Source organism: Zobellia sp. 1_MG-2023 (assembly GCF_030549125.1).
Classification (GTDB): Bacteria; Bacteroidota; Bacteroidia; order Flavobacteriales; family Flavobacteriaceae; genus Zobellia; species Zobellia russellii.
In genome coordinates this window covers 57,672-115,342 of record NZ_JAUOSY010000005.1, presented here as the reverse complement: position 1 = coordinate 115,342, position 57,671 = coordinate 57,672, and the positions used below count along the sequence as shown (strand labels likewise).

The following is a 57,671-nucleotide window of genomic DNA, read 5'->3' as shown; positions in this document are numbered from 1 at the left end:
GATGCTGACCCGAGATTTCCGTAGTTTTTAAATCCAGCTTTGGCTCCAATGCGTTTACCAAGGTTGACTTGCCTGCACCGGAATGACCTGCGAACATGCTGGTCTTACCCACCATCATTTCTTTTACCTTATCCACATTTTTACCGGACTTTGCTGAAATTCCAATACACGTATACCCTACATTCCTATAAAGTTCAGCCAGGTATTTAATCTCTGCCAATTCTTCAATAGAATAACTATCTACCTTATTAAAAAGTAAAATAGCAGGAATATCATAGGCTTCTGCTGTTGCCAGAAAACGATCAATAAAAATGGTATAGGTAGTAGGATTGTTTAAGGTGACCAATAAGAAAACCTGATCTAAATTGGCCGCTATAATATGGGTTTGTTTTGAAAGGTTTACGGATTTCCGAATAATGTAGTTCTTACGATCTTCAATACCGTGAATGGTACCTACGGTATCATCCCCTAGCTTTTCTATTTTGAACGCTACTTGGTCCCCAACGGCAATAGGGTTCGTACTTTTTATCCCCTGAATTCTAAATTTACCTTTAATACGGCATTCGTAAAACTCACCCTCTGGTGTCTTTACGGTATACCAACTTCCGGTAGATTTATATACAGTTCCCTTCATTATTCTCAATTTCACTACAAAGAAACAACTTTACTTCATACTATCCGTGTAAAACAGGCTGTCTTAAAGGATATTGCCGCAAAAAATTACTTGACCCATTCCTAATTTACTTCTCTTTAATGCAACCTTTTATGAGTTCCTGTTGTCCTTATTAGCATAACTTAAAATTTATATGATGAAAAAAATAGCAGTAATAGCCCTTATTTTGATTGCCACAACTTTTAACGTTAACGCGCAGGAGATAAAAATAATTACCAGTGTTGAATCCATTGTTCCTAGTGGATTGGGCAGGTCCAGAATTATTGATGCGCAAGAGGATAAGGATTTCGAAGAATTCACTTCTGAGCAGACCGAAGAAGACAATACCCGTAATAAATCTAAAAGAGGTAATATTAGAGTAAAGAATTTTGAAGAAACCAAGCTCCTTAACTTTTATAATATTGCCGGTATCCGTTTTCAGAATATAGCTGCCAACGATGCCGTTATCTCATCAAAACTTACGGATATGTTAAAAGAAGGCTGGGAACTTATTTTCGTGACCAGTGGTGTAGAGGCCGATGCCGGCGATAGCGATTCTCAAGGAATTTTCATTACACGATATGTTTTCAAAAGAGATTAAAAACAAAAAACGGCTTGTTTTTCAACAAGCCGTTTTTTTATACATGCAATATAATCTGCATTATCCGTTTACAATCTTCTCTTGATGATTGATAGACTCTTGGTGAATGGCCTTGAACATTTTAAGAACGAATTCTTCGCTTAAACCACGAGCTTCACCCTCTAAGATCATAGCTCCTAAGATTTGGTTCCAACGGTTAGACTGTAATACCGCTACGTTCTTCTCTTTCTTAAGTTCTCCAATACCATCAGAAACTTTCATACGCTTGCCCATAGTATCTATCAACTGATTGTCAAGAATATCTATCTGCGCTCTTAAGTTGCTTAATTTAGCATTGTACTCCGCTTCACTATCCGATTCTTTTCTGATTTTCAAATCTTTCATGATCTGCACCAATTTAGCTGGCGTTACTTGCTGTGCAGCATCACTCCAAGCATTGTCCGGATCAAAATGTGTTTCGATCATTAAACCATCAAAATTTAGATCAAGTGCCGTTTGAGATACATCAAAAATCATATCTCGCTTACCTGTAATGTGAGATGGATCGCTGATCAATGGCAAATCTGGAAACTTGTTCTGGAACTCAATAGCCAATTGCCATTCAGGAATGTTTCTATATTTTGTTTTTTCATAGGTAGAGAAACCTCTATGGATAGCTCCCAATTTTCTGATTCCAGCGGTATGCAAACGCTCAATACCACCTAACCACAAGGCCAAATCCGGGTTTACCGGGTTTTTAACCAGTACAATCTTATCCGTACCTTCCAAGGCATCTGCCAATTCTTGCATGATAAAAGGGCTAACCGTTGAACGTGCTCCGATCCACAATAGATCTACATCATGTTCAAGTGCCAATTCTACGTGTGCACGATTGGCTACCTCTGTGGCTGTTTTCAATCCTGTTTCCGCCTTAACTTTTTGTAACCACTTTAAACCAAGTGCGCCAACACCTTCAAAGTTTCCTGGTCGTGTTCTTGGTTTCCAGATACCCGCGCGGTAGTAATTTACATCGGTATCTTTTAACTCGTGAGCAATACGCAACACTTGTTCTTCGGTTTCAGCACTACATGGCCCTGCTATTACTAGTGGATGGTCTAAACCCATATCATCCAACCATGTTCTCATTTCTTTTGAATTCTCCATTACTTCTTGTTTAGTGGTATTCCGTTTAAAATTTCCTTTATTTTATTAGTGTCGTTCATTTCGTTAAAAATTCCCGTGTAATCTCCTTTTTCCAGAAGTTGTTTAAACTCCTGAAGGTTCTGTATATATTCGGTCAAAGTTTCGACCACATTCTCTTTGTTCTGTTCAAAAATGGGCGTCCACATGGCCGGAGAACTCTTTGCCAGCCTTACGGTACTCTCAAAACCACTCCCCGCCATGTCAAAAATATCACGTTCATTTTTCTCTTTATCGATTACCGTCTTTCCCAACATAAAAGCGCTGATATGTGACAAATGCGACACGTAAGCAATGTGTTTGTCATGCGCCTCTGGATTCATATACCGAATCCGCATTCCTATTTCTTGAAAAAGCTCTAAAGCCCTTTCCTGAAGCTTAAATGCCGTTTTTTCAACTTCACATATAATGTTGGTCTTTCCTGCATACAAATTTTCTATTGCCGCAGACGGGCCCGAAAACTCAGTACCTGCAATGGGATGTGCCGCCAAATAGTTTCTTCGCTTTGGGTGCGCATCCAATGTTTTACAAATTAAACTTTTGGTTGATCCGCCATCAAAAACCACACAATCATCATTAACTGCATCCAATATCTTTGGAAGCTCCGTAACCATTACTCCTACTGGAATAGTAACAATCACCATATCCGCAATTGCCAAGTCTGCATAACTAGAGGCTACATCTATGAAGCCCAAACTTAAGGCCTCGCTCAAATGCGATTCGTTGGTATCTATTCCGTAAATTTTACATTCTGGACGTAGACGTTTAATATCCTTTGCAAAGGAACCTCCTATTAACCCAACACCTACTATAAAAACATTCATTTTATAAACTCTAATTTGTCCGTTTAAAACCGACTAATTGCTTCTTTAATTTTATCTTCCGTAACACATAAAGAGAAACGTATATACCCTTCACCATTGCTTCCGAAAATAGTTCCAGGTGTTATAAAGAGATTCTTATCATACAACACCTCGTCTATAAATTCTTCTGCAGACTTGCTTCCTTCCGGCAATTTTGCCCAAAGGAACATGCCCACGGCCTTTGTATCATACGTACAGTTCAACTTATCCGCTAATTGATACATTAATGCCCTTCTTGAAGTGTATACTTCATTCAACTTATCAAACCACTCTTGCCCACTTTTTAGGGCTTCAATGGCGCCTTTTTGAATTCCGTAGAACATACCGGAATCCATATTACTTTTCACTTTTAGTACCGCATTAATATGCTCTGCACTTCCCAAGACCATGCCTACGCGCCAACCGGCCATATTAAAAGTCTTGCTCAACGAATTCAGTTCCAAAGCAACATCCTTGGCTCCGTCTATAGCCAAAATACTAGAAGGCGAATGGTTAAGGACAAAGCTATATGGGTTATCGTTTACCAAAAGAATATCATTCTTTTTGGCAAAAGCTACCAGCTTCTCAAACTGTGCCTTTGTGGCCGTTGCCCCTGTTGGCATATGAGGATAACTCGTCCACATAATTTTTACCTTGCTCAAATCATGCTCCTGTAATTCCTCCAAATCAGGAAACCATCCGCCTTCGGCCGTTAGATTGTAATATTTTGCTTCTGCCCCTACCAATTTTGTAACTGATGTATAGGTTGGATACCCAGGGTTGGGGATCAATGCAATATCACCTTCATTTAAAAAGGCCATGCTTATGTGCATAATACCCTCTTTTGACCCCATTAGAGGCAAAATTTCAGTAGCTGCATCTGCTGTAACACCAAATTTTAAGCTATAAAAATCGGCTACTGCCTCACGCAATTCCGGCAAACCTTGGTAGCTCTGGTACTGATGCGCACCACCGTCCAAAACGGCCTCTTGAATGCTTTTTATTATAGCTTCCGAAGGTGCCAAATCCGGACTACCAATACCCATATTGATAATTGGTCTTCCTTCGGCCATCAAACCACGAACCTCCCTTAGCTTCTTTGAGAAGTAATATTCCTCAACTGTATGTAAACGATTGGCCGTACGTATCATATTCTCGCATTTTTATATTCACCCAACACCTTAAAGTCTTCCGACATGATGTTCAACAGTGATTTTGCCTTATCAAAATTGTTATAATCGTTAAAAGTTACATCCACAAAAAAGGCATATTTCCATGGTGTCTCTATTATGGGCAATGATTGTATTTTTGTTAGATTCAACCTACAATCACTCATAACATTAAGCACAGCCGCAAGACTTCCGCGTTTGTGGTCCGTTACAAAACGTACCGAGGCCTTATTGATTTCGCCTTTTGGAAGCTCTTTATTTTTTGTCTTTACAATAATAAAACGGGTTGCATTGTTTTGTATGGTCTGTATGTTGTCTGCTACGATGTCCAAATCGTATAAACCGGCCGCTACCTCAGGAGCAATTGCCGCAATATGCTTTAACTGTTGGTCTTGAATACGCTTTGCCGTTTCCGCCGTATCTACATCTTCCACCATTTTTATATGCGGATGATCGCCAAAAAACTCCTTGCATTGCAGTAAAGCCATGGGATGTGACCTTACCTCTTCTATATCCGAAATTTTTTGCCCTTTTAGCACCATCAAATTATGGCTGATGTTTAAATAATGTTCCCCAACAATATGCAGGTTTTTGTGGTACACAAGTGCATAATTGGGTATGATCGAACCCGCAATAGAGTTCTCAATTGCCATTACCCCAACATCGGCTTTTTTTTGCAGTAACTGATCTACCAAGAAATCAAATGACATACATTCTACCAAATCCACATTATCATCAAAATACTCCCGAGACACCTGATGGTGGTTAGATCCCTTGATTCCTTGAATAGCTACTTTTAGCTTCATAATTGACTTTTCTTCCTTGTGCTGACAAACTTTATCCTGAAATTTTCAATAGGTATTGAACAAAAAAAGTCCCGTTTATAACGGGACTCTAATTTGTTTATATCATGCAATATCTTACAACAGTCCCATACCTCTCTTAAAAAAGAAGTAAAAATAAAAACCGTTAAAAAAGAATTGCTTTGTCATAACACACTTAAACTTGGGCTAAAGTAATAATTTTATTTAAAAATAAAACCGATAGCGCTCATTTTTTTCGATTTTATAGTTATCTCGCAGTCAGACATTGATGTTTTTTTGAATTCTACAGTTTAGATATTGTTATAAAGAAAATACAATATTACTTTATTGCTTATTTTTGAAGTAACAATATCGTTTTACATAACAGCCTACGGTATTAAGCAACATTCTAATATTACATACTACACTCCACCATGTCTATAAGCGTTAGTAATATCACCAAAAACTTTGGAAGTCAAAAAGCATTGAATAATGTTAGTTTTGAGTTGAAAAAAGGAGAGATAGTCGGTTTTTTAGGTCCTAACGGTGCCGGAAAATCAACCATGATGAAGATATTGACTACCTATTACACTTCCGATGAAGGTGAGGCAAAAGTTAATTCATACGATGTTAAAGACGATAAAAAAAGTGTTCAGCAAAGTATTGGTTACCTGCCGGAACACAACCCTTTATATTTGGACATGTACGTTAAAGAATACCTTGCCTTTAATGCCGATGTGTACAAAACGGGCAAGTCTAGAATAGCCCAAGTCATAGAACAAACCGGACTTACACCAGAAGCCCACAAAAAAATAAGCCAACTTTCCAAAGGATACCGCCAACGTGTGGGACTGGCCGCTGCCCTGTTGCACGACCCCGAAGTACTTATTTTGGACGAGCCCACTACGGGACTTGACCCAAACCAATTACTGGAGATACGGAAACTCATTAAAGAAATTGGAAAAGAAAAAACCATATTGCTCTCTACCCATATCATGAAGGAGGTTGAGGCCGTCTGTGACCGAGTGCTCGTAATTAACAAAGGGGTTCTTGTAGCCGATAAAAAACTGAGCGAACTACGTGATGCAGAGGAACAAATTATTGAAGTAGAGTTTGATTATAGGGTTGAAGAGGCTTTCCTGAACAAATTACCCAATGTAACACACGTAAAGAATACGGGCGGTTTTGTTTATGAAATTACTTTTAATACCTCAAAAGACATGCGCCCGGCCGTTTTTGACTTTGCTCATGACAATGAGCTTAAAACATTGCAATTAAGCCGTAAAAACAAAAACCTGGAGAGTTTGTTTACTGAGCTTACTTCTTCCTGAAAACAAAAATCCGGAAATCAATAATTGACTTCCGGATTTTTTTTTGTGAGACTTTTTTAAAATTTCAGAGCTAGCCCAACTCCGTTTTCATTAACAGCAGGCACCATCCTGAACGAAGTTCCATTACCTACACTTTCATTATAGTTCAAAATTGCTTCCTTTTTGTTTTTCATGGCATGATGAAAGAAAATTGACCCTATTATTCCCGTTCCCGCAAAGGCTATTGCAGGCCCCGTAACAGGTTTATGGTCATTCTCATTGACCAAAAACCAAATAGCAGTTCCAAAGTTAGCTGCTCCGGCAATCATACCCCCTACCATTTGTTTTTTCGATTTTCCCCAGTTTAACTGAGCAACTTGACTTTCCGACATAATCTTATCAATCTCTTTCCAAGTCAGCTTGTTTTTATCTTGATAAAATTCTGGGCCCCACATGCCCGAAAAAGAAGTAATTTCCTGAGCGGTCATCGTCAGAGTTAAAAGACCTAACCCAAAGGTTAAAACCATTAATTTTAAATTTTTCATAGCTTTTTTTTATAAAGCTAGGTCATTAAAGTCTAGATAACAACAATCTAACGCTCAGAAAACGGGATGTATTAATTTTTTATGCGTTTGAATTAAAATCGAAAAAAATACTATGAAACTACATTATTGGAAGTAATCAACTTATCTATAATTGCATCCAACTCAGGTTGGATTTTAGGGTCCGTGCAATTGGTTAAGATGGAAAACACCATTTGCTCTTCCGGATACACAAAGAAGTTGGAATAACCGCCTACGCCATTGCCAACATGCCCATAGAAAGGTCTTCCTTTAGCATCTTCGCTTACTTGCCAACCCAGACCGTAATAGGTTGAACCATTGTTGACCGTTTGCGCTGTAAGAAATTCGGCTTCAAGATTAGGAGTCAATACTTCTTCATCCAGATAGGCTTGACCAAATCTGGCAATATCCTCAGCAGTAGACAGAAAACCACCGCCGGCCAGTTTATAAAAGTTGTCTACCGGAATGGCCTCCCTAAATCCCAATCTGTTTTTGGAATAGAATTTTACCACATTGTTTGATCTTGACTGAGTTCGTGAGGATATTTCTTTGTCCTCTTCCAAATCTGACTGAGCCACAGGAATTGATTCCTCGGGTTCTTCAAACCCAAACTGTATTTGACCTGACTCCTCTATAAGCTCCGGAGCAGATTCATTTTTACCTGGTTGGGCTGTACCCAATTCAGCGTTGGATTGGTCTTTATTTAGCTGAGTCAAATCTAAATCAGGCCAAAACGTATGGTTCATCTCTAAGGGCTGCAACACTTTCTGTGCTACATATTCCTCAAAAGGTATCCCACTGGCTTCCTGCATTGCCAAAGAAATCAACACCCAATCAAAACTGTTATAGAGGTAATCCGTTCCCGGTTCAAAAAGGAGTTCATCATCTTTAAAGATCTCAATACTTTCCTTAATGGAATAAGGTTGATTCAATCCATATTCAATACCGCGATATCCTCTAATACCGGCCGTATGACCAGCCAATTGCCTAATGGTAAAGTCATATTTTTTCTTTGGATAATAGGGCACATAAGTGTAAAAAGAAGCGTCTAAATCAATAGTTCCTTCTGCAACCAAATGAGCCAAAGCAGTTGCAGCAATAGGCTTGGAGACACTTGCTATCCGAAATACCGAAGACTGCGGGTTTACCGGAATTTCCTTTTCCATATCGGCAAAACCATATCCTTTTTGAAAAAAACGCTCCCCATCTTTTAAGACGGTAATTGCCAGCCCAGGAACTTTATTGTTCTTGACCAAATTTTGGAGTAGCATATCGGCCGTAACCAGATTATTCAAAGATGGTGCATCTCCTAGAATACGCTTTTTGGCGAATACATTTTTAATATATTTTAGAATGGGATTCATATCAGATGTTGGTCAGTGCAAAGTTACAGATTGCATCTGTGCCCGTACCAATTTCACCAACAGAACTTTTAACTCAAATGCAGAATTACTGAAAAACCAATCGGCCTTTATACAACTCTTCCACATCAACCTCTGCGGGTTGATTAGCACTAAAGACATTGCCCACCCCACGGATTACTCCTTTGATGGACAATTGTGGGTTTACGAACATATCATTGGAGCCCCTGTGATTTATAGTTACGTTTTGCGCAACTAAGCCCGAAGCTTCAATACGGGAATCTCCGGCGGCAATGGTTAAATTCAAATTATTAGTAGCACCTTTCAATTTAAAGTAAGCAATACCGTTCACCACCACACTTAAGGTCTGCACATCCAATTCCAGGTCAAAATCTCCATCTGTGGTTTGAGCTTCCGGATCCGCAAAGCTTTCGGACAAAAGCGTTAATCGTGGGAAGGCCAGTACACCATCACTAGAGACGGTCCAGCCCGTACTGCTTCGTATTTCGGTAATATTGGGTGCGGTTACATAAATTTTGGTAACCCCGTAATCCCTAAAATAATTACAATCATTGGTATCTCGCAAAAGTAAACGCCCTTCTACGACTTCTGCGGTAACCTCATTTCTTAGCACACTACCGGTTTCAATTTCTACTTTATGGGTATTACCCTGCTTTAAAACCAAGGTTACATTTTCATATACCGTGATTTTAGTAAAATCGGACACCGTTACTTCTTCGCGAACGATATCACCTGTACTCTGAAAACAATCCGATGCATTTTCTCCATTGCACGACACCAATACTACCAGACAAAAAAGAATTCCAAAAAAATAAGACATCGGCAAAACCCCACTATTGTCTAAACATGTGATTTTGGTTCCCTTATTTTTTAATTCTTTTACCATACTCCGTGTTTCTTTATAAACGAACGCCAATACCAAACTCTACTGCCTCCGCCGCCGCACCGTGAGATTTAAGGCTTACAACCCCAAAAACCTTCTCGCCAAAATAGCGCTTTAAACTAAACCTATTATAGACCTTTCCTTCAAAATCAAAAGGATAATACACGTAGTACCCTAACTGGGTTCCTATAGATAGTTTATTGATAAAGAGTTCATGCCCCACAAAAACACCTACCCGTTTAAAATCAGTATCTGCAGCAATATTATTTTCAGGAAATGCTATGGATTGGTACCGTATCAGTTCTTTTAAAAAGTTGCTAAAAAACACATCTGTCCCTAATTGTAGAGCACTTTTACGACCTAAACGCTTATCTGCATAACCGGAAAAAATATAAAACGGAAATTGGCCGTGACCAATATTATCACTCTCGTTCACTCCCGTTCTAAATATTAAATTACACCGGATAGGCTCCGTAACTTTTTTCTTTTCACGCCGAATATATTGGGTTTCCTCACCTTCTAGCGTATACGTCAACCCCACATTAAAGGCAAAGGTATTAGTAGAGGTATTAGGAGCCTTAACGTTGGCATTGGAATAATGCATGATAGAAAACCCCGCCTTAAAACCTAAACCTTTGTACAAGTTTTCCTTGTGATAATTAAGCATAAGATAGTTAGAACTCAGTATTCTGGTTCCATAGGCATTGTTCCTAAAATTGGTTTCCCGGTCATAAGGGTTGGTCATATAGGCCAAACCTTGAGCCACACGAAATTGAAGGTTACGTTTTAAGAAGTAAAAATTAAAATGGGCATATAGGCCATAGGCCTCTCCTAGTGTAGAACTGTTCGTATTTTGGTAGATAAAGGAACCTCCCAAATCCGGATAATTGTAGCCCTGCTGCCAATCTTCCAGGCCGTAAGTTTTTCGGTTATAGGCCAAAATAACTCCTGCAGGATGGTTCGTAATCAAATGCGAAATATCCGGATTGTGCAAAATAATGGAACCATAAAATTGGTTCGCATCAAATGTGTAGCTGTGTACGCTGCGGGTCTCCTGCGAAAAACAAGTCCCTACACACATTAGAAAAAATAAAAACACCCTTGGGTTCATGGAGCGCAAAACTAATACTATTCGTTATTTTAAACCCAAGGTTGGACTTATTTTCTTACAAAAATCAGTTCTCTAAAAAAGCTGCTCGGCAATGGCCTTAATATTATCGGACTTACCCATTGAGTAATAATGCAATACGGGAACCCCCGCCGCCTTTAACTCCTTAGATTGCTGAATGGCCCATTCCACACCTACCTTACGCACCTCTTTGTTGGACTTACAATCATCTACCGCATCAATCAAATCCTGTGGTAAATCTATCCTAAATACCTGCGGTAACAATTGCAAATGTCTCTTTACGGCAATAGGCTTAATACCCGGAATAATAGGAATGTTTATACCCATTTTCTTAGCCTCATCAACAAACTCAAAATATTTCTGATTGTCAAAAAACATCTGGGTCACTACATAATCCGCTCCGGCATCAACTTTTTCCTTCAGTCTTTTTAAATCGGATTTTAAAGAAGGAGCTTCCAAGTGTTTTTCAGGATACCCCGCAACACCAATGCAGAAATCGGCACAGTTATCCGTATCCACCGTATCATGCAAATAGTTCCCACAATTTAATTCGTGCACTTGCTTTACCAAATCTACGGCATACGTATGCCCTCCCTTGGTTGGCTGAAAATACTTCTCATCCTTCATGGCATCGCCACGCAGCGCCATTATATTATCAATGCCCAAATAATGGCAATCTACCAATAGGTACTCCGTCTCTTCACGGGTAAAACCTCCACAAAGCACATGCGGCACCGTATCTACATCATACTTATGTTTAATGGATGCACAAATACCCACCGTACCTGGGCGCATACGCGTCAACTTTTTATCCAACAGCCCGTCACGATCAATATAAACGTACTCCTCACGAGAAGTGGTCACATCAATAAACGGAGGTTTAAACTCCATTAAAGGGTCTATATTATCATAAAGTTCTTGAATCTGATGCCCTTTTACCGGTGGTATAATTTCAAAGGAAAATAGAGTTTTACCCTTCGCATTTGTAATGTGGTCCGTTATTTTCATGTATGCTGCCCCTAAAAAGGGAATTTTAATGTTTATTCTATATTTTGGCGTTCGGGCGGGCTATTCGCTAAATTTTTTAAGACCTATCGGCCTTAAAAAGATACCGCTGCTATCCCTAACGCATTGGTTTTACTTTTAAAAAACAACTCCGTAAGCATTTGCTTCACCTCCGTATAGCTTTCCAGATATTCCCAATAAATCCATCTGCCATCCAAGTAATCCGTAAGGATATACTTTTCACTAACGGATTTGATGCGGTCTACGGCAACAAGCTTTTTAGAAAAGCCATCTACCACAACCCTTTCCTCAATCTCCTTGTTATTTTGGTCGTACCCATGGCTGATCATAAAACTGCCCAAACTTACCTCAACATATTTTTTCATATCAGTCATCCGAAATATTAGGTGCCAGCCACTTTGTTGCTTTCTCCAACGGAATTCCCTTTCGCTCCGCAAAGTCTTCCACTTGGTCCTCTTTTATTTTACCCAATCCAAAATACCGGGCTTCCTCGTTAGCAAAATAATACCCGGAAACCGATGATGCCGGCCACATGGCCAAACTATCCGTAAGCTTAACACCAATACGTTCTTCCACCTTTAACATATCCCAAAGGGTAAGTTTTTCCAAATGATCGGGACAGGCAGGGTAACCCGGTGCCGGCCTTATTCCTTTGTATTTCTCGTCTATCAACTCGTCATTCCCCAAGTGTTCGTTAGCCGCATAGCCCCAATGATTTGTTCGTATCTCCAAATGCAGGTACTCTGCAAAAGCTTCCGCAAGACGGTCGCTCAGGGCCTTTACCAAAATGGAATTATAATCATCTAAGTTCTCGCGGTACTTATCCGCCAGTTCATCGGTTCCAAAACCTGTGGTAACACAAAAGCACCCTACATAATCCTGCTTACCCGTTTCCTTTGGCGCAATAAAATCTGCCAAAGCATAATCCGGGACACCTTCACGACGTCTTAGCTGTTGTCTCAGGGTCCTAAAAATATATTTTTCGGTGTTTGCACCATCCTCTACATCAACCTCAATATCATCATGGTTCCCTAGCGTATTGGCCGGAAAAAGTCCAAAAACACCTTTCCCTGTCAACTTTTTATTCTTCAGGATATCCTTCAACATTTTCTGGGCATCCGCAAAAAGTTCCGTAGCCTGTACACCTACCACCTCATCCGTTAAAATATCCGGATATTTGCCGTGTAGCTCCCAGCTTCTAAAGAATGGAGTCCAATCTATAAAAGGCACCAATTTCTCCAAGTCTACATCTTCAATCACCTGAATACCCAATTGATTTGGTTTAACAATAGTAGTAGCATCCCAATCAATCTTAAATCGGTTTTCCCGGGCGGCCCCTATTGTTTTATACTCTTTCTTCTTGGTACGGCTCAAGAATTTTTCCCTAAAGACGTCATAATCCTCTTTAATGGACTTCTTATAACTAGCCGATGTTTCCTTTTGCAACAGGTCGCCTACTACGGTAACCGCTCGCGAAGCATCGTTTACATGCACTACGGCCTCACTATATTGTGGGTCTATTTTTACGGCAGTATGGGCTTTACTGGTTGTTGCTCCTCCTATGAGCAAGGGCACTTTAAAATTCTTGCGCTCCATCTCCTTTGCCAAATGAACCATCTCGTCCAGAGACGGTGTAATAAGTCCGCTTAGACCAATAACATCTACGTTGTGCGCAATGGCCTCCGCTATAATTTTTTCTGGCGGAACCATAACCCCTAAATCTACAATTTCATAATTGTTACAGGCCAGTACAACGCTTACGATATTTTTACCAATATCATGAACATCTCCTTTTACGGTAGCCATCAAAATTTTACCGTTACCCTTATCGTCACCAACTTGAGGGTTCTTTAATTTTTCCTCTTCAATATAGGGTAACAAATAGGCTACGGCCTTCTTCATTACACGGGCAGATTTCACCACCTGTGGCAAGAACATTTTACCGCTTCCAAAAAGGTCGCCCACCACGTTCATTCCGATCATAAGATTCCCCTCAATTACCTCTATAGGCTTATCGGCGGCAAGACGTGCCTCTTCTACATCCTCAACTATATACTGATCAACACCTTTTACCAAGGCTCTTGTAATTCTATTCTGCAAAGGTTCTTCACGCCAAGACAGGTCTACCGTGCTCTCTTTGGCCTTACCTACTACAGATTCGGCAAAATCCAGAAGACGCTCTGTGGCATCGTCCCTACGGTTAAGTATAACATCCTCTACGTGCTCCAGTAAGTCCTTGGGAATATCATCGTAAATTTCCAACATTGTAGGGTTTACGATTCCCATATTCATACCCGCTTTTATGGCGTGGTACAAGAATACCGAGTGCATGGCCTCACGCACGGGATTATTGCCCCGAAACGAAAAAGAAACATTACTTACCCCACCACTAACATTGGCGTACGGCAAGTTTTCACGAACCCATTTAGTAGCCCTAATAAAATCTATGGCATTAAGTTTATGCTCATCCATACCTGTGGCTACAGGAAATATATTTAAGTCAAAAATGATATCCTCTGGAGGAAAACCTACTTGGTCTACCAGAATATCATAGGACCGTTTGGAAATCTCAATACGCCTCTCATAATTATCCGCCTGGCCTACTTCATCAAAAGCCATAACAATTACGGCAGCCCCGTACCGTTTTACCAATTTGGCATGATTAATAAATTCTTCTTCGCCTTCTTTTAAGCTGATAGAATTCACCACACATTTACCCTGCACTACCTGAAGACCTGCCTCAATAATTTCCCATTTAGAACTATCGATCATAATGGGTACTCTAGCAATATCCGGTTCAGCAATAACAAGGTTCAAGTACTTTACCATAGCTTCCTTACCATCGATCAGACCATCATCCATATTAATATCGATGATTTGGGCCCCACCTTCTACTTGATTCCGGGCCACATCCAAAGCCTCTTCAAACTTTCGCTCTTTAATTAAGCGCAAAAATCGTTTGGACCCCGCCACATTGGTACGCTCGCCCACATTTACGAAATTACTCTCGGGGGTGATGACCAGTGGCTCCAAACCTGATAGTTTAAGGAATCTGGCGGGCTTTTGGTTATTGGTTGTTGGCATATTTGAGTCGTTACTCATAGTACTTGATGAACTTCTTTAATTTTTTCTTTGTCGTAGCCCATTTACACTGCCGCTACCGCACGTGGGTCATACTTCCTTACCAACTCTGCAATAGCCGCAATATGTTCCGGGGTAGTACCACAGCATCCACCAACGATGTTTACCAGCCCTTTCTCTACATATTCCTTGATTTGTGCTGCCATCTGTTCCGGTGTTTCATCATATTCTCCAAAGGCATTGGGCAAACCTGCATTGGGATGCGCCGAAACGGCATGCTCCGTTTTATTGGACAATACTTCTAAGTGCGGCACCAATTGATCGGCTCCTAAAGCACAATTAAAACCAACCGACAAGATAGGAATGTGTGAAACGGAAATTAAAAAAGCCTCTGCGGTCTGGCCCGAAAGCGTTCTGCCCGAAGCATCCGTAATTGTACCACTTACCATTATGGGCACTTCTATATTTCGCTCTTCCTTTACTTCTTCTATAGCGAACAAGGCCGCTTTTGCGTTCAACGTATCAAAAATGGTCTCTACCATTAGCATATCTACACCCCCATCCAACAACGCCTCTACTTGCTGTTTGTAGGCTATACGTAGTTCATCAAACGAAACCGCTCTGTAACCCGGGTCGTTAACATCGGGGGACATACTGGCAGTTTTGTTCGTTGGCCCCAAACTGCCAACTACAAACCTAGGCTTATTGGGTTCTTTGGCGGTAAACTCATCCGCCACTTGTTTGGCAATACGTGCAGATTCAAAATTAAGATCGTACACCAATTCTTCCATGTCATAATCAGCCATGGCAATTGTTGTACTGGAAAACGTGTTGGTTTCTACAATGTCCGCACCGGCAGCAAAGTATTTTCTATGCACCTCCGCTATAGCTTCGGGCTGTGTTAGTGACAATAAATCATTATTGCCTTGAACAGGGGTTTTCCAATCCTTAAAACGCTCACCTCTAAAATCCTCTTCGGTAAATTTATAGCGTTGAAGCATAGTACCCATGGCACCGTCCAACACTAAAATGCGTTCTTTTAATATCTCTTGAATGTTTTTCATTTCTTTTCCTCCTCTAATTGAGTGTTCAAACGCAACCAAATTCAATTTATATTATATTGAAAATGTTACTCTAAAATCTTCCTACCAACAATTATCAAGCAAAAGAATAAGGACAATTGTAATTGCCTCTCTTTGTTATCTGTCCCAAAACATACCAGGATAGAATGTAGCACCTTCTTTATAAGAAAAGGGTTGCCAAGGTTTCACAGGGTCTATTCCCTCCACCTTTCTTGATAACAGTCCTATATTTTTAATGAACGATTTGCAAAGTAACACCACATCTCCTTCAAAACCAAAGAAACATGCCTGTTTTTGGCACTTTACATTAGATAAAAACCTTCCGTAAATTGAGATAACAGAAGGTTTTTATGAATTATATGCACACTACTAGCTAATTAAGAAATACTTTGAACGACCTCTTTTTTGGCCTCTTTCTTACTACCGTCAAAACCTTCTACCCCACCTACAGTGGTATACTTCATAACATATCTCTTACCAGGGTTGATCAATTGGTAAGCATATTGACACATTACGGCGGCCTCATGGAAACCGGATAGAATCAGTTTTAGTTTTCCTTCGTAGGTATTTACATCTCCAATGGCAAAAACACCAGGTATATTGGTTTGGTAATCTTTGGCGTTGTTCACCTTAATGGCATTACGCTCAATTTCCAAGCCCCAATCACCTATTGGACCTAATTTTGGAGAAAGACCGAACAATGGAATAAAGTTATCTACCTCAACATAGGTTTCTCCCTTTTCGGCATCGTTATGCTTAATAACAACCGCTTCCAAATGGTCATCTCCGTACAATTTTTTCACTTCGGCTTCCGTGAATAATTTTATTTTTCCTGCTTTTGCCAATTCTGCCGCTTTCTCAACAGAATCCAAAGCTCCTCTAAATTCATTTCTACGGTGTACCAAAGAAACTTCAGAAGCTACATCGGCCAAGAAAATAGCCCAATCCAAAGCAGAATCACCACCTCCGGCAATAACAACTTTTTTACCCCTATATACTTCAGGGTCTTTAATGATATAGGCTACGCCTTTGTCCTCAAAATCGGCTATGTTCTCAATAGGCGGCTTTCTAGGCTCAAAAGAACCTAAACCACCTGCAATAACAACTACCGGGGCATGGTGCTTTGTACCTTTATTAGTGGTTACGATAAAAGAACCGTCTTCTTGCTTATCCAATGTTTCCGCTCTCTCACCTAAGGTATAACCCGCTTCAAAAGGTTTGATTTGCTCCATAAGATTGGTTACCAAATCTCCTGCAAGAATTTCTGGGAAGGCCGGAATATCATAAATTGGTTTCTTTGGATAAATTTCCGAACATTGGCCACCTGTCTGAGGTAAAGCGTCTATTAAGTGACATTTTAGCTTTAACAAGCCTGCTTCAAATACTGTAAAAAGACCTGTTGGGCCTGCGCCAATGATGAGAATATCTGTTTTTATCATAACTATTAACTTAACTGTAATTCTTGATTCTGGGCAATTGATAAAATGGTTGCCCTATGTTTTACTACTTCACCTATTATAATTATTGCCGGATTGGTCAACTGTTGCCGCTCCACTTTAGCTTCAATGGATGCGATGGTACCAATTGCAATTTTTTCATCTTTTCGGGTTCCGTTCTGCACAATAGCAATTGGGGTTTCCGCTTTGCCCTCGGCTTTGAACAATTCCGCTATTTGAGGCAGTTTGCTCATCCCCATAAGAATAACCACCGTAGCGTTACTTTTAGCGGCCAAAGCAACATCACCCGAAAGTTTGTGTTCTTTGGTCGTTCCTGTAATTACCCAAAAACTTTCTGCGGCACCTCTTTTAGTAACCGGAATGTTCTGTGATGCAGGAACCGATAAACATGAGGATATACCCGGCACCATAGCAACGTCTAACCCATGGCTTGCGGCATATTCCATTTCTTCGGCGCCACGGCCAAATACAAATGGATCTCCACCTTTTAGACGCACTACATGAGCATTGGTTTTAGCCCTACTAACAATAAGCTCGTTTATTTGCTCTTGTTGGTATGCATAACACCCTTTTCTTTTGCCTACGAAAATGTGTTCGGCTTTGGGTGCATACTCCAATAACTCAACGGACACCAACGCATCGTACAACACCACATTGGCACTTGCCAATGCCTTGATGGCTTTGAGCGTAATAAGCTCAACATCACCAGGGCCTGCGCCAATTACCGTAAAGCGACCGCCTACATTGGATGAAGTGTTATTATTTTCGTTGGAATATTTCATGTTTAGGCTTCTGCCAATTCTTGTTGTCTAAATTTCTCAACTGCTTTTAAAAATGCCTTAGCATCTTCCAAATAGCTTTTTGCGAAAGCTTCAGTTGGTTCATTTTTATTCAATTGCAAAGCAAGTTCTTCAAAACCTTGTCCTAAATCTATTCTACCAGAGGCCACAAATTTGGTATCAAAATCCTTAATGATGCTTGCATGTGTATTTACTTTAGCCTTTTCTGAAGTTAACAGTGCTTTTGCAGAGTTAACCATTGAAGAATACGAGTGATAGATACTAGCCGCCCATTTCTTCTCATCAAAAGCTTCTTGAGCATTCTGAATTTTTTCTTCACTTTCAAAAAGTAAAGTCGCAATAAGATCGATTACCACACCGGCACATTCCCCGATACCAATCGCTTTTTCATAACGCTCCGTATTACCCCAATCAATAAAGTCTTCCGCAGTAAGATTTTCAACGTCCGATAATGGCGTTAGAAAATCATAGAAATACATCTGACCTTTTTCTTCATAGTAATCCGCATACGACTTTCCGTTTCCGTTTTGGTCGTAGTCATCCAAAATCAATCGTAAAGCTTCAGGACCTCTTTTAGAAGGAATTTTCACCACCTTATCAGCAAATCTTCCGTTACCGTTTCCATCGTTACCACCACCTAACAAGACTTGAAGTGCAGGTGCTACCAACTTATCCTTGGTTCTTACACTCATACCCTGAAAACCAATATTGGCCATGTTGTGCTGTCCACAGGCGTTCATACACCCACTGATTTTAATAACAACATCTGGGTTGCTTGTATACTGTGGATATTCCACTCTCATGATTCTTTCCAGTTCCTCTGCAATACCAGTACTACTGGCAATTCCCAAGTTACAAGTATCCGTTCCTGGACAGGCCGTAATATCTATTGCCTTATTATAACCCGCTTCTACGAAACCTAATTTCTTTAATTCATTGTAGAAAAACGGTACCAAATCATTGGCAACGTAAGGAATCAATATATTCTGACGCAAGCTTAATCTTAATTCACCGGCAGCATATTGTTCCACTAAATCTGCCAATAATCTTGCTTTATCTGTATAAAAATCACCTAAAAGTACTTTAATACCTATAGCCGAAAACCCTTCCTGTTTCTGAGGGATAAGGTTTGTAGATTTCCAGATTTCAAAAGCTTCCGTATCTTCAATTTCTACTTGTGGCGCATCAACTTTAGCAACCTCAACTTTTGGATAGGCTTCCGCATCAATAGGATAGCTTTGTACCGGAATTGCTTTTTGCTCTTCGGCCAATAGCTTCTTAAAACCATCAAGTCCTATGTCCTTCAACAAGAACTTCATTCTTGCCTTGGCCCTACTCTTTCTCTCACCGTAACGGTCAAAAACACGAACCACACCTTCCATTAAAGGAATGATCTGATCTGCCGCAAGGAATTCAAAAAGTAGCTCGGCATGACGTGGTTGTGACCCCAGACCACCGGCTAACATTACTTTAAAACCTCTTACCCCATCCTGAATTTTAGCAATAAAACCAAGATCGTGCATGTACGAAAGACCAGTATCCGCATCACTAGCAGAAAAGGAAACCTTAAACTTACGGCCCATTTCCTGACTAATCGGATTACGCAAGAAATACTCAAAAAGTGCATGAGCATATGGCGAAACATCAAACGGCTCATCTACATCTATACCGGCAGTTTCACTAGCCGTTACGTTACGGACCGTATTACCACAAGCTTCACGAATGGTAACATCATCCTTCTCCAACTCTGCCCAAAGTTCCGGCGTACGGTCCAGATCTACATAATGTATTTGAATATCCTGACGCGTAGTAATATGTAATCTACCTCTAGAATATTCATCAGAAACATCGCTTATACGCTTTAACTGCTTAGAAGTAACCTTACCGTATGGCAACTTGATACGAATCATCTGCACACCTGGTTGACGTTGACCGTAAACACCTCTGGCCAAACGCAAACTGCGGAACTTTTCCTCATCTAAATTACCTTCTTTGAACTGGCGTATTTTAGCCTCCAATGCCAAAATATCCTTCTCAACAACCGGGTTTTCTATCTCTGTTCTGAAACTTTGCATACTATATTTCTTCTAGCTTCTTACCGTTTATAGGTAGATTAATAATTGTATATTTTTCCTATAGGGTTTATAGGGATAATTAAACCAGTATCCTTGCCCTTTGGGTTAGAAACGGACTTCTTAGCTTATGAAGCCTGCCCCTACCGTACTATTGGTCTGCGTATCTATTAAGATAAACGAACCATTGGTACGGTGATCTTTAAATTTGTCGTAAAAAATTGGTTTATTTAACTTGAAAGTTACCTGAGCGATATCATTCATACCCAAACCATCTACATTGGTATCAATACCTGAATAATCAGGGTTGATTTTATGATGGATATTATCCACCTTGGCCAACACTTTATTTACACCGTGTTGTACCACATATTTCTTACCTGTAGTCAATTTATTGGAATCCATCCAAGAAATAGTAGCGGTAAACTGCTTATCTATTGTAGGTAGGTCTTCTGCCCGTACCAACATATCTCCTCTACTGATATTGATTTCATCTTCTAAAGTTATCGTTACCGATGACCTTCTTGAAGCCGTCTGGAATTTCTTATCGTAGAAGTAAATATCCTTAATCTTAGATCTGGTCTGTGATGGAAGTGCTACAACCTCATCACCCACACTTAATTCACCACCGTAAACTTTACCGGCAAAACCTCTAAAATCATGGTGCTCATCTGTCTTAGGACGAATTACATACTGAACCGGGAAACGAGGCGTACCCACGTTAAAAATATCCTTACGATCTAAAGCCTCAAAATGCTCCAATAAAGTAGGACCCGTATACCAAGGCGTCTTATCTGTTTTGTTCACGACGTTATCACCTTTAAGGGCACTAACGGGAATGAAAGTAATCTTTTGATCTTGGTAATCTCTCTTCGCCATCAATTCCTCAAAATCGGCTTTAATAGCATTATAAGTTTCCTCAGAATAATCTACCAAGTCCATTTTATTAATAGCTACCACCACATCTTTGATGCGCAATAGGTTATTGATAAAAAAGTGACGGTTGGTCTGCTCAATAACCCCTTTTCTAGCATCGATCAAAATAATCGCTGCTTGAGATGTAGAAGCTCCGGTAACCATGTTACGTGTATATTCTACGTGACCGGGAGTATCGGCAATAATGTAACTTTTCTTTGCAGTTGAAAAATAGATATGCGCCACATCTATAGTAATACCTTGCTCACGCTCGGCCACTAGACCATCCGTAGCCAATGAGAAATCTAGGTAATCGTACCCTTTGCTCTTACTGGTCTTTTCTATGGCTTCCAACTTATCGCTGGTCAATGATTTTGTATCGTACAGAATTCTACCGATCAAGGTACTTTTTCCGTCATCTACACTACCTGCTGTTGCTATCTTTAATACGTCCATCTTCTTTGGCTGTAATTTTTAATCAAATTTTTTAAACTAATTCCCTAAACGAGAATCCTAAAAGTATCCCTGTTGTTTTCTCTTCTCCATTGCCGCTTCAGACCTTTTATCATCTATACGGGCTCCTCTTTCAGAAATACTGGAATCGCGAATCTCTTCCACAACAGATTCAATATCGGTAGCATCGGAAAAAACGGCTGCGGTACAGCTCATATCCCCTACGGTACGGAAACGAACCATACGCTCTAAAACTTCTTCATCTTCTTCTTGGTACACATAATCCGAGTGTGACCAGATCAAACCGTCACGCAAGAACACCTTACGTTTGTGCGCGAAATAGATAGAAGGAATTTCAATTTCCTCATCTTTTATATACGACCAAACATCTAGCTCCGTCCAGTTTGAAATAGGGAACACACGTACGTTCTGTCCTAATTCTATCTGACCGTTCAACATATCAAAAAGCTCTGGGCGTTGGTTACGCTCATCCCACTGGCCAAAATCATCACGTACCGAAAAAATACGCTCCTTTGCCCTTGCCTTTTCCTCATCTCTACGAGCTCCACCTATACAGGCATCAAACTTGAATTCCTCAATGGCATCCAACAATGTAGTGGTCTGCAAAGAGTTTCTACTTGAGTATCTACCGGACTCTTCTTTAACCTTACCTTGATCAATAGAATCCTGAACATTACGTACTATAAGCTCCAAACCTAACTCCTCTACCAATCTATCTCTAAACTCAATAGTCTCAGGAAAGTTATGACCTGTATCAATATGCATTAAAGGGAAAGGAATTTTTGCCGGCCAAAATGCTTTTTGTGCCAAACGCACCAAAGTGATGGAATCTTTTCCACCGGAAAATAAAAGTACCGGTCTCTCAAATTGAGCAGCTACCTCTCTAAAGATGTAGATGGCCTCGTTTTCTAAGGCGTTGATGTGTGATGTATCTTGGCTCATAATTTTTGAATATATATTTTTCGCTACTGCTATGCTTCTATTATATTTTTTCCGCTAAATGCGGAATGTATTTTAAGTATGTAACCCACACTCACGGTTCTCAAGAACCTTTGTTGGATCAAAATATTTATGCTCGTTAGGCAATTCTCTTTTTTCCAAATAAGCATCCAACTGCGCGTCGCTCCAATGGTAAAACGGACTCACTTTAAGAACACCGTCTTTGCTTACACTTAGAATATCCAATGAATCTCTTAACGCAGTCTGTCCTTTTCTAAGGTTTGTAAACCAAACATCCGGCTTATGTGCCTCCATTGCCCTTTTGAAAGGCTCTAATTTAACCTGCTCCGTAAAAACAGCATGCTTTGGATCATCTATTTGAGGTATACCCATTACACTATCACGGTGCGCACTAGTTTGCTTGGGTACGTATAAATCTATCTGCAGCCCCAATCTTTCTATTAACTCCTCGGCATGTTTATAGGTATTTGGCGTGTTGTAACCTGTATCGCACCAAATAACAGGAATATCATTTTTCACATCGGTAACCGCATGCAAAATAGCAACCTCATAAGGTCTAAAATTGGTAGTCACCACGGCATTCTTTGCATTTTCTATAGCCCAATCAATAATAACTGATGGGTCTGCCTCTTTAAAACGCTCGTTAAGCTTTTGGATTTCTTTTTCTGAAAAACTCATATCCTATTTATTTACCCCAATTAATTTTATTCCATAAACGCTCGTGAAAGAAGTATAAGAACATCTTGGTCACAAAATCTATGGATGCTATAGAAGCAGCAATGGCCACTTCACTAGTTAACAAATAAGAAACCAGCAAGGTATCTAAAGTACCGATCACCCTCCAGCTTACCGCTTTTGCAATACTACGGATCGGCTTCTCGGATTTTTTATCTTCTGAATACTTCTTCTTGGAAGCTGCTTTATCTAAAATCAATTGATCTACAATCATTTTCGTGTTAATCTAATTACCCTATCAATCTAATAGAGTAAACAAATGTAGTATATTTTTATTGTGTTAGACGGCTAAAATCAGAAGAATTTACTTTTACCCTATAGATTTAGTAGATTTTTAATAAATCCCTGTAAATATTGAAGATTTTACACCGTATTTAGCTGAAGATCGGAAAATCAGGCTATTAAATCGGCTAAGGTATGGTTGCGGTACACCTCAAGATTGGCATCGCGTACCATAAGCATGAGTTTGTTTACCGAGCAAGTGTCCTCATCTGGGCAGTCCGCACATTTTTCATAAAAGTTAAGGCTTACACAGGGCACCATAGCTATTGGGCCTTCTAGAATGCGCATGACATCTGTCATTAAAACCTCTTTTGGGTCTTTAATTAAGTAATAGCCTCCACCCTTACCTTTCTTGGAACCTAAAAATCCGCTCTTGCGGAGAGACAACAGAATACTCTCCAAAAACTTTTGTGAGATATTTTCTGCCTTCGCAATTTCAGAAATCTGTACGGGCTGTTGGTCTTTCTGTGAAGCCAAGTAAGCTAAAGCCTTTAAACCGTATTTTGTCTTTTTTGAGAGCATGGGGTAAATATAGCAAAATTTGGAACGGGAATGTAGTCCCAAAAGGTGTAGTATTAATGCTTCCATACCCTTATATCCTATTGAACCAACCCCACTCCTTCCCGTTCCAAAAAAAGCTATGTACTCTTAGCCTCCTAAACCTAAAATTGTACTATCTAGTTCCAAAAGTCATTGTGCTGATGTATCTGGTAAAACAGGTTCAGAAATCAAATTCCTGCTTGCATTTTAAAATTGTAAGATTTCACCTAGCTTAGTTAATTATTAGCATCAATTATAACTAATGTTGAGTCAAGTAAAATTTACATAGAGCTTCTTATTAAAAATCACGATTTAATATTATTAACATATATCATTATTATAATTTAAAAGAAAGAAAACAAGACATTGAATTAAAAAAATCTATAACAAATGGGAAATCAACATTTTGACCGATCTAAAAAAAATCATTTTTCAGATTACAACCGTGAAGAAATACGAGGTAGCATTATTGACCACATGAACACTATTGAAACCAATTTAAATATTATTATTTGTGATTTTATAAAACCTGTTAACAAAGATGGTTTTAATAAGATCATACTTAATTCTTCAATCATAAGCCTCGGTGCGAAGTTGAAAATTTTAAGAAATATAGAAAGTTTTGACAATAAAATAATAACTCAAATCCAACAGTTATCATCCATAAGAAATGCATTTGCTCATGTCGAAATTCTGGAAAGACTAAAGCTAAAAAAGAATGGCACAAAATATGATTTTGAACGATTACCCGATGTGATGGACGTAATGAATTCTAGTGGAGAAATTAAGAGAAAAAAAACCCGAGAAGAGGCTAGTAAATTTTTTACCTTATCAGAAAGTACTAATACTTATTTAACTGAACATGTGAATGGATAAGACAAAATGAGCTTAACTATCAAGGCCTAATCATCCATTTTCAATTTAGCCAAAGAACCGAAAACATTCTGGGAAACAAATACCAAGCACTTTAAAACCCTTAAGGGTTTGCCAGACGAGACTATAGAGAAGTTTAACGCCCTACTGGAGCAATAAAAGTCAATAAATTATATTCCAAACATTTTTCAATTCATCCCTTAATTACTACAGTTCAGAAACATCCTCTTTTAAAAACCATGGTTTTGTCCGAGGTTTACTCTAGCAACCAACACAAACACCATGGAACAAACTATCGCTTTCTTTATTTACCTGCACGCTTTCTTAGGCGGAGTGGGATTGATTACCGGTATAGGCAGCATCATTGTTAAAAAAGGGAGCTCCTTACATAAAAAATTTGGTAAGTTGTTTTCTATAGGTATGATTGGTAGCTCAGTAATTTCCATGCCAATAGCCATGATGCCAAATCATGAAAATCTATTCTTACTGCTAATAGGTTTGTTCACCGTATATCTTGTTTTAATCGGTAATCGTGCGTTGGCTTTCAAAATAAAAACTGAAGCGGATGTAGTAGACAAAGTAATTTCAGGGAGTATGCTTTTCTTTTCGGCACTAATGCTGGGCATTGGTTTGTATACCCTTTTGAATACGAATACTATGGGTATATTATATGTATTCTTTGGAGGGTTTGGGCTTCTCCTAACTTTTAAAGATTTTCAGTTTTACAAAAACCCTCAGAAGACCAAAAATGGATGGTTAATCTCGCACATCGGTAAGATGATTGGTGCTTTGATCGCTTCCATTACCGCATTTATAATTGCTGGTCTCAGCATAGGAAATCTCATTGCATGGACACTTCCTACCGTTCTTGGAACTATCTACATTATTTATTGGAAGAGAAAGGTCAATCCCAAAACCGTGGCTACAAAAAGACTATAACCCCCAATATTAAGAAGACGCTACTCTCTCTTTGTAAGTTTCATTTCTAAAAATGCAGTTTTATCGTTATGTTTATCTTTGATAGGACTTTCCTCAAAAAGTATAGGAATCCACATTCAGTTAGCGCTAAAAATGTCTATAAAACTCCTAAAAGATAATATTCTAAAAAATGTCAAATTGGACAACGAAGAGCTTCGAACCTTTTGTGATGCTTTTCACCCTAAAATTATTGCCAAAAAACAATACCTATTAAACCAAGGTGACGTCTGCAAATTTGAAGGTTTTGTAACTAAAGGCTGTTTTAGGGTATTTACTTTAGATGAGGATGGTAAAGAACATGTGCTTTATTTTGCTACCAAGGACTGGTGGATAACTGATATAGATAGTTTTACAAACCAAAACCCTTCGTTCTTGACCATACAGGCTTTAGAAGATAGTGAGGTATTACTCATAAATCACGCTGATAAGGAACATCTATATGAACAAATACCACAGGTAGAGAAACTATTCCGGGTTATGACCCAGAAAACATTAGTATCGCTACAAAGAAGAATGATTGCCAATCTTAGCCAGACTGCGGACAACCGTTATCTAGGTTTTATTGAAAAATACCCGGAAATTGCCCAAAAGCTCACCAATCTGCAATTAGCTTCCTACTTAGGTATATCCCATGAATTTTTAAGCAAGATTAGAAGCAAGACCGCTTCAAAATAATCCTAGTGTTTCATTTATTGAACTAGTTCAATGTTTTGGATGGCATTGGCACGCACCTTTGTACCATCAAATTAAAACAAGTAAAAATGAAATCAATTTTTTCAACACTAGTATTAACAACTATAATCTTATTTAATATGGAAGTACAAGCCCAGAACACAAGAACAATTAAAACCAACGATTTTGACCTACAGGTTTATAATGCATCAGAAAATAGCTTTGGTGTAGCATCGGTTTTGGTGTCAGGAAAACAGGATGCCATTTTAATTGATGCCCAGTTTACTTTGGCAGATGCCGAAACTGTAGCGCAAGAGATAAAAGAATCAGGCAAAAACTTGAAAACTATTTATGTATCTCATGGTGATCCTGACTTCTATTTTGGATTACAAGTATTTAAAAAATATTTCCCAGAGGTTACCGTATTTGCAACTCCCGCAACCGTAGAGCACATTAAAGCTACCGCCCAAAAGAAACTAGATGTTTGGGGTGCTAAATTAGGAAACGCTATTACCACTAATGCTGTCCTTCCTCAGGTTCTTAAAGAAGATGCATTAGAACTAGAAGGTGAAAAATTAGAAATTATTGGTTTAGACGAATTCCCAAAACGAACTTTTGTTTACATCCCTTCTAGCGAAGCGGTTATTGGTGGCATCAATATTTTCTCCAATACTTTTCATGTATGGATGGCAGACGCCCAAACTGAAGAAGCGAGAAAAGATTGGATTTCCATACTAAACAAAATTGAAAGTCTAAACCCTAAAGTAGTTATACCTGCCCACGGAAATAAGGATACGCAACTTAACTTAACCTCTGTGGCTCACACTAAAAACTACATTACGTTCTATGAAGAAGCTTTAAAAACCAATACCACTTCAGAGGACTTAATCAGCACGATGAAAAAGGAATACCCAAATGCTACTTTTGAAACCGCACTTCAAATTGGAGCAAAAGTGAATACAGGCGAAATGAAATGGTAAAATCAATAGGAATAGGCTACTTGGCAATACTTATGGTATTGTCAAGTAGCTCTTTTAATAAAAATAAAATGACAAATTTAGAAATCATAAAAAGCACCTACGAAGGCAAATCTTCCGAAGAAAACGGAAAGAATTTAGCCAAGCATGTTGCGGAAGATATTCAATGGACAGAAGCCAAGGGCTTTCCATATGCAGGTACCTATACAGGACTAGAAGAGATTACTAAGAATGTATTTTCCAGATTAGGGTCTGAATGGATTCACTACCAGTTTACCCCAAAACAATATGTAGCTGATGGGGATACCGTCATTGCTATTGGTAATTACACCGGAGTTTATAAAAAAACAGGCAAAGGATTTGAAGCAAAAGTAGCACACTTATGGACTTTAAAGGATAGCAAAATAATCCGGTTTGAACAGATTGTGGACAGTAAAACGGTTACCGATGCCATGACTAAATAAAAATCGCGGTTGAGTTAAAGCAAAAAAGCCTCCCAATTGGGAGGCTTTTTTGCTTTAAATAATTAAGACTTAATCCAGACTTCAACGCCTCTATAAACAATGATTTTCAGATTTTTAGATAAAAGCACAAGTAACGGCAACTGATCAAAAACTTGACAAATAGTTTACAATCTCCAAAAAAACTCATTTGTTATACCCATTTAATCATTTGCTATTTGAAGCAGATCACTATTCTATTAGATTTGGTAAGACACCCATTGTTTAACCTGCTCAAATCCAAACAAATGTCAACTAAACAAAGTTCCCTTTTTTTAATTGTATTCCTTGTAAGTATAACCACTTTTTCAAGAGACATCTATGTTTCCAAAAATGGAGACGACTCAAATCCTGGCACTCAGGAAAACCCGTACTTGACCATTTCTAAAGCGGCAAGTGAGGCCATGGCGGGAGATATTGTATACATTAGGGAGGGCACCTACCAAGAGACCTTGACTCCGGCTAATTCCGGGAGTCCCGGCCAACCTATTGTTTTTCAATCCTTCCCCGGAGAAAAAGTAATCATTACGGCCATGGATGCATTATCTGGCTGGAGTCAAGATAGTGGCTCCATTTACAAGACTACCATCTCATTCACTTCTTTAGGACAAGAGAACTTTGTAATGAACGATGCCACCGCACTGGACTTGGCCCGATGGCCCAACAAAACAGACTCCGACCCTTTTGCCCTGGGGAGCATCCGGAATACGGGCGGAAGCAGCGGCGATGTAATTAACGGAGCTTATTTAGCGGAAGCTTCCATTCCGGGAATTGACTGGACCGGAGGTGCACTTTGGTTCTATGGCGATAAGCCCGGTAGCGGATGGTTGGCATGGAAAAGAATGATTACAGGTAGTTCTTCCGGCCGGGTAAATTTTGACCACACCACCACTACCAATGAAACTTGGGTCAGAACTTTTCATGCCCCAGCAGATTTAGGCGATTTTTATCTAGAGGGCGTAAAAGGTGCCTTAGACTATGAAAACGAGTGGTATTTTGATAAAAGCACAAGCACCCTGTACGTTCAGCTTCCCAAAGGTCAAGCTCCTATTGATGGCAAGGTAAAGATGAGACGCCGTTTAGAAACCATTAACCTTAAGGACAAAAAATACATAGAAATAAAGAACTTGGCCGTTTTTGGGGGGAGTATAAATATGGAAGACAGCTCTACTTGGTGGGCATCCAATGCCAATAGTAAAACTACCAATAACCTACTCTACGGGGTAACCTCTTTTTTTGGCAATCATACTCAAGGAATCACCAACAGCTCACGCACCAACAATGCCAATATTCATGTACAGGGCTCAAACAATAGGGTTGAAAAATGCGAGATTGCATTTAATGCCGGAGCCGGATTGGTCGTTAGGGGCAACAACCAACAAATTTTAGACAATTATATTCACGACTGCAATTTTCTTGGTTCGTACGATGGTCCTTTGGTCATTAGGGGCATCCAAAACAGTTTGGTAAAAAACAATACCGTTTTTAGAGGAGGAAGAGACGCGGTACAGTACAATGGTTCCAACAATGAATTTGCTTTTAACGATATTTCCCGTAGCAACCTAATCGCAGATGATTGTGCCCTTTTTTATACTGTTGGACCACAATACACCACAGAAATACACCACAACTGGTTTCACGACACAGCTTCCAGTAGAAAGAAATACAAAGCTGCCGGGATTTATTTGGATAATGATGCCGCAGGGTTTGTGGTGCATCACAATGTGGTCTGGAATACTGAATGGACCAACGTACAGATCAATTGGAATGGAACGGACATTGATATTTTCAACAATACGCTTTGGAACGGTTCAGAAGTAATGGGTGCTTGGCACAAAGATGGAACTGCCTTTTCTAACGTTCGGGTGTGGAACAACCTCGGAAGCGATTCTAATTGGGAGCCGCAATCGGACAAACAAAATAATCTGGTTGTTCCGGCCAGTACATTCATGAGCGTCGCCAATGGTAATTTCATTTTAAACGACGGTGCTTCTGCCATTGACCAAGGAAAGGATATCCCAGGAATAACCGATGGATTTTCGGGCGATCAGCCTGATGTTGGCGCGTATGAAAAAGGAGGTGAACAATGGGTAGCAGGCATTACTTGGCAACCTTTGTATGGAGCCGCAGGCTTAGGTTGTTACGGATTACCTGGTGAAGACTGCATTGCAGTTGACCCTAATGACAAAGACAATGACGGTGTAAACAATGCCGATGACGAATGCCCTGAAACTCTCTTGGGCACCACGGTAGATATCAAAGGATGCGCTATTTTTAGTTTAGCTGCCGATAATTTTAAGATAAAGGGAACTGGTGAATCGTGCAGCAATAGTGACGATGGAACTATTTCTATAAGTTCCACAGCTACCTCATATCAATTTAAAGGAAAAATAAAGGAGACCGGAACAGAAAAGAATTTTACTTCTGATGCCTTGTTCAACAACTTAAGCGCGGGAACTTACACGCTATGTATTACCACTACCGCCGATGCCAATTATGAACAATGTTTTGCTATAGCCATAGACGAACCGGAAGATTTGTCCGTATCCTCAAAGATAGACAACAGTACAAACCAGCTCACCCTAAGCTTGAAAGGCAGTGACAATTATAACATTGAACTAAACGGGGTCGTCACTCATACTACTCAAGATAAAATTACGCTAGACCTTTCCAAGGGTCAAAACAAACTTTCCGTTCAGGCGGATAAGTTTTGTCAAGGTGAATACACTGAGGTTATTAGTGTTTTTGATGGTGTCACCGTATTTCCCAATCAAGTAAAAGATGAGCTAACGGTTGCTTTTTCCCATGCGCTGGATTCTTTAGTTACCCTTGAATTGATTTCGGCTACAGGGAAGGTGGTACTGACCAAGACCGAATCTGCAGGTAACCAAACTACCACTGTGGATACGTCCAATCTAAGTTCGGGGATTTATTTCCTTAACATCACCGCAAAAAATATCAATTCCCAAGCTAAAATCGTTAAACAATGATATCCAATACACACCTCCGATTCACCCTTTTTCTTGTTCTTAGCGTCTTTTGTAGTTGTAGCAGTAGTGATGACGAGAACAAAAACAACATGACCCCCACAGAGAGCCTACCGCCCGAAGCCACAGTTCTGGTTTTTCCCGAGAAAGACGAAGAGTGCAACCAAGGTGATATCATCTCTACCGCCCAAAGCAAAGTAACCTTTAAATGGAACGCTTCCTCACATACGGACAGTTACACTTTGACATTAAAAAATCTGGAGACCAATGAAACGACCGAAAATGATGCAACCACCAATTCACTTGCATTGACTATTTCAAGAAACACCCCCTACTCTTGGAACATTATCTCAAAATCAAACGAAACAACTGATACGGCAACTAGCGAAACTTGGAAGTTTTACAATGCTGGAGAAGGTAATGAAAACTATGCCCCTTTTCCGGCTGAAGTTCTTACGCCTACCATGGGCGCCAATGTAGACCAACCTCTTACCCTAAGCTGGAAGGGAAGTGACGTTGACAATGATATTGCTTCTTATGATGTGTATCTAGACACTACCAATCCACCGGTTACCTTGCACGCCAATACAACAGATTCAAAAATAGACGATGTTGCTCTTAGCCCTGCTACTGCTTACTATTGGAGAGTGGTCACTACCGATGAAAATGGTTCCAGTTCACAATCGCCCGTCTTTAAGTTCAAGACCAAATAGAACTAATACTAATACACAAAAAAACCAAAGTGGAACACTTTGGTTTTTTTTGTAATCTCATTTTAGAATTGAACTTATTTTTTTATCAATTAAGATTATTATCCTACTTTTAATATGTAAGTTTTCTCTTAATAATTTTAGCTGCTTGACACAACAAAATATGCTGAACCATTTATTTTTAAGCTTTTATATTCTAGAAGCAAGACAAAAAAAAGACTATTTTGACCATAAAGAACTGGTTGATACTATAATTCCTAAAATAATTGGAGTACTGTTGATACTATTTTTTTATATTTTAAATGGATTCTTATTTCTTTTATCTAAAATAAACATACAAGTACCATTGCGCGAATATAAAGGGAGCTTAATCATCCTCTTTCTTGTAATTTCATTTTTGGGTATTTATTTTTTTAAAAAGAAAGTTCTTAAGAAGTACCCAAAATGTGTTAATCTGAAATCATTTGACCAAGAGCAAATTAAATTTTTTAAATGGACACTATACTGTGTCATTACTATAATATTTGTGCCAGTAATAATATTATCTTATTTCCTAATTAAAAGTATGAATTAAAAACAACCTCCTTTAAAACAAAAAAGCTCCCCAATCAGGAAGCTCTTTTTTGTTTAAGTAAAATATAAAATTAGGTTTTAAAATATTTCTTCTCTACCCTAACGCCTGAGAAATATCGGCAATAATATCATCTATGTGCTCCAGCCCTACGGAAACGCGCACCATACCGTCCGTAACGCCCGTTTCTGCACGCTCTTCTACCGATAGCTTACTATGAGTGGTTGACGCCGGATGTGTAACAATACTACGTGCATCACCCAAATTAGCGGAAAGGGATAACATCTGAATAGAATCGAAAAACTTCTGCCCAGCTTCTACGCCACCTTTTACCTCAAAGGCAACCACACAGCCACCGGCTTTCATTTGTTTTTTAGCAATTTCATGCTTCGGATGCGATTTTAAAAACGGATACCTTACCCAGTTCACTTTTTCATGTCCTTCTAAGAACTCCGCCAATTTTAACGCATTCTCGCAATGACGATCTACACGAACGGCCAAAGTTTCCAAACTTTTGGAAAGTACCCACGCATTAAAAGGTGATAATGCAGGACCGGTTATTCTAGAGAAACGATATACCTTATCTATCAATTCATTTGAACCTACCGTAATCCCGGCAAGGACACGCCCTTGCCCGTCCATTAATTTGGTTCCCGAGTGGATGACCAAATCGGCGCCAAACTTAATGGGTTGTTGCAGATAAGGCGATGCAAAGCAATTATCGATTACAAGAATCAAATTATGCTTTTTGGCAATCTTTCCCAATGCCTCCAAGTCCAAAACATCTACACCCGGATTCGTAGGTGTTTCCGCATAAATAATTTTAGTTTTTGGAGTGATTAAAGCCTCAACAGAATCTAAATCATCTATCTTAAAATACGTATGATCAATATTCCATTTTGGAAAGAAATTGGTAAACAGCGAATGAGTCGAACCAAAAATGCTACGAGCAGAAAGCACATGGTCTCCACTATCCAAAAGTGCGACCAAGGTAGAAAATACGGCGGCCATACCCGATGCAAAAGCAAAACCGTTTTCGGCACCTTCCATTTGGCACACCTTATCTATGAATTCAGATGAATTGGGATTGGAATAGCGCGAGTAAATGTTTCGCTCTTTCTCCTCCGCAAACGACGCACGCATATCTTCTGCATCTTCAAACACAAAACTAGAGGTCATGTACATAGGTACGGAGTGCTCTAAGTTTTTAGTACGTTCCAACTGCGTTCGGATGGCGTTTGTCTCAAATTTCTTTTCCATGTTCATATAAATTGATGAAAGCTAACTTTCCCTTTTTACTTTATTTATCCTTTTTCGGCTATACGGAGAATATCCCCAAAAACCCCTCTTGCCGTAACCGCTGCTCCGGCACCGGCTCCTTGAATCACCAATGGGTTCTCCCCATAGGATTCCGTATATATTTCTATTATTGAATCAGAACCTTTAACCTGCCCCAAGGCACTTTCCTTAGGTACGGATACTAGTTTTACATCTAGAATTCCCTTTTCTTCCTGAAGGTTTCCATGTAAATCGCCCACATACCGTAAAACATGACCCGGCTTTTGGTTCTTTTTGATTTCGTTGAATTTGGCATCTACCACATCTAGGTTATCCAGAAAATGGTTTACGTCTCCGTCCCTTAATTCTTCCGGAATTAAATTTTCAATATTGACATCCGAAAACTCATTGCTCAGATCCAATTCCCTGGCTAGAATCAATAATTTTCTACCAACGTCATTCCCTGAAAGGTCTTCACGCGGGTCCGGCTCCGTAAAACCACTTTTCATTGCCGCCTTTAATATGTTAGAAAACGGCTCTTCGCTCTCAGAAAAAGTATTGAAAATATAGCTTAACGAACCTGAGAACACCCCTTTTATACCCGTAATGTTTTCACCGGACAAGTGCAACAAACGAATGGTATCTATTAGAGGAAGACCAGCGCCCACATTGGTTTCATACAAATATTGCTTCTGATGTTTATCCAATTCTTCACGCAGCAACTGGTAATAATCAAAACCAAGTGTATTCGCTATTTTATTGGAGGAAACAATATCAAATCCGTTTTCTACAAACTCAAAGTAATGGGCCACAAACTCACTATTTGCCGTGTTATCCACCACAATGAGGTTTTCCAAATGATTTTCCTTGGCGTAGGTGATAACATCCTCCACCTTGTAGGCAACACCCTTGTCTTCTATGGCAGCCTTCCAATTTTTTGGAATTCCTTTTTTATTTAAAAGTATCTTTCTTGAGTTGGCTACGGCAAAAACCTTTAGATCAATTCCTTTTCGTTTTTGAATGGTCTTTGTAGATTTTAGAATCTGGTCAATTAGCGTTCCACCAACATTTCCATGGCCGAAAACTGCAAGATTTACTTTTCTGCTAATGCCAAAAATCTGTCCGTGCATTACGTTCAATGCCTTGTTCAAATCAGATTTTCTGAGTACCAGACTCACATTCTTACCAGATACGGTATTATTGAATAGCAAAGGCGCAATCTGATTTTTTATCAAAGCATTATAAGGTCTATGAAAGGTACTTAAATCCTGACCCACGATAGAGATCACGGAAACCTCGTCCAAGACCGTAATCATATTAATATCCTTGGACTCATAATCACTCTCAAACTCTCTGTCCAGCGCTCTTTTAGCATCTAAAGCACGGTCAGCATTTACTACCAAGCCAATACCCCGTTCAGATGACCCTTGAGAAATGATACTTACACTAATATTGCTTTTCTGAAGTGCACTAAAAATACGGGCATCTACCCCTACCTTTCCTAAAAGTCCTCTTCCCTCCACATTGATCATGGATACATTTTCAATAACGGACAGCGACTTTATACCTCCCTCTTTAGTTTTGGCACTGATCAGCGTACCTTCATTATCATTATTGAACGTATTTAAAATACGAAGCGGAATGTTCTTTTCTATTAAAGGAATGATGGTCTTAGCATGTAAAATAGTAGCCCCAAAGTTGGCCAATTCGTTTGCCTCACCATAAGAAAGATGGGAAATACGCTTAGCATCCGAAACCAAATCAGGATTTGCGGTATAAATACCATCTACGTGCGTAAAATTCTGAAGCTCCTCCGCATTCAAGAAATTGGCAAACAAGGCCGCGGAATAGTTACTACCGTTCCTTCCCAAAGTAGTGGTTTCCCCATTTTCATTGGACGCGATAAAACCTGTAATAATGGGCACGGCATCTGCATCTAGTTTTGCAAAACTGCGAATAACATTTTCCTTAGACAACGCCTCGTTTACTGAAGCATCACCAAAATTAGAATCGGTTTTAATCAATTCCCTAGAGTCCAACATTACAGCATTCAACCCTTTTCCTATGAGCAATTTAGTTACCAATTTGGCAGAGATCAATTCTCCAAAAGCAAGTAATTGGTCTTTAATTTTCAAGCTATAATCACCCAAAAGTGAAACGCCCTCCAGCAATTTTGCCAAATCCTTGAACTCCGCCGAAAGGTTCACATTCTTGAAGGTATGCTTTTGATATTTTTCAAAAGCCTCAAAATCTTTATAGTAATTTTCTCCCTTTGCCGCCTTTTCTAAAATGGCTTCCAATTGATCGGTTGCCTTTGCACGGGCAGAAAGAACTATGGCAATATTTTCGCCTTCATTTACTTTGTTGCAAACAATATCCAAAACACGCTCCAACCCTTCTCCGTTGGAAAGAGATTTTCCTCCAAACTTTAAAACCTTTGCGTTCTTGGACTTTCCGTTTCTACTGAAAACGGGTTCCAATAACCGCTCCATCTGATCAAACTCTATTAAAAAGGCATCGTGCCCGTGAAGCGAATGCACTTCGCCATAGGTTACATTTCCATTGGCCTGTGCCAAACGTTTAAAAGTTTCCTTGTTCTCTTTTGCGGTAAAGAACAGATCAGAATCTACCCCAATAATATGAATATTGGCATCACTATTTTGCAGGTCTATAAAATTCTGTTCGCCATTTCTCATGACGTCAATTGTCTTGAGTAATTGGTTCATTAATTTATAGGCCGAAAGCTGAAAACGTTCCTGTAATTTTTCACCATGGTGCATTAACCAACTCTCTACGTTAAAAACCTGAAGTTCCTCATTGGTACTTCTTTTAAAACGGTCCTTGAAAGATTCCGGCGTACGGTAACACAACATGGCATGCATGCGTGCATCGTGAACCGGTTGCTTACTATTCACCAAAAATTGCTCCTGAATCTGGCAATTACCTATCAACCAATCGGTAGACTTCCAGTCTGATGCCACAGGAATAAGATGATCCATAATCTTTGGGTTTATGGCTGCCATTTCCCAAGCAATACCACCTCCTAAAGACCCGCCCAAAAGAGCGAACAATTTCTTGATTTCAAGCTTTTGAAGGCCTAACAGGAAAATCCTTGCGATGTCTCCTGCCACGAAATCCTTATAATTATCAATCACAAATTTATCATATCCGTTACCGGGAATATTGAACGATAGGATTGTATATTTTTTGGTATCGATACACTTGCCCTCTCCAATAAGTGCGGACCACCAGCCCTCATCTCCCGTAACATTACTGTTACCGGTTAAGGCATGGTTTACCTGAACTATGGGTGCCGTGTGCAATTCTTGACCGAACAATTGATAAGACAGCTCAATATCTTGAGTTACCCCACTGATCGTGGTATAGTTTGCTAATTTCAAATGATGAAGCATACGATATATGTTAGACCTGACCTCTAATTAAACAGGTCAGGCCTTATTAATTTCTAACAGAAAATTTATATTGATTAAAGTGCTGCGAATGCGTTTTCCAAATCGGCCTTTAAGTCTTCAATATCTTCCAAACCAACGGACAAACGAATTAAATCCTGACCTACACCTGCGCCTGCCAATTGCTCCTCATTTAACTGTTGGTGCGTGGTACTGGCCGGGTGAATGATCAATGATTTAGTATCGCCAATATTGGCCAACAAAGAGAAAACTTTTGTAGCATCCGTAACTTTTTTAGCAGCCTCAAAACCACCTTTAATTCCAAATGTTACCAATCCGCTTTGACCTTTTGGCAAATATTCTTGAGCAAGATCGTAGTATTTACTACTCTTAAGACCTGGATAGTTTACCCATGCCACTTCTTCTCTTCCTTCTAACCAAGTAGCCAATTCAAGTGCATTTACACTGTGTTGTTTTATACGTACATTCAAAGTTTCCAAACCTTGTATAATCTGGAAAGCATTAAACGGACTCAAAGCTCCACCAAAATCACGCAATCCTTCTAAAATCAATTTAAAAGTAAAGGCCGCGGCACCTAAAGCTTCGCTATACACTAAACCGTGGTATCCAGCAGAAGGTTCTGTAAATTCCGGGAATTTCCCGTTGGTCCAATCAAAAGTTCCTGCATCAATAATAGCACCTCCCAAAGAAGTACCCTGACCGCCAATATATTTAGTAAGTGAGTGAATTACCAAGTTAGCACCGTGCTCAATAGGATTTAAAAGTGCAGGTGAAGCCACCGTATTATCAACAATAAAAGGAACCTGAGCAGCTTTGGCCTGTTTTGAAATAGCTTTCAAATCAAGCACATCTAATTTAGGGTTACCCAAAGATTCTACAAAAATAGCCCTGGTGTTATCCTGAACCGCTTTACCAAAATTTTCCGGATCGGAAGCATCAACAAAAGTAGTGGTGATTCCCAACCTTGGCAAGGTAACATTTAACAAGTTAAAGGTACCGCCATACAAACTACTGGAAGCTACAATATGGTCTCCCGCTTTCAATAGCGTTAATAAACCCGTTGAAATAGCTGAAGTTCCCGAAGCGAAAACTACCGCTCCTACTCCGCCTTCAACAGCTGCTAAACGCTCTTGAAGAATTTGATTGGTAGGGTTGTTCAATCGTGTATAGATAAAACCAAGTTCTGCCAATGAAAATAAATTGGCGGCATGGTCCGTATCATTAAAAACATACGAGGATGTTTGATAAATAGGCACGGCACGTGTACCACCTGTTTGTGCGGGGTCGTGTCCGGCATGTAATGCGTTGGTTGAGAATTTTTGATCACTCATAATCTTTGATTTTTAATTGTTATTTAAAATAATTAAAAGCCCGATACCTTGAACCGAAAATCCGATGCTAGGTAGAATATCAAAAAAGTTATAAGAAAGTAAAAGATTAGTATGAGTAATCTGATTTGTTATCTGTCTCATTTTTATAGAGATAGAATGTAGCACCTTCTCTGCACAGGTGGCAAAGGGTTGCTAAGGTTTCAAAGGGTCTATTCCCTCCACCTTTCTTGATAACTATTCAATACGTGTTTGAACTTTTGGAACTACAAATATATAGTTGGTGAATTTAAATTCACCAACATTTTTGAAAAATTTACAAATTAAACGCTTTTTTCACCTCACCTACCATATCCAACTTCTCCCAAGTGAACAATTCCACTTCTTTTTCGATACGACCGTTATATGGCGATTCAAAAACTTTCTTGATCATTCTTGGTTCTTTACCCATATGGCCATATGCCGCAGATTCCAAATAAATAGGATTTCGCAACTTTAGTCGCTCTTCAATAGCAAACGGACGCATGTCAAAAAGGGCTTTGGTCTTTTGGGCAATTTCCCCATCCGTAAGGTCTACATTAGACGTTCCGTAGGTATCTACATATATAGAGGTAGGCTCAACCACACCAATGGCGTAACTTACCTGTACCAACATCTCATCCGCAACACCGGCCGCTACTAAATTCTTGGCAATGTGGCGCGCTGCATAGGCCGCACTTCTATCTACTTTACTTGGGTCTTTTCCACTAAAAGCCCCACCACCGTGAGCTCCTTTACCTCCGTAAGTATCTACTATAATTTTTCTCCCGGTAAGTCCGGTATCCCCATGAGGACCACCGATTACAAATTTCCCAGTTGGATTGATGTGGTATTTTATTTTATCATCAAATAAATCCTGAATAGCTTTTGGCAATTGCTCTACCACTCTTGGGATTAAAATCTCTACAAGGTCTTCTTTGATTTTTGCCAACATTACCTCATCATCATTATGAAAAGCATCGTGTTGTGTAGATATAACAATAGTATCTATACGTTGCGGCACATTATCATCTGAATACTCAATAGTAACTTGCGATTTGGCATCGGGACGTAAATAATCTATGATTCTACCTTCCCTACGCAACTCCGCCAAATTCTGAAGAATTTTATGCGAAATATCCAAAGCCAACGGCATGTAGTTTTCCGTTTCCTTGGTAGCATAACCGAACATCATACCTTGATCACCAGCTCCTTGTTGCTCTTTCTCGCCACGATCTACACCTTGACTAATATCTTGCGATTGCTCATGAATTAACGAAATAACTCCACAAGAATCTCCACTAAACTGATATTCGCCCTTAGTATAACCAATAGCATTAATTACATCTCTAGCAATGGTCTGAACATCTAGATAAGTATCACTCTTAACCTCACCGGCCAAAACAACCTGGCCCGTAGTTACCAAGGTTTCACAAGCAACTTTACTTTCTGGATCAAAAGCCAAAAAGTGGTCCAATAAGGCATCGCTTATTTGATCGGCAACTTTATCAGGGTGTCCTTCACTAACAGATTCGGAGGTAAACAAATATGGCATAACAAACTTTTATTTTTTCTGAAAAGGATTTGAAAGAATGCCGGAAGAAGTATGATGTGAAAATTTTCAACATCAACTGCTTTAGCATTTTTTTGTTCTACAATCCCGCTTGGCAAAAACCAATCTTACATTGGCAATTCAAACAGGTTTAAAACAGAGGTTGCAATCAGTCAAATCCCTCCTCTTTAATTTAATTAGGACGCAAAAGTATAAAAAATGTTCAGATCAAAATATTAATATCGTGTTATTTATTATTTCCTTTTGTAAATACCATGCTCTTTGCACGGGTTTATCAACCATTACAAATCATATTTTAACGATAATAGCAGGTAGCGCGGCTGCACATAGTATACCTGCGTAGTAAAGAATAAATCATTGGTACTGTCACGGTTAAGCGTAGTGGTATTCAATAAATTGGTGCCTTTAATTCCATATTCCCATCGGCTGCCTTGCTTCTGATACGTTAGGGTAGATTCCAAGAAACTATATGTATTGTCAATTGTATTGTCCTTATCCGTGTAATTATAAAAATCATAATCCACATTAAAAATAAAGCTTTTAAGAAAAGAGGCATCAAAACGGGCATACGGTCTACTGGTATAAAATGTAGTTTCTAAATTTCCGTTTTCGTAATTGTTTATCGTATACCTGTATCCCAACTCTAAATTGGGTGCATTCTTAAAATTAGTACTAAGCGCACCCGTATAGTTCTGTGTGAACGAATTGGACATGCGTTGCTGACCGTCTATTAAATTATTGGTAGTAGACCAACCCACATTACCCCTTACGGAAGCTTTTACCTTTCCAAAAGTACGCTCATAATTTCCGCTAGCGGATAAAGATTCATCTTCAAAATTAGAGTTGATGGTACTACTTACCCTATTTATTCCAATGATATCCGCACTACTTTTTAATGCATCTATTCTTTTGGTATAGGCAACATTCGCAAAAATATTGGTAAGATTGAACATATTGAAACTAAAGAAATTCAGCGAAAGATTGTGGTTGAGGGCACTTTCTAAATCCCTATTACCATTATAGAGCGAATTGTAGTTGTTGAGCACGTACCCTTGAGCAAAGTTACTCACATCCGTAAAGGAACGGGTTACCCTATAGTTGAACCGCAAATTCTCCGATTTCTTCAACTGAGCGTTGATATACACATCTGGCAATAAAGCCGTGAGGTTATCCTCTACTACCGTGCCCGATTGTTCATTGGTAACATTAAACTGATGTAGAGTAAGCCCCGGGTTAAAAGTGAAAATTCCAGAAATAACTTTATAATGTAGCCCTAAGTACAAGTCCGAAACATTAAAGCTAACCTCATTGCCAAAGTCGCTCCCATCCATATTTAACGTTTCCTCATTATCCAGAATCTGAAAAATTCCCGAATTAAAATTCTGATGGCTTTGGGTGGTTCCCAAAGTTAAATTAAGGTTGCTTTTTGTTCCCAGCACACGGTAATAGTCTACCTTGGCATCCACTTTATTGGTTACCACATTTTTGGTCTGGTTTATATTGTATACATCCTGAGTTTCATCAACGGGAAAAATATCAACGAAAGCAAATTCATTACGGATCGCCTCATAGAACGGGTCTTCATCTTGATACATATGCTGCGCCTCTACAGCAAAGATGTTCTTCTCGTTAAGTGTATAGTAGAGGTTGAGATTTTGATTGACCGCCAAAGGCTTTTGTTTTTTCACCTCGGATATTTCATCCGTTATATTGGATATAGAAAGTACGTCTACCTCTTCATTATCATCGGACTGTTTCAATAGCGCATCATAATCTAACTGAAAGTTGGCATTGGGCTTATACCTAGCACTAAATTTTGCCAATCCAAGGTGCACGGTCTGATCTGTATTAGTGGTTGCATTTTCCACATCATTACTAGCAATATACGCGGTATTTCGCTCAGACTTCATTAAGGTTCCCGTATAGGAGTAAATTCCAAAACCACTTAAATCTAAACTTTCGGTTGGCGAATAACTGAAATTTGCCGCAGCAAATTTTGTATCTATGTCATTGGCCCTATTGTTTTGAGCGGTAGAAAGACCAAGGCCATCTACCCCTGTTGCAATTGAACTTCCGCCCCTAGAATTTATATTTCTAAAGCCACCGGTAAAATTTCTATAATCATTCCGGGTAAAGGGAACCTCTCCCAAATTATTGAGGTCCGTAATTATATTAATGCTGTATTTTGGACTATAATAAAACAATTTAGGATGTGCCAAATACCTGTCATCAGGACCGTAACCCGCTGTCAATTCCCCAAACCAAAAGTTCTTTTTCCCTTCTTTTAATTTTATGTTTAAAGCCACATTATCATCATCATTGGTAAGGCCTTTCATTTGGGAAACCTCATTAAAGTTCCGTAGTACTTCAACTTTACTTAATGCGTTGGCCGGAATATTTTCAACGGCAAGCTTTGAATCGCCATCAAAAAAATCCTTACCCTCTACCATAACCTTGCTTACGGTCTTTCCTTCTACTTCTATCTGCCCGTCATCATTGATTTCAATGCCCGGAAGGTTTTCAAGAACATCCTTTAGTTTTTTTTCAGTACCCGAAACAAAAGCATCCGTATCATAAACAATGGTGTCCCCTTTTACAGATACCGGCATTTCATACGTAACCTCCACCTCATCTAACTGGGCCGCCTGCTCCTGCATAACAATATCCTTAACGGCATCATTGGTGGTAGCGGTAAAGGTGAACGATTCCGTTTTAAATCCCAGATAACTGACTTTTACAGTATATTCATGGCCCGTTTTCAGCTTTAATTTATATAGCCCTGCATGATTGGTAATACCATAAGATTCCAAGCCCTTGGTTTCGGAATTTATGGCGATAACATTGGCCATATCAACACCAGTTCCCAAGCTGTCCTTAACCGTACCCGTCAATGAAATTTCTTGGGAAAAGCCAATAGCTACTACCATAAGAAACATAATAAGCAACCATGCATTTCTCATTATTCTAGTATTAGAAGTGAAAACGTATTTAATTTAAAATAGATAGGAATGTTATTGCGGACGACCATTTCCGCGCCCGCGTCCACCACGGTTTCTAAAGTTTTCTCGCATCTCTTTCATTTTCTCCTGCGAGATTTTATCATACTCTGCCTGCGTTACTTTTTTTCCTTTACTTGGTGCCTTTATTTCTACCTTTTCTTTTGGATTCAAGGTAATCTCGGAACAGACAATAGTTGTTATATCATCGCTTACGGCAAGGATAAGCCCCGGCAGCCCCCAGTATTCAGAAGGACCTTGGTTAACAGGTATTTCTGGAGTATACCACGCTACTATCTCCACTTCTTTTATTTCAAATTCTTCTTCTCTTTTTGCCTCTTCTTTTTTATCATCATCATTTCGTCTACGAAAAATAGCCCGCGTATTAGGGCGTTTTATAGTCTTTTTAGCCGTTGCCTTAAAAGCAGTGTAATTCCCTATTTGCCTAGTTTCACTACCAAGCACCCAATCCAGTTTTTCCAATTCATCATCTATCAAGAATATCTTACCCAAAAGCTCATTCTTGATCAAGTATTTCCCTTCTTTAATATTCTTGTACAAATCACCTCCTGATGTAGAAAAAGCCCCAAACCGAGGTCCTCTGCCCCCATCCCTACCTCCCGGTTGCTCTAACTGCTCTTCCTCTTTATAGATAGATTCCGTTTGGTTAAAATTAAGAACGAATGTTTTTTCATTGGCCCTTTTTATACGCTCCATCATCTCCTTCTTACGGTCCTCAGGTATTTGCCTGTTACCAAAATCCATATTCACCTGCGTTTTACTGAAATAAGTTGCCTTTCCTTGAAAATCTTGGGCATACAAGCTGCCACACAACAAAACAAAAACCAATCCTATAAACCGTCTACTTTTCATACTACCAAATAATTAATATGGCTTTAAGACTGTTATAACGCCAATTGGTTTAATCGAACATCCAAAAGAAAATCAAGAAACTTGGCATTTTTTTCATATTGTGAATAAATTATGTTTTTACTTCCTATAGTTATCTCGTATCTTGTACCTTCTAATTACCTTGCATAAAAACACACAACCATTAATCTATAAAGCTCTATGCACATAGCAGTTGCCGGAAACATCGGTGCAGGAAAAACAACCTTAACCAGGTTATTAGCAAAACATTACAACTGGGAAGCCAACTTTGAAGATGTAGTAGACAACCCTTATTTAGATGATTTCTACAATCAGATGGAGCGTTGGAGCTTCAACCTTCAGATTTACTTTTTAAACCATAGGTTCCGTCAAATCCTACAAATTAGGGAGAGCGGCAAGGAAATTATACAGGATAGGACCATTTATGAGGATGCATATATTTTTGCCCCCAACCTTCATGCCATGGGCCTGTTGACCAATAGGGATTTTGAAAACTACAAAAGTCTTTTTGAACTGATGGAGAGTTTGGTTCAACCGCCTGATTTACTTATCTATTTAAGAAGTTCCATTCCCAACTTGGTAAAACAAATCCATAAGCGCGGGCGCGAATACGAGAACAGTATTTCCATAGATTACTTAAGCCGACTTAACGAACGCTACGAAGCTTGGATACATGGGTACACCAAGGGCAATCTCCTTATTATTGATGTAGACGATTTGGATTTTGTAGATCAACCTGAAGATTTGGGAACTATCATCAATAAAATAGACGCAGAAATCAACGGATTATTTTAGGGAGTATTAGCAATAAAACCATTTGCTTTTGCATGTTCTATAGCTTGTTCACTAGTTTCCACTAATAGTACAGGAGTTGTTTTATATGCGCTAAAGAGACTTCTAACCCGTTCCATTCTTCGTTTATGGGCTACACTTCTTATGTAAATGGCACTTATCTGTTTTGGATATAGCTCCGCTATCTCCTTATAAATATCTGCATCATGCTCCCCACTATCCCCGATTAAAATAAATTTTAAATTGGGATATGTTTTTAAAATATTGAGTATCTCCTTTTGCTTTTGAGGTTTTTCGTCCGGTTTTTTTCGCAATCCCAAGCTTAGGAAATTTCGCAACAATATGGGGCCTTTAGGAAAGTCGTTTTCTTGTAGAAAAAGTTCTAAATACCTGTACATGTTCCATGGGCTATGGCTTACATAAAAAATAGGGTTTGCCTCCTTTCCGGATTCCCCCCTGTGCAGTAAATTATAGAATTCTGCCGTACCTTTTAAAGGTTTCCGGTTACTGACCCTTTTAAAAATGGTGTTTACGATTACCTTCCATTTTAACGAAGAAACCACGCCCGTGTGCAAGATTGTATCATCTATATCGCTTATGACCCCAAACTGTGCGGTAGCCGAAGGTATTAACAATTCTCCGGGAAACTTATTCTGATGAAGAACTTCCCTACGGAGCGCAGAGTCCGAGTATGAAATCTCATAATTTAACCAACCTTCTCCATTGGTAAGCTCCTCTAGATTATTTTGCGGCTCATCAAAAGTATAATACCCCCTACCATCTGTTTTTCCGGTAAGGGTTCTCCCATCAGGAAGTTTTACCCTAACGCAGGTATTGCGTATTTCATCGGTTTCAAAACGCTTGTAACTGTTCCAGATTAAATTGAAGAAACCCTTTTTTGACAAATCTATTTCCTCGTCTTCCAAAGCCCTGCCACGCGCGTAAAAGTGCGAATTGGTACCATAGCCCTGAAAAGCCATAATCTGCAACTTGTCTTTCTTTCCGAATAAACCCATGACATCAAATATACTTAAATATAGTGCTCAGACCGACTACAATAAAAATCTATGACTAATCAAAAGTAGCGTTCACGCACCCAAAGGTACGTTTCCCTCAGTACCGGTTTCAAACTAAAAGAGTTGGCTTTAAGTTTAATCATGTTTAATCCTGTCGATTTTTAAAAATCCACTCTAAACCCAGAAAAGATGAAACCAAAGAAAAACCCACAAAAAGACCTAAACAGAAACCGTCCTATCTATTTTCTATTTGGGCTATTGTTCGTTCTTATGCTAACCCTTGCGGCCTTTGAATGGAAGACCTATGACAAAACTTATGATTACGACGTCTCCATGAACATAGAGGACCAACTAACCGAAGAACTCCCCATTTTAGTGGAGTTCAAAACCCCTCCTCCCCCAAAACAAATTACGGCACCTCCTATAATTGAAATAATTGACGATGAGGAAGAAGCCGTTGAAGATGTATTTGAATCTACTGAAACCAATCAAGACGAAGAGATTTTAGAAGTGTCCGATATTGAAGTTTTAGAGACCGATGAACCAGAAGAAATGTCTTTTATGGTCATTGAAGATGTTCCTGTTTTTCCCGGTTGTGAAACCCAAAAAGACAAACGTGATTGTTTCCAGAAAATGATAAACAGACATATTGCCAAAAATTTCAGATACCCTGAATCTGCCCAAGAAATGGGAATTCAAGGCCGAGTGAACATTATGTTCGTGATTCAAAAAGATGGAAGCATAGGCAACGTACAATTACGGGGTCCGGACAAAAGCTTAGAAAAAGAAGCAAAAAGAATTATTGATAAGCTACCCCAAATGAAACCTGGCAAACAAAGAGGAACCCCGGTACGGGTGCCTTTTAGCATTCCCATTACATTCAAACTTCACTAATAAACAAATAAAAAAAGGGGGCTTAATTGCCCCCTTTTTATTTCAATCTATATTTAAATTATTTTCGAATATCTACCTTTTCAATGGTGATTTCAGCATCCGTTCCTTTATTGGATTCAACGTCTTTTTCAAAAGCCATTAATTGGCTTTTTACAGTTGATTCCGTACCCTTGAAAACTTTTTCCTGGATAAGCTTTTCTCCATTTACAACTGTAGTATATGCAATTGTTGCCTCAGCCATATTCGTATCAATAGCATTCATCTCAATTTTGATTTCCTTCGTGTTTTCAACATCCGCCATACCCGTTGCGTTCATGGCAATACTTGGTGCAATCACCAACGCCACAACGGACATTAATTTCAAAAGAATATTTAAAGAAGGTCCAGATGTATCTTTAAACGGATCACCAACAGTATCTCCTACAACTGCAGCCTTATGTGCATCCGTACCTTTGCGGCCATCGGATTCAATCATCTTCTTAGCATTATCCCATGCGCCACCGGCATTGGATTGGAAAATTGCCATTAGCACCCCGCAGGTTGTTACACCCGCCAAAAGACCGCCCAACATTTCCGCTCCACCAATGAAGCCAACTGCCACCGGAACAGCAATGGCCAACAATCCGGGCAGTACCATTTCTTTAATAGATGCCTTTGTAGAAATATCAACACATTTATCATACTCTGCATATCCATCTGCTGCATCAAAAATAGCCCTTTGTTCCGAAGTAGCTTTTGACATATCAGAATCTACTTCACGCATGACCTGCAAGGCCGCTTTTAACTGGGGAATATCCCTGAATTGACGTCTAACCTCCTCTATCATTGCCATGGCCGCACGACCAACAGCATTCATAGACAAGGCCGAAAATACAAACGGAAGCATTCCACCCACCAAAAGACCTGCCATAATTTTAGGTTGGGACACATCAATTGAAGTTACATTCGCGACTTTCATAAAAGCCGAAAACAAAGCCAAAGCCGTTAAAGCGGCAGAAGCGATAGCAAAACCTTTTCCTATGGCCGCAGTAGTGTTACCTACAGCATCTAATTTATCGGTACGTTCCCTAACTTCAGAAGGCAGTTCTGCCATCTCTGCAATACCACCTGCGTTATCGGAAATAGGTCCGTATGCATCAACAGCCAACTGAATTCCAGTGTTTGCCAACATCCCAACAGCGGCAATAGCTATACCATATAGACCTGCAAAATGATGCGAAACCAAAATAGCGGCCGCAATCAATAAAATAGGAATCATTGTAGACATCATTCCCACTCCCAAACCAGCAATAATGTTCGTTGCAGCACCTGTTTCGGATTGCTCAACAATAGAAGAAACCGGCTTAGTACCGGTTCCCGTATAATATTCCGTAATCTTTCCTACACCTAGACCGGCAACCAAACCGGCAATGGTAGCAATGAAAATTCCCATTGCCCCCATTGGCAGACCTTCAATAGTCTCAGGAATTAAAGCGTTTATAATAAAATAAGAAGCAACCACCATTAGACCGGCAGAACCGAACTCTCCAATATTTAAAGCAGTCTGTGGATTTCCACCATCCTTTACCTTAACAAAAAAGGTTCCTATTATAGACATGACAATACCAACAGCCGCAAGCACTAACGGTAAGTAGACCGCTCCCATACCCCCAAATTCCGGAGTTATGATAAAAGCACCCAAAACCATGGTTCCAATAATAGACCCTACATAAGACTCGAACAAATCCGCTCCCATACCTGCAACATCCCCAACGTTATCCCCAACATTATCTGCAATCGTAGCCGGATTTAAAGGATGATCCTCTGGAATACCCGCCTCTACCTTACCTACCAAATCTGCCCCTACATCTGCGGCTTTTGTATATATACCACCGCCCACACGAGCAAAAAGTGCAATAGAAGATGCTCCTAAAGAAAATCCTGAAAGTACATTTAGGACCAAACCTAAATTATCCGCACCCGGCCAAACACCTTGGTATACCATAAAAAGACCACTAAGCCCCAAAACACCAAGTCCAACAACACCAAGCCCCATAACGGCACCACCCGCAAAAGCAACTTCCAAGGCCTTACCTAAAGAGGTACGCGCAGCCTGTGTAGTTCGTACATTAGCTTTAGTAGCTACTTTCATGCCAATAAAACCGGCCAGTGCAGAACATATAGCACCTACAATAAAAGATAAGGCAACCATTCCGTGCGAGCCTACCTCGTTACTACCTTTAAAATAAAGCAGCACCGCCACAGCTAACACAAAGATTGCAAGGATCTTATACTCTGCTTTTAAAAAGGACATTGCACCATCTGCAATATTCTTAGCAATACGAGCCATTTTGGCATCACCCTCGTCTTGTTTACCCACCCATACGTTTTTGGCAAAGACGAATACTAAAGCCAATATTCCAAATACTGGCAGAAATTTCACTACTAATTCCATTCGAGTTGTTGTTTAAGATTTCTAATGCCAACTAAAGTAATGAAATTGATCATATAAAAAAAAGCCTTTTTTATTGCTAAAAAAGGCTTTTTAAGGAGTAAATTTTATTTATATCGTAAAAGTGCGCTTCTTTTTTAAATCGCTCTCATCATATCGTTGTACACATTCTTTGTAAATTTTAACGGCCTCTTCGGCATCGCCCCATCCACCAGTGTCAACTTTTTTCTTTTCCAAATCCTTGTACACTTTAAAGAAATGCTCAATTTCTTTTAAACGGTGTGGATTTAGGTCACTTATATCATGGTTATTGCTCCAAATAGGATCTGAAACAGGTACACAGATAATTTTTTCATCCGGCCCTTTTTCATCGGTCATATGAAACACACCAATTGGCCTTACTTCCATAACGACCATAGGATATGTTGGTTCTGCACCCATTACCAAAACATCTAGCGGATCTTTATCCAATGCTAAAGTCTCTGGAATGAAACCATAATCTCCAGGGTACATCATTGATGAAAAAAGCATACGGTCAAAACGTATCTTATGTAGTGCAAAATCGTATTCATATTTATTCCTACTTCCTTTTGGAATCTCAATTAAAACGTCAAAAGTTATGTCAGCTTTTTTTCCCATTTTTTAGGTTTATTTTACAGCTGCGAAGGTACAAAAATGCATACGTGTCTACCCGCAAATATTGAAAAAACATCGGCTTTTTTGACAATTATTAGAATTTGGAAATTCTTACAAGCTCCATGGCCTGAATAAGAAACAACAAATGCATAATTATAAATAATTCGTAATGAACGAACTACATAAATACGACTAGACTAGAAACTTCAATTAAAAATCAAAACCAAATGTTCCCGTAATACTAAAAGGACGTGCATCAGGTGCATCCAAATAGTTACCTCTAAAGTTAAAATCTATTCTAAGAATTTTAAATATGTTACCAATACCAAAAGAATATTCGTAATAAATTTTATCGGATGGTGCCTGCAATGGGGTATTTATGGTTGCCGGCGTACTTAGAGCTATATTTTCATCTGACAAATCTCCCCAAACTCCTCTAAGGCCAATAATTTCCCTTAAATTCAGCTTTCGCAACAACGGAATACGAGAAAAAATTCGCCCGTTAAAATTATGTTGCAGGTGCAATGCCACATAGGTGTCCGTAACAAACTCATAGAAATCTAAATTTGGAAAGGTGCCGTAATTTGAAAAGAATGTCTGGTTTCCAGGAACTACATTTAACAACCCAAGTGGTACCGTATTAAAGGTCTTACCCATCTCCAAGGTAGAAAAAAGCCTACCAAAACCACCTATTTGCCATGGCTGGCTGTATGAAAATTGAAGCTTGCTATAACTAAAATCGCTATCAAAAACCACATCTACACCTTTGGTATAACTTAATAAGAGCGTACTGTAATCATCATTCATACCCTTACGCTCCACACCATAGCCAATAGTTCTCTTGCCAGGCGTATAAATCATGATTGCATTAAAATCAAACTGGTTTATCTCAGATGAAATTCCCGTTGGGGAATCGGGGTCTACATAATCCAAACTAAAATCATCCGGTAAAGCAGAGCTTAATTTTCTAAACGTTCCGCCAACCCCAAACCTTACATTGGTAATAGGCTCAATCTCTACACTGAATTTACTTAGATTAATGTTCGTTAACCTGTTATTGGCACCAACGGTAACCAACGAAGACGAGGCAATGCTACGGCCAAGAACATCATTTGTAGCCGTTAGGCTTACCCCCAGCTGCTCAATATCGCGCCGGTTGCCCCCAGAAACAATAAGCCTGCTCTTTTGGTCAAGCAATATTTTTCCGGACACTCCATGTTTAAACTTTCTATCTGTAAAACCATACGCGGTATATCCTTCAACACGCCAAAGGTCATTTTCACCAAAATAGGAACGTGCCCCAATACGTACACGTGGGCCTTCTGCTTGATTGTAACCAAAAACATCATATACCGAACCGATGTCCATATTCCACTTATCAATCTCTACATACCCACTACCTAAAATACTTACTAGATTGTAGTACGACTTAAATTTAGGAACCGTCTTTAAGGTATCCAATAGCTGGTAAATTCCTTTTTCGTCCTTGTTTAAACTCTCCAACCTATTATTCTGCCAAAACGTACTGTCCCGGTTTAAGACCACAGGGTCATACGGGTTACTCTCTGTCTTATAAAATTCTTTAGGTTTTTTTTGATCAAAGGCATAATTATCAAATACGGTTGTACGCTTTCCGTACATACCTCTGGACTCTTCCTTTTTCTGAAAACTAAAATCGCTCATCATATAATCGCGCTTCAGCAGAAATACAGAATCATTGACTACCTCAAAATCCTGTTCAATATAAATTTCCTTTACCCAGTTGATATTGGCACTTTTGGTGACTTCTAAATTGATATTCTTTACGGCATAGGTAGTATCGTTTACCCAAAAGTCTCCCTTAAACGTAAGTTCGTTCTTTCGTCTTGGATAATAGACAATATTATAGCACCATTTATTTTCTATGAAAGCACTATCCCTAAGTGCATAATTATAAACATCCACACCCGTTCTTGACAGTGGGCTGGTAAAACTTTTATCAAAGAACTTTAAATAATTGTCATAAATATCATATTCTTGATAGAGGTCTGCCACAAAGGCGATTATAGCCTGATTGTTGTCAAAACCTGAGTTTTTGTTACCCAATATATCTTCCTTTTCCTCATCTAAGCGATTGTCTCCATAAACTTTGGAGAAGGTTTCGTTCAAAAAGATAGGCAGGTAAGTCTTACCGGTAATACGCGAAGTGTCCAAATCCTTAAAAACAAATTCTAGCCCCTTGAATATTTTTTTCTTCATCAAGGCGCTGTCTATCGTATTCAGGTCAAATTCTACCTTTTCATATTTCTCAAAGGCATATTGATCAAACTTACGCAGGCCGTTCTCTCTTTTTTTAGCCCATATTTTTTTCAGTATTTCTACCGCAGGATTGTTTTTCTTAGGTTGTTTTCCTCCAACAAGCACAACTTCATCTAATTGTTGGGAGGCCTCTTTCATGACAACCTTCATTTTATAGGTTACTTTAGACTCTAGTGGAATCTCTACATTCTCATAACCAATAAAGGAGACTACAAGCGTAGTATGGTCCCCATCCGACTCCATATAGAAATTACCATTATCATCCGTAATGGTACCCTCATATGAACCCTTAAAAAGAATATTAGCGAAAGCTACCGGCTGGTTATCTTCGTCTACAACTGTACCGCCTACTTTTGTTTGTGCACCGACAACCAAAGAAAAAAGCAGTAAAACAAATAAAAGGAGGTTCTTCATCTAAGAAATTTTCTCTGTACTCTATAAACAAATAATGTACCAGAACAGATTATAGTACAATTGTTGATTAGTTTTTTTGCATTAAAAATAAAGTCCGCTACTGTTTTCAAGCTAAAAATCTAAACCCAAGCCAAAAAACACTAAACTGAAATCCTAAAAAAAAATGCTTCACCGACACTAAGTCGGTGAAGCAAAAGTACCTTTACAAATTAGTTATATCTATTTGTATAACACTTTCTTAACAGCCTTAACCACATCTTCATGGTTTGGCAACCATTCTTCCAACAATACTGGAGAATATGGCGCCGGTGTATCGGCAGTGTTTATTTTCTCTATAGGTGCATCCAAATAATCAAAAGCATTGGACTGCACATGAAAGGTCAATTCCGTTGCCACATTACCAAACGGCCATGCCTCCTCAAGAATAACCAAACGATTTGTTTTCTTTACAGACTTTAATACAGCTTCATAATCCAATGGTTTAACGGTACGTAAATCAATGATTTCACAGCTAATGCCTTCTTTTTGAAGTTCGTCCGCAGCTTTATCGGCCTCTTTGATTATTTTACCAAAGGATACAATAGTAACATCGCTACCCTCTCTTCGGATATCGGCAACACCTAAAGGAATTGTGTATTCCCCTTCTGGAACCTCACCCTTATCTCCGTACATCTGCTCAGACTCCATAAAAATAACAGGATCATTATCGCGAATAGCCGATTTCAACAACCCTTTTGCATCTGCAGGATTGGAAGGCACTACAACCTTTAACCCAGGACAGTTAGCATACCAGCTTTCAAAAGCCTGGGAATGTGTTGCGGCCAATTGACCTGCAGAACCCGTAGGACCTCTAAAAACTATTGGACAAGGAAATTGCCCACCAGACATCTGACGGATTTTGGCCGCATTATTGATGATCTGATCGATACCTACCAAAGCAAAGTTAAACGTCATGAACTCTATTATAGGACGGCAACCGGTCATTGTAGACCCTACACCTATACCAGCAAAACCTAGTTCGGCAATTGGCGTATCTATAACTCGTTTGGCACCAAACTCGTCTAGCATTCCTTTAGAAGCTTTATAAGCACCGTTATATTCGGCAACCTCTTCTCCCATCAGATAAACTGACTCGTCTTTTCTCATTTCTTCCGACATCGCCTCGACAATGGCTTCCCTAAATTGTAATGTCTTCATATTATATGGAGTATCTTTTTATTATGATCGTTAAAAACGCAAGCAAAAATAGGAAAATATATATCAATTAAAGGGCTCTCAGAATCAAAAAAAGTTATAAAAAATACTATGCATGCATAGTATTTTCGAAAAAGTTTCCATATCTTCGTCTAGATTATAAATAGCTTTATAGACATGAAAATATTAGTTTGCATAAGTAATGTTCCTGACACGACCTCAAAAATAAACTTTACGGACGGTGATACAAAATTTGACACCAATGGCGTACAGTTTGTCATAAACCCTAATGATGAGTTTGGTTTAACCCGTGCCATGTGGTTCAAGGAAAAGCAAGGAGCTACCGTACACATTGCTACAGTAGGCGAAGCCAGCGTAGAACCAACTATGCGTAAGGCACTTGCCATTGGCGCTGATGAAGCCATTAGGGTTAACGCCGCTCCGGTAGACGGATTTTTCGTTGCCGAACAACTGGCCAACATTGTTAAGGACGGAGCCTACGACCTTGTTATAGCAGGCAGGGAAAGTATTGATTACAACGGAGGAATGGTTCCCGGAATTCTGGCTACTCTTTTAGGAATGAATTTTATAAACACCTGTATAAGTCTTGAAATAGAAGGCGATACGGCAACGGCTATACGAGAAATAGACGGCGGAAAAGAAACCGTACAGGCTTCCCTACCTCTAGTTATTGGTGGACAAAAAGGCCTTGTACAGGAAAGTGACCTAAAAATACCTAACATGAGAGGTATTATGATGGCACGAAAAAAGACACTTACCGTAGTGGAGCCTATTGGCGCTACCGTTGCGACCAAAGATGCGAAATTTGACAAGCCTACCGCAAAAGGAAGTGTAAAATTGGTGAATTCCGCAGATGAGTTAGTAGATTTATTGCACAACGAAGCCAAGGTAATTTAATTACGCTAGATAGGTTCTCAACCACGGGCCACAAGCCCACAAAACCCTATTCAGCTTAACTTTATCTCTAAAAATTAAACAATACACCACATGTCAGTATTAGTATATACAGAATCCGAAAACGGAAAATTCAAAAAAAGTGCCTTTGAAGTGGCATCATATGCCAAAGCTGTGGCAGACCAGTTAGGCTCATCAGTTACTGCAATTGCATTTAACGCCAATGATAACGAAGCCTTGGGAACTTATGGTGTTTCCAAAGTATTGAACATAGCCGATGACAAACTTTCTACTTTCAGTGCCGCCGCATACGCTAATAGTATTATGCAGGCCGCCAATAGTGAAGGTGCACAGGTGGTTGTCGTAAGCTCCAGCACCAACAGCAAATTCTTGGCGCCAATCCTAGCTGCGAAATTAAAAGCAGGATACGTACCCAATGTTGTTGCCGCTCCGGAAAGCACATCTCCATTTAGCGTAAAGCGTACCGCATTTAGTAATAAAGGCTTTGCTCATACAGAAATTACTACGGATACCAAGATTATTGGTGTTTCTAATAACGCATTTGGCATAAAAGAAAATCCTACAACCGCAGCGGTTGAAACTTTTAGTGCTGATTTAAGCGATGCTGATTTCTCCGTTAAGTCCGTTGAAATAGACAAGGTTGCTGGTCAGGTAACCATTGCGGACGCAGAGATTGTGGTTTCCGGAGGACGAGGTCTTAAAGGTCCTGAAAACTGGGGAATGATCGAAGATCTTGCCCAAGTTCTTGGTGCCGCTACGGCTTGCTCAAAACCTGTTTCCGATATGGGATGGAGACCCCACGGAGAGCACGTTGGCCAAACCGGAAAGCCAGTTGCATCTAACTTATACATAGCTATTGGTATTTCAGGAGCTATACAACATTTGGCAGGAGTAAGTGCCTCAAAAACCAAAGTGGTCATTAACTCGGACCCTGAAGCACCATTTTTCAAAGCTGCCGACTACGGAATTGTGGGCGACGCCTTTGAAGTGGTACCAAAGCTCATCGAAAAATTAAAGGAATTTAAAGCGCAAAACGCTTAATTTTTGTTAATTTGCGCTCATTAAAGGGCTGTTTAAATGCATGGTACGCCCGTATTTAAACAGTCTTTTGTATTTTAAAGATTCTATGAGCTTAGTAAGGTTAAAAATAAAAGGTATTTCCTATAGCCAAACACAAAACGGGGCATATGCCCTTATTTTGAACGAAGTGGAAGGCGATCGTAAATTACCCATCGTTATCGGTGCTTTTGAAGCACAGTCCATTGCCATTGCACTTGAAAAGGAAATAAAACCGCCTAGACCTTTAACCCACGATTTGTTCAAAAATTTTTCAGATCGTTTTGACATTGTTATCAAACAGGTTATTATCCACAAATTGGTAGACGGTGTTTTTTACTCCAGTATCATATGCGAGCGCGATAAAATTGAGGAGATTATAGATGCCAGAACCAGTGATGCCATTGCATTGGCACTCCGGTTTAACGCCCCTATTTTTACCTACAAGACTATTTTGGACAAAGCAGGAATCTTTTTAAAGTTCTCGTCAAAAGACAAGGAAAAAGAAGAAACCGATGACAGTATCGTGGTTGACGAAATCTTACAAGAGGGCGAAACTGTAGAAATCGAATCCGGTGCAACAGATGGTTATACGGAACTTTCTGTTGATGAGCTCCACAAAGAGCTTGATCAAGCCGTAGCCAATGAAGATTATGAAAAAGCGGCCAAATTACGGGACGAGATTTCTAAAAGAAACTGATAAACAAGCAAGTACCCTATGAAAATCAACCCTTGGATTGTTCTGCTTGCCCTTTTCATTTTTTTCCCATCCATAGCACAAGATAGTATTACCGTACCCAATGTTGAAACAACGGTAATCAATGATGTAATTTCAGAAACCACCAACAAAATAAAACCTAACGAAGGCTTTACTCTAAGCAGTTTAGGCCGTGGTATATTGGGAATGGTGGTGCTTTTACTTATTTCATTTTTATTCAGTTCTAACCGAAAGGCCATCAATTGGAAAACGGTTGGCGTAGGTCTTACCTTACAACTTTTCATTGCTGTTGGCGTACTAAAGGTACCTTTCATCCAAAAGGGATTTGAATCCGTTGGTGAAGTTTTTATCAGTATTTTAGGGTTCACCCGTGCGGGAAGTAAATTTCTTTTTGAAGGTTTAGTAGTTGACACCAATACGTTCGGCTACATTTTTGCATTTCAAGTATTGCCTACCATTATCTTCTTTTCTGCACTTACCTCTTTATTATTCTATTTAGGAGTAATCCAGAAAGTGGTTAGGGCATTGGCCTGGATGCTTTCTAAAACATTGGGTATATCCGGAGCCGAAAGTCTTTCTGTTGCAGGAAATATCTTTTTAGGTCAGACCGAAGCACCTTTATTGATCAAGGCGTATTTGGAAAAAATGAACCGTTCAGAAATACTATTGGTAATGATTGGCGGAATGGCTACCGTTGCCGGAGCTGTTTTAGCTGCTTATATAGGTTTTTTAGGTGGTGAGGATAAATTGCTGCAGTTAATTTTTGCAAAACACTTATTGGCTGCATCAGTCATGGCCGCACCAGGGGCGATTGTAATCTCAAAAATATTGTATCCTCAAACGGAAGTCGTTAATACGGATATTGAAGTTTCAACGGAAAAAATCGGTTCAAATATGTTAGACGCCATAGCTAACGGAACAACTGAAGGGCTAAAATTAGCAGTTAACGTTGGTGCCATGCTTTTGGTTTTTGTTGCTATGATTGCCATGATCAATGGCATTTTAGGATATGCGGGAGACCTGACCCATTTGAATGATTGGATCGTAGAAAACACGGCTTATAAAAAATTCTCTTTAGAAGCCATTCTCGGAACCATCTTTGCTCCCCTAATGTGGCTGATAGGCGTTGCAAAAGAAGACGTTATGTTCATGGGGCAATTATTGGGTATAAAGCTAGCCGCAAGCGAGTTTATTGGCTACAAACAATTGGCCGAACTTAAGGATTTAAGCAGAGGAGCCAACCTTACTTATAATAAATCTGTTATTATGGCCACTTATATGCTCTGCGGATTTGCAAACTTTGCATCAATAGGCATACAAATTGGCGGTATCGGCTCTTTAGCTCCCGGTCAACGCAAGACACTTTCCGAATTTGGTCTTAAGGCCGTTCTTGGTGGCTCAATCGCTTCCTTATTATCCGCCACTATTGCAGGGATGATTTTAGGATAAAATTTATACGAATACCATCAAACTCACTATTAAACCTTTTCTAGGTTAATAAATTCTGATAAATACAATCCTTCTAAACATAAACGAATAAAGCTAATTCCTACTTTTATGAAGAGC

General features: G+C 39.4%; 47 protein-coding genes and 2 riboswitches (1 of these 49 only partly in view). Of the genes, 15 read left to right on the top strand and 32 right to left on the bottom strand.

The window, feature by feature from the left end:
• Positions 1 to 634: the 5' portion of a ribosome small subunit-dependent GTPase A gene (gene rsgA / locus Q4597_RS12185; RefSeq protein ID WP_215441206.1), read on the bottom strand. It extends 320 nt beyond the left edge of the window; the window shows 634 of its 954 coding nt (coding positions 1–634); its start codon is at positions 632 to 634; the stop codon falls past the left edge of the window.
• Positions 635 to 809: 175 nt separating this feature from the next.
• Between rsgA and Q4597_RS12180 the strand changes: the two genes are divergently transcribed.
• Positions 810 to 1,253, top strand: coding sequence for a hypothetical protein (locus Q4597_RS12180; RefSeq protein WP_289063422.1), 444 nt, complete (start codon positions 810 to 812; stop codon positions 1,251 to 1,253).
• 60 nt (positions 1,254 to 1,313) lie between these two features.
• On the opposite strand, the gene Q4597_RS12175 is transcribed toward Q4597_RS12180, so the two are convergent.
• The 4 genes from Q4597_RS12175 to Q4597_RS12160 are packed head-to-tail and all read right to left on the bottom strand — an operon-like array spanning position 1,314 to position 5,249.
• Positions 1,314 to 2,396 carry a bifunctional 3-deoxy-7-phosphoheptulonate synthase/chorismate mutase type II gene (locus Q4597_RS12175; protein ID WP_215441204.1) on the bottom strand — a complete coding sequence of 361 codons (1,083 nt, stop codon included), beginning with the start codon at positions 2,394 to 2,396 and terminating at the stop codon, positions 1,314 to 1,316.
• Positions 2,396 to 3,256, bottom strand: a complete 861-nt coding sequence (locus Q4597_RS12170; protein WP_303406416.1) for a prephenate dehydrogenase — start codon at positions 3,254 to 3,256, stop codon at positions 2,396 to 2,398. The genes Q4597_RS12175 and Q4597_RS12170 overlap by 1 nt, the downstream gene beginning before the upstream one ends.
• Positions 3,257 to 3,279: 23 nt before the next feature.
• Positions 3,280 to 4,425 (bottom strand): pyridoxal phosphate-dependent aminotransferase, encoded by a 1,146-nt coding sequence (locus Q4597_RS12165; protein ID WP_303406415.1) that lies wholly within the window; start codon positions 4,423 to 4,425, stop codon positions 3,280 to 3,282.
• Positions 4,422 to 5,249 carry a prephenate dehydratase gene (locus Q4597_RS12160; RefSeq protein WP_215441198.1) on the bottom strand — a complete coding sequence of 276 codons (828 nt, stop codon included), beginning with the start codon at positions 5,247 to 5,249 and terminating at the stop codon, positions 4,422 to 4,424. The genes Q4597_RS12165 and Q4597_RS12160 overlap by 4 nt, the downstream gene beginning before the upstream one ends.
• A 431-nt stretch (positions 5,250 to 5,680) precedes the next feature.
• Here Q4597_RS12160 and gldA point away from each other — a divergent pair, with 431 nt between their 5' ends.
• On the top strand, positions 5,681 to 6,577 hold the full coding sequence (gene gldA, locus Q4597_RS12155; protein WP_215911825.1) for a gliding motility-associated ABC transporter ATP-binding subunit GldA: 897 nt from the start codon (positions 5,681 to 5,683) through the stop codon (positions 6,575 to 6,577).
• A 56-nt stretch (positions 6,578 to 6,633) separates the two neighbouring features.
• On the opposite strand, the gene Q4597_RS12150 is transcribed toward gldA, so the two are convergent.
• The 16 genes from Q4597_RS12150 to Q4597_RS12075 form a co-directional block, all read right to left on the bottom strand.
• Entirely contained in the window at positions 6,634 to 7,101 is a 468-nt protein-coding gene (locus Q4597_RS12150) for a hypothetical protein (protein ID WP_215911826.1), read from the bottom strand.
• Positions 7,102 to 7,211: 110 nt separating this feature from the next.
• Positions 7,212 to 8,483, bottom strand: coding sequence for a serine hydrolase (locus Q4597_RS12145; RefSeq protein WP_303406414.1), 1,272 nt, complete (start codon positions 8,481 to 8,483; stop codon positions 7,212 to 7,214).
• 85 nt (positions 8,484 to 8,568) lie between these two features.
• The gene (locus Q4597_RS12140) at positions 8,569 to 9,387 is read right to left on the bottom strand and encodes a head GIN domain-containing protein (RefSeq protein WP_303406413.1); all 819 of its coding nucleotides are present in this window, start codon (positions 9,385 to 9,387) and stop codon (positions 8,569 to 8,571) included.
• Between the two features lie 13 nt (positions 9,388 to 9,400).
• Positions 9,401 to 10,465 carry an acyloxyacyl hydrolase gene (locus Q4597_RS12135; RefSeq protein WP_303406412.1) on the bottom strand — a complete coding sequence of 355 codons (1,065 nt, stop codon included), beginning with the start codon at positions 10,463 to 10,465 and terminating at the stop codon, positions 9,401 to 9,403.
• A 102-nt stretch (positions 10,466 to 10,567) separates the two neighbouring features.
• Positions 10,568 to 11,521: a methylenetetrahydrofolate reductase [NAD(P)H] gene (metF, locus tag Q4597_RS12130; protein WP_215441186.1), complete on the bottom strand. Its 954-nt coding sequence runs from the start codon at positions 11,519 to 11,521 to the stop codon at positions 10,568 to 10,570.
• A 92-nt stretch (positions 11,522 to 11,613) separates the two neighbouring features.
• Positions 11,614 to 11,913, bottom strand: coding sequence for a hypothetical protein (locus Q4597_RS12125; protein ID WP_303406411.1), 300 nt, complete (start codon positions 11,911 to 11,913; stop codon positions 11,614 to 11,616).
• Positions 11,906 to 14,641 (bottom strand): methionine synthase, encoded by a 2,736-nt coding sequence (gene metH, locus Q4597_RS12120; protein ID WP_303406410.1) that lies wholly within the window; start codon positions 14,639 to 14,641, stop codon positions 11,906 to 11,908. The genes Q4597_RS12125 and metH overlap by 8 nt, the downstream gene beginning before the upstream one ends.
• 44 nt (positions 14,642 to 14,685) lie before the next feature.
• Positions 14,686 to 15,684 carry a homocysteine S-methyltransferase family protein gene (locus Q4597_RS12115; protein ID WP_215441182.1) on the bottom strand — a complete coding sequence of 333 codons (999 nt, stop codon included), beginning with the start codon at positions 15,682 to 15,684 and terminating at the stop codon, positions 14,686 to 14,688.
• Positions 15,685 to 15,816: 132 nt separating this feature from the next.
• A riboswitch (SAM riboswitch) is annotated at positions 15,817 to 15,924 on the bottom strand.
• Between the two features lie 155 nt (positions 15,925 to 16,079).
• Complete coding sequence (locus Q4597_RS12110; protein ID WP_215911831.1) at positions 16,080 to 17,141, bottom strand: NAD(P)/FAD-dependent oxidoreductase; 1,062 nt, start codon at positions 17,139 to 17,141, stop codon at positions 16,080 to 16,082.
• 5 nt (positions 17,142 to 17,146) lie between these two features.
• Positions 17,147 to 17,941, bottom strand: a complete 795-nt coding sequence (cobA, locus tag Q4597_RS12105; protein WP_303406409.1) for a uroporphyrinogen-III C-methyltransferase — start codon at positions 17,939 to 17,941, stop codon at positions 17,147 to 17,149.
• A 2-nt stretch (positions 17,942 to 17,943) separates the two neighbouring features.
• Positions 17,944 to 20,034 (bottom strand): HEPN domain-containing protein, encoded by a 2,091-nt coding sequence (locus tag Q4597_RS12100; protein ID WP_303406408.1) that lies wholly within the window; start codon positions 20,032 to 20,034, stop codon positions 17,944 to 17,946.
• Between the two features lie 120 nt (positions 20,035 to 20,154).
• Positions 20,155 to 21,402 carry a sulfate adenylyltransferase subunit 1 gene (locus Q4597_RS12095; protein WP_155597687.1) on the bottom strand — a complete coding sequence of 416 codons (1,248 nt, stop codon included), beginning with the start codon at positions 21,400 to 21,402 and terminating at the stop codon, positions 20,155 to 20,157.
• A gap of 57 nt (positions 21,403 to 21,459) precedes the next feature.
• Complete coding sequence (cysD, locus tag Q4597_RS12090; RefSeq protein ID WP_155597688.1) at positions 21,460 to 22,362, bottom strand: sulfate adenylyltransferase subunit CysD; 903 nt, start codon at positions 22,360 to 22,362, stop codon at positions 21,460 to 21,462.
• Positions 22,363 to 22,434: 72 nt separating this feature from the next.
• Positions 22,435 to 23,058 (bottom strand): phosphoadenosine phosphosulfate reductase family protein, encoded by a 624-nt coding sequence (locus Q4597_RS12085; RefSeq protein WP_215441175.1) that lies wholly within the window; start codon positions 23,056 to 23,058, stop codon positions 22,435 to 22,437.
• 7 nt (positions 23,059 to 23,065) lie between these two features.
• Positions 23,066 to 23,329, bottom strand: a complete 264-nt coding sequence (locus tag Q4597_RS12080) for a DUF2061 domain-containing protein (protein WP_215441174.1) — start codon at positions 23,327 to 23,329, stop codon at positions 23,066 to 23,068.
• Positions 23,330 to 23,508: 179 nt separating this feature from the next.
• Positions 23,509 to 23,919 (bottom strand): Rrf2 family transcriptional regulator, encoded by a 411-nt coding sequence (locus Q4597_RS12075; RefSeq protein WP_303406532.1) that lies wholly within the window; start codon positions 23,917 to 23,919, stop codon positions 23,509 to 23,511.
• Between the two features lie 408 nt (positions 23,920 to 24,327).
• Between Q4597_RS12075 and Q4597_RS12070 the strand changes: the two genes are divergently transcribed.
• The 7 genes from Q4597_RS12070 to Q4597_RS12040 all read left to right on the top strand — a co-directional run bounded on the left by Q4597_RS12070 (position 24,328) and on the right by Q4597_RS12040 (position 31,637).
• Positions 24,328 to 24,813 (top strand): hypothetical protein, encoded by a 486-nt coding sequence (locus Q4597_RS12070; protein ID WP_303406407.1) that lies wholly within the window; start codon positions 24,328 to 24,330, stop codon positions 24,811 to 24,813.
• Positions 24,814 to 25,092: 279 nt separating this feature from the next.
• Positions 25,093 to 25,749, top strand: a complete 657-nt coding sequence (locus Q4597_RS12065; RefSeq protein ID WP_303406406.1) for a hypothetical protein — start codon at positions 25,093 to 25,095, stop codon at positions 25,747 to 25,749.
• Between the two features lie 132 nt (positions 25,750 to 25,881).
• Positions 25,882 to 26,463 carry a Crp/Fnr family transcriptional regulator gene (locus Q4597_RS12060; protein WP_215441170.1) on the top strand — a complete coding sequence of 194 codons (582 nt, stop codon included), beginning with the start codon at positions 25,882 to 25,884 and terminating at the stop codon, positions 26,461 to 26,463.
• Positions 26,464 to 26,549: 86 nt separating this feature from the next.
• A complete protein-coding gene (locus Q4597_RS12055; RefSeq protein WP_215911838.1) occupies positions 26,550 to 27,440 on the top strand; it encodes an MBL fold metallo-hydrolase in 891 nt (296 codons plus the stop codon).
• A gap of 68 nt (positions 27,441 to 27,508) precedes the next feature.
• A complete protein-coding gene (locus tag Q4597_RS12050; protein ID WP_303406405.1) occupies positions 27,509 to 27,901 on the top strand; it encodes a nuclear transport factor 2 family protein in 393 nt (130 codons plus the stop codon).
• A 284-nt stretch (positions 27,902 to 28,185) separates the two neighbouring features.
• Entirely contained in the window at positions 28,186 to 30,927 is a 2,742-nt protein-coding gene (locus tag Q4597_RS12045) for a T9SS type A sorting domain-containing protein (protein ID WP_303406404.1), read from the top strand.
• Positions 30,924 to 31,637, top strand: a complete 714-nt coding sequence (locus Q4597_RS12040; protein WP_303406403.1) for a hypothetical protein — start codon at positions 30,924 to 30,926, stop codon at positions 31,635 to 31,637. The genes Q4597_RS12045 and Q4597_RS12040 overlap by 4 nt, the downstream gene beginning before the upstream one ends.
• Before the next feature lie 664 nt (positions 31,638 to 32,301).
• On the opposite strand, the gene Q4597_RS12035 is transcribed toward Q4597_RS12040, so the two are convergent.
• The 6 genes from Q4597_RS12035 to Q4597_RS12010 form a co-directional block, all read right to left on the bottom strand.
• Complete coding sequence (locus tag Q4597_RS12035) at positions 32,302 to 33,471, bottom strand: trans-sulfuration enzyme family protein (RefSeq protein ID WP_408065837.1); 1,170 nt, start codon at positions 33,469 to 33,471, stop codon at positions 32,302 to 32,304.
• A 38-nt stretch (positions 33,472 to 33,509) separates the two neighbouring features.
• Positions 33,510 to 36,896: a bifunctional aspartate kinase/homoserine dehydrogenase I gene (thrA, locus tag Q4597_RS12030; RefSeq protein ID WP_303406401.1), complete on the bottom strand. Its 3,387-nt coding sequence runs from the start codon at positions 36,894 to 36,896 to the stop codon at positions 33,510 to 33,512.
• Between the two features lie 74 nt (positions 36,897 to 36,970).
• Positions 36,971 to 38,245 carry an O-acetylhomoserine aminocarboxypropyltransferase/cysteine synthase family protein gene (locus Q4597_RS12025; RefSeq protein ID WP_303406400.1) on the bottom strand — a complete coding sequence of 425 codons (1,275 nt, stop codon included), beginning with the start codon at positions 38,243 to 38,245 and terminating at the stop codon, positions 36,971 to 36,973.
• A gap of 125 nt (positions 38,246 to 38,370) precedes the next feature.
• Positions 38,371 to 38,482, bottom strand: a riboswitch (SAM riboswitch).
• A 76-nt stretch (positions 38,483 to 38,558) separates the two neighbouring features.
• Positions 38,559 to 39,815 (bottom strand): methionine adenosyltransferase, encoded by a 1,257-nt coding sequence (metK, locus tag Q4597_RS12020; RefSeq protein ID WP_215911844.1) that lies wholly within the window; start codon positions 39,813 to 39,815, stop codon positions 38,559 to 38,561.
• Between the two features lie 299 nt (positions 39,816 to 40,114).
• Positions 40,115 to 42,793, bottom strand: coding sequence for a carboxypeptidase-like regulatory domain-containing protein (locus tag Q4597_RS12015; RefSeq protein WP_303406399.1), 2,679 nt, complete (start codon positions 42,791 to 42,793; stop codon positions 40,115 to 40,117).
• 51 nt (positions 42,794 to 42,844) lie between these two features.
• A complete protein-coding gene (locus Q4597_RS12010; RefSeq protein ID WP_303406398.1) occupies positions 42,845 to 43,702 on the bottom strand; it encodes a GLPGLI family protein in 858 nt (285 codons plus the stop codon).
• 198 nt (positions 43,703 to 43,900) lie between these two features.
• Between Q4597_RS12010 and Q4597_RS12005 the strand changes: the two genes are divergently transcribed.
• Positions 43,901 to 44,515, top strand: coding sequence for a deoxynucleoside kinase (locus tag Q4597_RS12005; RefSeq protein ID WP_215441155.1), 615 nt, complete (start codon positions 43,901 to 43,903; stop codon positions 44,513 to 44,515).
• Here the strand turns inward: Q4597_RS12005 and Q4597_RS12000 are convergent.
• Positions 44,512 to 45,528: an App1 family protein gene (locus Q4597_RS12000; RefSeq protein ID WP_303406397.1), complete on the bottom strand. Its 1,017-nt coding sequence runs from the start codon at positions 45,526 to 45,528 to the stop codon at positions 44,512 to 44,514. The two genes, Q4597_RS12005 and Q4597_RS12000, sit on opposite strands and share 4 nt — an antisense overlap.
• A gap of 189 nt (positions 45,529 to 45,717) precedes the next feature.
• Here Q4597_RS12000 and Q4597_RS11995 point away from each other — a divergent pair, with 189 nt between their 5' ends.
• Positions 45,718 to 46,422 carry an energy transducer TonB gene (locus Q4597_RS11995; protein ID WP_215441151.1) on the top strand — a complete coding sequence of 235 codons (705 nt, stop codon included), beginning with the start codon at positions 45,718 to 45,720 and terminating at the stop codon, positions 46,420 to 46,422.
• 58 nt (positions 46,423 to 46,480) lie between these two features.
• Here Q4597_RS11995 and Q4597_RS11990 read toward each other — a convergent pair whose 3' ends face one another.
• From Q4597_RS11990 to Q4597_RS11975, 4 genes are all read right to left on the bottom strand, one after another.
• Positions 46,481 to 48,856 (bottom strand): sodium-translocating pyrophosphatase, encoded by a 2,376-nt coding sequence (locus Q4597_RS11990; RefSeq protein WP_303406396.1) that lies wholly within the window; start codon positions 48,854 to 48,856, stop codon positions 46,481 to 46,483.
• Between the two features lie 108 nt (positions 48,857 to 48,964).
• Positions 48,965 to 49,492: an inorganic diphosphatase gene (locus tag Q4597_RS11985; RefSeq protein ID WP_215441147.1), complete on the bottom strand. Its 528-nt coding sequence runs from the start codon at positions 49,490 to 49,492 to the stop codon at positions 48,965 to 48,967.
• Between the two features lie 207 nt (positions 49,493 to 49,699).
• Entirely contained in the window at positions 49,700 to 52,201 is a 2,502-nt protein-coding gene (locus Q4597_RS11980) for a DUF5686 family protein (protein ID WP_289041553.1), read from the bottom strand.
• A 219-nt stretch (positions 52,202 to 52,420) separates the two neighbouring features.
• Positions 52,421 to 53,398, bottom strand: a complete 978-nt coding sequence (locus Q4597_RS11975) for a pyruvate dehydrogenase complex E1 component subunit beta (RefSeq protein WP_215441143.1) — start codon at positions 53,396 to 53,398, stop codon at positions 52,421 to 52,423.
• Between the two features lie 174 nt (positions 53,399 to 53,572).
• Here Q4597_RS11975 and Q4597_RS11970 point away from each other — a divergent pair, with 174 nt between their 5' ends.
• From Q4597_RS11970 to Q4597_RS11955, 4 genes are all read left to right on the top strand, one after another.
• The gene (locus Q4597_RS11970; protein WP_303406395.1) at positions 53,573 to 54,313 is read left to right on the top strand and encodes an electron transfer flavoprotein subunit beta/FixA family protein; all 741 of its coding nucleotides are present in this window, start codon (positions 53,573 to 53,575) and stop codon (positions 54,311 to 54,313) included.
• 90 nt (positions 54,314 to 54,403) lie between these two features.
• On the top strand, positions 54,404 to 55,372 hold the full coding sequence (locus Q4597_RS11965) for an electron transfer flavoprotein subunit alpha/FixB family protein (RefSeq protein ID WP_303406394.1): 969 nt from the start codon (positions 54,404 to 54,406) through the stop codon (positions 55,370 to 55,372).
• Between the two features lie 85 nt (positions 55,373 to 55,457).
• Positions 55,458 to 56,087 carry a bifunctional nuclease family protein gene (locus Q4597_RS11960; RefSeq protein WP_215441137.1) on the top strand — a complete coding sequence of 210 codons (630 nt, stop codon included), beginning with the start codon at positions 55,458 to 55,460 and terminating at the stop codon, positions 56,085 to 56,087.
• Positions 56,088 to 56,105: 18 nt separating this feature from the next.
• A complete protein-coding gene (locus Q4597_RS11955) occupies positions 56,106 to 57,554 on the top strand; it encodes a NupC/NupG family nucleoside CNT transporter (RefSeq protein WP_303406393.1) in 1,449 nt (482 codons plus the stop codon).
• Positions 57,555 to 57,671: the final 117 nt, after the last annotated feature.

What these genes read in the sequence shown, in the direction of transcription:
- Q4597_RS11970 (WP_303406395.1), top strand. Translation starts at nt 53,573, where the DNA reads ATGAAAATATTAGTTTGCATAAGTAATGTTCCTGACACGACCTCAAAA.
- Q4597_RS12140 (WP_303406413.1), bottom strand. Translation starts at nt 9,387, where the DNA reads ATGGTAAAAGAATTAAAAAATAAGGGAACCAAAATCACATGTTTAGAC.
- Q4597_RS12050 (WP_303406405.1), top strand. Translation starts at nt 27,509, where the DNA reads ATGACAAATTTAGAAATCATAAAAAGCACCTACGAAGGCAAATCTTCC.
- metH (WP_303406410.1), bottom strand. Translation starts at nt 14,641, where the DNA reads ATGAGTAACGACTCAAATATGCCAACAACCAATAACCAAAAGCCCGCC.
- Q4597_RS12045 (WP_303406404.1), top strand. Translation starts at nt 28,186, where the DNA reads ATGTCAACTAAACAAAGTTCCCTTTTTTTAATTGTATTCCTTGTAAGT.
- Q4597_RS12175 (WP_215441204.1), bottom strand. Translation starts at nt 2,396, where the DNA reads ATGGAGAATTCAAAAGAAATGAGAACATGGTTGGATGATATGGGTTTA.
- Q4597_RS12080 (WP_215441174.1), bottom strand. Translation starts at nt 23,329, where the DNA reads ATGATTGTAGATCAATTGATTTTAGATAAAGCAGCTTCCAAGAAGAAG.
- Q4597_RS12100 (WP_303406408.1), bottom strand. Translation starts at nt 20,034, where the DNA reads ATGCAAAGTTTCAGAACAGAGATAGAAAACCCGGTTGTTGAGAAGGAT.
- Q4597_RS12170 (WP_303406416.1), bottom strand. Translation starts at nt 3,256, where the DNA reads ATGAATGTTTTTATAGTAGGTGTTGGGTTAATAGGAGGTTCCTTTGCA.
- Q4597_RS12180 (WP_289063422.1), top strand. Translation starts at nt 810, where the DNA reads ATGAAAAAAATAGCAGTAATAGCCCTTATTTTGATTGCCACAACTTTT.
- Q4597_RS12005 (WP_215441155.1), top strand. Translation starts at nt 43,901, where the DNA reads ATGCACATAGCAGTTGCCGGAAACATCGGTGCAGGAAAAACAACCTTA.
- Q4597_RS12065 (WP_303406406.1), top strand. Translation starts at nt 25,093, where the DNA reads ATGGAACAAACTATCGCTTTCTTTATTTACCTGCACGCTTTCTTAGGC.
- Q4597_RS11995 (WP_215441151.1), top strand. Translation starts at nt 45,718, where the DNA reads ATGAAACCAAAGAAAAACCCACAAAAAGACCTAAACAGAAACCGTCCT.
- Q4597_RS12110 (WP_215911831.1), bottom strand. Translation starts at nt 17,141, where the DNA reads ATGATAAAAACAGATATTCTCATCATTGGCGCAGGCCCAACAGGTCTT.
- Q4597_RS12150 (WP_215911826.1), bottom strand. Translation starts at nt 7,101, where the DNA reads ATGAAAAATTTAAAATTAATGGTTTTAACCTTTGGGTTAGGTCTTTTA.
- Q4597_RS12145 (WP_303406414.1), bottom strand. Translation starts at nt 8,483, where the DNA reads ATGAATCCCATTCTAAAATATATTAAAAATGTATTCGCCAAAAAGCGT.
- Q4597_RS11975 (WP_215441143.1), bottom strand. Translation starts at nt 53,398, where the DNA reads ATGAAGACATTACAATTTAGGGAAGCCATTGTCGAGGCGATGTCGGAA.
- Q4597_RS12025 (WP_303406400.1), bottom strand. Translation starts at nt 38,245, where the DNA reads ATGAGTGATCAAAAATTCTCAACCAACGCATTACATGCCGGACACGAC.
- Q4597_RS11955 (WP_303406393.1), top strand. Translation starts at nt 56,106, where the DNA reads ATGAAAATCAACCCTTGGATTGTTCTGCTTGCCCTTTTCATTTTTTTC.
- metF (WP_215441186.1), bottom strand. Translation starts at nt 11,521, where the DNA reads ATGAAAATAACGGACCACATTACAAATGCGAAGGGTAAAACTCTATTT.
- Q4597_RS12070 (WP_303406407.1), top strand. Translation starts at nt 24,328, where the DNA reads ATGGGAAATCAACATTTTGACCGATCTAAAAAAAATCATTTTTCAGAT.
- Q4597_RS12035 (WP_408065837.1), bottom strand. Translation starts at nt 33,471, where the DNA reads ATGAACATGGAAAAGAAATTTGAGACAAACGCCATCCGAACGCAGTTG.
- cysD (WP_155597688.1), bottom strand. Translation starts at nt 22,362, where the DNA reads ATGAGCCAAGATACATCACACATCAACGCCTTAGAAAACGAGGCCATC.
- Q4597_RS12125 (WP_303406411.1), bottom strand. Translation starts at nt 11,913, where the DNA reads ATGACTGATATGAAAAAATATGTTGAGGTAAGTTTGGGCAGTTTTATG.
- Q4597_RS12075 (WP_303406532.1), bottom strand. Translation starts at nt 23,919, where the DNA reads ATGCTCTCAAAAAAGACAAAATACGGTTTAAAGGCTTTAGCTTACTTG.
- Q4597_RS12085 (WP_215441175.1), bottom strand. Translation starts at nt 23,058, where the DNA reads ATGAGTTTTTCAGAAAAAGAAATCCAAAAGCTTAACGAGCGTTTTAAA.
- Q4597_RS12095 (WP_155597687.1), bottom strand. Translation starts at nt 21,402, where the DNA reads ATGGACGTATTAAAGATAGCAACAGCAGGTAGTGTAGATGACGGAAAA.
- Q4597_RS12135 (WP_303406412.1), bottom strand. Translation starts at nt 10,465, where the DNA reads ATGTGTGTAGGGACTTGTTTTTCGCAGGAGACCCGCAGCGTACACAGC.
- Q4597_RS12055 (WP_215911838.1), top strand. Translation starts at nt 26,550, where the DNA reads ATGAAATCAATTTTTTCAACACTAGTATTAACAACTATAATCTTATTT.
- thrA (WP_303406401.1), bottom strand. Translation starts at nt 36,896, where the DNA reads ATGCTTCATCATTTGAAATTAGCAAACTATACCACGATCAGTGGGGTA.
- Q4597_RS12060 (WP_215441170.1), top strand. Translation starts at nt 25,882, where the DNA reads ATGTCTATAAAACTCCTAAAAGATAATATTCTAAAAAATGTCAAATTG.
- Q4597_RS12115 (WP_215441182.1), bottom strand. Translation starts at nt 15,684, where the DNA reads ATGAAAAACATTCAAGAGATATTAAAAGAACGCATTTTAGTGTTGGAC.
- Q4597_RS11965 (WP_303406394.1), top strand. Translation starts at nt 54,404, where the DNA reads ATGTCAGTATTAGTATATACAGAATCCGAAAACGGAAAATTCAAAAAA.
- Q4597_RS11985 (WP_215441147.1), bottom strand. Translation starts at nt 49,492, where the DNA reads ATGGGAAAAAAAGCTGACATAACTTTTGACGTTTTAATTGAGATTCCA.
- Q4597_RS12010 (WP_303406398.1), bottom strand. Translation starts at nt 43,702, where the DNA reads ATGAAAAGTAGACGGTTTATAGGATTGGTTTTTGTTTTGTTGTGTGGC.
- Q4597_RS12165 (WP_303406415.1), bottom strand. Translation starts at nt 4,425, where the DNA reads ATGATACGTACGGCCAATCGTTTACATACAGTTGAGGAATATTACTTC.
- Q4597_RS12040 (WP_303406403.1), top strand. Translation starts at nt 30,924, where the DNA reads ATGATATCCAATACACACCTCCGATTCACCCTTTTTCTTGTTCTTAGC.
- Q4597_RS12015 (WP_303406399.1), bottom strand. Translation starts at nt 42,793, where the DNA reads ATGAGAAATGCATGGTTGCTTATTATGTTTCTTATGGTAGTAGCTATT.
- Q4597_RS11990 (WP_303406396.1), bottom strand. Translation starts at nt 48,856, where the DNA reads ATGGAATTAGTAGTGAAATTTCTGCCAGTATTTGGAATATTGGCTTTA.
- gldA (WP_215911825.1), top strand. Translation starts at nt 5,681, where the DNA reads ATGTCTATAAGCGTTAGTAATATCACCAAAAACTTTGGAAGTCAAAAA.
- Q4597_RS11980 (WP_289041553.1), bottom strand. Translation starts at nt 52,201, where the DNA reads ATGAAGAACCTCCTTTTATTTGTTTTACTGCTTTTTTCTTTGGTTGTC.
- Q4597_RS11960 (WP_215441137.1), top strand. Translation starts at nt 55,458, where the DNA reads ATGAGCTTAGTAAGGTTAAAAATAAAAGGTATTTCCTATAGCCAAACA.
- Q4597_RS12000 (WP_303406397.1), bottom strand. Translation starts at nt 45,528, where the DNA reads ATGGGTTTATTCGGAAAGAAAGACAAGTTGCAGATTATGGCTTTTCAG.
- cobA (WP_303406409.1), bottom strand. Translation starts at nt 17,941, where the DNA reads ATGAAATATTCCAACGAAAATAATAACACTTCATCCAATGTAGGCGGT.
- metK (WP_215911844.1), bottom strand. Translation starts at nt 39,815, where the DNA reads ATGCCATATTTGTTTACCTCCGAATCTGTTAGTGAAGGACACCCTGAT.
- Q4597_RS12160 (WP_215441198.1), bottom strand. Translation starts at nt 5,249, where the DNA reads ATGAAGCTAAAAGTAGCTATTCAAGGAATCAAGGGATCTAACCACCAT.